At 62.2% G+C, this 57,671-nt stretch carries 44 protein-coding genes, 1 tRNA gene, 3 rRNA genes, 4 pseudogenes and 1 riboswitch (1 of these 53 only partly in view); of the genes and pseudogenes, 24 read left to right on the plus strand and 28 right to left on the minus strand.

The features are described from left to right. Positions 1 to 217 precede the first annotated feature (217 nt). A riboswitch (cyclic di-GMP riboswitch) is annotated at positions 218 to 309 on the minus strand. Positions 310 to 476: 167 nt separating this feature from the next. Both HZY77_RS08540 and acs read right to left on the minus strand, forming a co-directional pair. Then, positions 477 to 866, minus strand: a complete 390-nt coding sequence (locus tag HZY77_RS08540) for a translational machinery protein (protein ID WP_296820681.1) — start codon at positions 864 to 866, stop codon at positions 477 to 479. A 109-nt stretch (positions 867 to 975) separates the two neighbouring features. Beyond that, a complete protein-coding gene (gene acs / locus HZY77_RS08545) occupies positions 976 to 2,943 on the minus strand; it encodes an acetate--CoA ligase (protein ID WP_296820684.1) in 1,968 nt (655 codons plus the stop codon). Positions 2,944 to 2,996: 53 nt separating this feature from the next. On the opposite strand from acs, the gene glnE reads away from it, so the two are divergent. Both glnE and HZY77_RS08555 read left to right on the plus strand, forming a co-directional pair. Then, positions 2,997 to 5,690 (plus strand): bifunctional [glutamate--ammonia ligase]-adenylyl-L-tyrosine phosphorylase/[glutamate--ammonia-ligase] adenylyltransferase, encoded by a 2,694-nt coding sequence (glnE, locus tag HZY77_RS08550; protein WP_296820687.1) that lies wholly within the window; start codon positions 2,997 to 2,999, stop codon positions 5,688 to 5,690. A gap of 45 nt (positions 5,691 to 5,735) precedes the next feature. Then, positions 5,736 to 6,209, plus strand: coding sequence for a MarR family transcriptional regulator (locus HZY77_RS08555; protein WP_296820689.1), 474 nt, complete (start codon positions 5,736 to 5,738; stop codon positions 6,207 to 6,209). An 8-nt stretch (positions 6,210 to 6,217) separates the two neighbouring features. On the opposite strand, the gene HZY77_RS08560 is transcribed toward HZY77_RS08555, so the two are convergent. From HZY77_RS08560 to HZY77_RS08570, 3 genes are all read right to left on the minus strand, one after another. After that, positions 6,218 to 6,391, minus strand: coding sequence for a hypothetical protein (locus HZY77_RS08560; RefSeq protein ID WP_296820691.1), 174 nt, complete (start codon positions 6,389 to 6,391; stop codon positions 6,218 to 6,220). Next, positions 6,388 to 9,042: a cation-translocating P-type ATPase gene (locus HZY77_RS08565; protein WP_296820694.1), complete on the minus strand. Its 2,655-nt coding sequence runs from the start codon at positions 9,040 to 9,042 to the stop codon at positions 6,388 to 6,390. The genes HZY77_RS08560 and HZY77_RS08565 overlap by 4 nt, the downstream gene beginning before the upstream one ends. Beyond that, positions 9,032 to 10,048 (minus strand): sodium:calcium antiporter, encoded by a 1,017-nt coding sequence (locus HZY77_RS08570; protein ID WP_296820698.1) that lies wholly within the window; start codon positions 10,046 to 10,048, stop codon positions 9,032 to 9,034. Before HZY77_RS08570 ends, HZY77_RS08565 begins: the two co-directional genes overlap by 11 nt. A 158-nt stretch (positions 10,049 to 10,206) precedes the next feature. On the opposite strand from HZY77_RS08570, the gene HZY77_RS08575 reads away from it, so the two are divergent. Both HZY77_RS08575 and HZY77_RS08580 read left to right on the plus strand, forming a co-directional pair. Beyond that, the gene (locus HZY77_RS08575; protein ID WP_296820701.1) at positions 10,207 to 10,395 is read left to right on the plus strand and encodes a hypothetical protein; all 189 of its coding nucleotides are present in this window, start codon (positions 10,207 to 10,209) and stop codon (positions 10,393 to 10,395) included. After that, positions 10,392 to 11,288 carry a universal stress protein gene (locus HZY77_RS08580; RefSeq protein ID WP_296820704.1) on the plus strand — a complete coding sequence of 299 codons (897 nt, stop codon included), beginning with the start codon at positions 10,392 to 10,394 and terminating at the stop codon, positions 11,286 to 11,288. The genes HZY77_RS08575 and HZY77_RS08580 overlap by 4 nt, the downstream gene beginning before the upstream one ends. 27 nt (positions 11,289 to 11,315) lie before the next feature. On the opposite strand, the gene HZY77_RS08585 is transcribed toward HZY77_RS08580, so the two are convergent. The 5 genes and pseudogenes from HZY77_RS08585 to HZY77_RS08605 all read right to left on the minus strand — a co-directional run bounded on the left by HZY77_RS08585 (position 11,316) and on the right by HZY77_RS08605 (position 18,983). Further along, a complete protein-coding gene (locus HZY77_RS08585; RefSeq protein WP_296820707.1) occupies positions 11,316 to 12,230 on the minus strand; it encodes a mechanosensitive ion channel family protein in 915 nt (304 codons plus the stop codon). 6 nt (positions 12,231 to 12,236) lie between these two features. Next, the gene (locus HZY77_RS08590; RefSeq protein WP_296820710.1) at positions 12,237 to 14,624 is read right to left on the minus strand and encodes a sucrose synthase; all 2,388 of its coding nucleotides are present in this window, start codon (positions 14,622 to 14,624) and stop codon (positions 12,237 to 12,239) included. After that, positions 14,621 to 16,777, minus strand: a pseudogene (locus HZY77_RS08595) (HAD-IIB family hydrolase). Before HZY77_RS08595 ends, HZY77_RS08590 begins: the two are co-directional and overlap by 4 nt. Continuing rightward, on the minus strand, positions 16,770 to 17,735 hold the full coding sequence (locus HZY77_RS08600; protein WP_296820713.1) for a PfkB family carbohydrate kinase: 966 nt from the start codon (positions 17,733 to 17,735) through the stop codon (positions 16,770 to 16,772). Before HZY77_RS08600 ends, HZY77_RS08595 begins: the two are co-directional and overlap by 8 nt. Before the next feature lie 72 nt (positions 17,736 to 17,807). After that, positions 17,808 to 18,983: a DUF481 domain-containing protein gene (locus tag HZY77_RS08605; RefSeq protein ID WP_296820716.1), complete on the minus strand. Its 1,176-nt coding sequence runs from the start codon at positions 18,981 to 18,983 to the stop codon at positions 17,808 to 17,810. A gap of 155 nt (positions 18,984 to 19,138) precedes the next feature. Between HZY77_RS08605 and HZY77_RS08610 the strand changes: the two genes are divergently transcribed. The 7 genes from HZY77_RS08610 to HZY77_RS08640 all read left to right on the plus strand — a co-directional run bounded on the left by HZY77_RS08610 (position 19,139) and on the right by HZY77_RS08640 (position 25,995). Then, positions 19,139 to 20,371, plus strand: a complete 1,233-nt coding sequence (locus tag HZY77_RS08610) for a cation:proton antiporter (protein ID WP_296631324.1) — start codon at positions 19,139 to 19,141, stop codon at positions 20,369 to 20,371. A 64-nt stretch (positions 20,372 to 20,435) separates the two neighbouring features. Next, entirely contained in the window at positions 20,436 to 20,894 is a 459-nt protein-coding gene (locus HZY77_RS08615) for a CBS domain-containing protein (RefSeq protein ID WP_296660596.1), read from the plus strand. Position 20,895: 1 nt separating this feature from the next. Beyond that, positions 20,896 to 22,230 (plus strand): ArsB/NhaD family transporter, encoded by a 1,335-nt coding sequence (locus HZY77_RS08620; protein ID WP_296820719.1) that lies wholly within the window; start codon positions 20,896 to 20,898, stop codon positions 22,228 to 22,230. A 39-nt stretch (positions 22,231 to 22,269) separates the two neighbouring features. Next, positions 22,270 to 23,598 (plus strand): nodulation protein NfeD, encoded by a 1,329-nt coding sequence (locus tag HZY77_RS08625; protein WP_296820721.1) that lies wholly within the window; start codon positions 22,270 to 22,272, stop codon positions 23,596 to 23,598. Between the two features lie 2 nt (positions 23,599 to 23,600). Then, a complete protein-coding gene (locus HZY77_RS08630; RefSeq protein WP_296820726.1) occupies positions 23,601 to 24,359 on the plus strand; it encodes a slipin family protein in 759 nt (252 codons plus the stop codon). Between the two features lie 153 nt (positions 24,360 to 24,512). Next, complete coding sequence (locus HZY77_RS08635) at positions 24,513 to 25,181, plus strand: Bax inhibitor-1/YccA family protein (RefSeq protein ID WP_296631339.1); 669 nt, start codon at positions 24,513 to 24,515, stop codon at positions 25,179 to 25,181. A gap of 34 nt (positions 25,182 to 25,215) precedes the next feature. Continuing rightward, positions 25,216 to 25,995, plus strand: coding sequence for a TatD family hydrolase (locus tag HZY77_RS08640; RefSeq protein WP_296820728.1), 780 nt, complete (start codon positions 25,216 to 25,218; stop codon positions 25,993 to 25,995). Between the two features lie 97 nt (positions 25,996 to 26,092). Here the strand turns inward: HZY77_RS08640 and HZY77_RS17795 are convergent. The 5 genes and pseudogenes from HZY77_RS17795 to HZY77_RS08665 form a co-directional block, all read right to left on the minus strand. Continuing rightward, positions 26,093 to 27,091 (minus strand): annotated as a pseudogene (locus tag HZY77_RS17795) (diguanylate cyclase); the annotation flags it as partial. A 221-nt stretch (positions 27,092 to 27,312) separates the two neighbouring features. Then, a complete protein-coding gene (locus tag HZY77_RS08650) occupies positions 27,313 to 27,666 on the minus strand; it encodes a hypothetical protein (protein ID WP_296820731.1) in 354 nt (117 codons plus the stop codon). Between the two features lie 175 nt (positions 27,667 to 27,841). Then, complete coding sequence (locus HZY77_RS08655) at positions 27,842 to 28,351, minus strand: isoprenylcysteine carboxylmethyltransferase family protein (protein WP_296820734.1); 510 nt, start codon at positions 28,349 to 28,351, stop codon at positions 27,842 to 27,844. Between the two features lie 230 nt (positions 28,352 to 28,581). Further along, on the minus strand, positions 28,582 to 29,229 hold the full coding sequence (folE, locus tag HZY77_RS08660; protein WP_296820736.1) for a GTP cyclohydrolase I FolE: 648 nt from the start codon (positions 29,227 to 29,229) through the stop codon (positions 28,582 to 28,584). Next, positions 29,222 to 30,010, minus strand: coding sequence for a dienelactone hydrolase family protein (locus HZY77_RS08665; protein ID WP_296820739.1), 789 nt, complete (start codon positions 30,008 to 30,010; stop codon positions 29,222 to 29,224). Before HZY77_RS08665 ends, folE begins: the two co-directional genes overlap by 8 nt. Positions 30,011 to 30,178: 168 nt before the next feature. Between HZY77_RS08665 and HZY77_RS08670 the strand changes: the two genes are divergently transcribed. After that, on the plus strand, positions 30,179 to 30,901 hold the full coding sequence (locus HZY77_RS08670; protein WP_296820741.1) for an rRNA pseudouridine synthase: 723 nt from the start codon (positions 30,179 to 30,181) through the stop codon (positions 30,899 to 30,901). A gap of 192 nt (positions 30,902 to 31,093) precedes the next feature. Then, complete coding sequence (locus HZY77_RS08675) at positions 31,094 to 33,688, plus strand: PAS domain S-box protein (protein ID WP_296820743.1); 2,595 nt, start codon at positions 31,094 to 31,096, stop codon at positions 33,686 to 33,688. 18 nt (positions 33,689 to 33,706) lie between these two features. Here HZY77_RS08675 and hemW read toward each other — a convergent pair whose 3' ends face one another. From hemW to HZY77_RS08700, 5 genes and pseudogenes are all read right to left on the minus strand, one after another. After that, positions 33,707 to 34,885 (minus strand): radical SAM family heme chaperone HemW, encoded by a 1,179-nt coding sequence (gene hemW / locus HZY77_RS08680; RefSeq protein WP_296820745.1) that lies wholly within the window; start codon positions 34,883 to 34,885, stop codon positions 33,707 to 33,709. Further along, complete coding sequence (rdgB, locus tag HZY77_RS08685; RefSeq protein ID WP_296660574.1) at positions 34,878 to 35,468, minus strand: RdgB/HAM1 family non-canonical purine NTP pyrophosphatase; 591 nt, start codon at positions 35,466 to 35,468, stop codon at positions 34,878 to 34,880. Before rdgB ends, hemW begins: the two co-directional genes overlap by 8 nt. Before the next feature lie 30 nt (positions 35,469 to 35,498). After that, a pseudogene (rph, locus tag HZY77_RS08690) lies at positions 35,499 to 36,194 on the minus strand (ribonuclease PH); the annotation flags it as partial. 89 nt (positions 36,195 to 36,283) lie between these two features. Then, positions 36,284 to 37,192 carry a protein phosphatase 2C domain-containing protein gene (locus HZY77_RS08695; protein ID WP_296820748.1) on the minus strand — a complete coding sequence of 303 codons (909 nt, stop codon included), beginning with the start codon at positions 37,190 to 37,192 and terminating at the stop codon, positions 36,284 to 36,286. Positions 37,193 to 37,201: 9 nt separating this feature from the next. Then, positions 37,202 to 38,146 (minus strand): serine/threonine-protein kinase, encoded by a 945-nt coding sequence (locus tag HZY77_RS08700; RefSeq protein WP_296820751.1) that lies wholly within the window; start codon positions 38,144 to 38,146, stop codon positions 37,202 to 37,204. Positions 38,147 to 38,259: 113 nt separating this feature from the next. On the opposite strand from HZY77_RS08700, the gene HZY77_RS08705 reads away from it, so the two are divergent. The 9 genes and pseudogenes from HZY77_RS08705 (at position 38,260) to ubiA (ending at position 46,092) form a co-directional block, all read left to right on the plus strand. Further along, positions 38,260 to 39,126: a YicC/YloC family endoribonuclease gene (locus HZY77_RS08705; RefSeq protein WP_296820754.1), complete on the plus strand. Its 867-nt coding sequence runs from the start codon at positions 38,260 to 38,262 to the stop codon at positions 39,124 to 39,126. A 19-nt stretch (positions 39,127 to 39,145) separates the two neighbouring features. Then, entirely contained in the window at positions 39,146 to 39,775 is a 630-nt protein-coding gene (gene gmk / locus HZY77_RS08710) for a guanylate kinase (RefSeq protein WP_296820756.1), read from the plus strand. A 28-nt stretch (positions 39,776 to 39,803) separates the two neighbouring features. Then, entirely contained in the window at positions 39,804 to 40,007 is a 204-nt protein-coding gene (rpoZ, locus tag HZY77_RS08715; protein WP_296631378.1) for a DNA-directed RNA polymerase subunit omega, read from the plus strand. A 46-nt stretch (positions 40,008 to 40,053) separates the two neighbouring features. Further along, on the plus strand, positions 40,054 to 42,198 hold the full coding sequence (locus HZY77_RS08720) for a bifunctional (p)ppGpp synthetase/guanosine-3',5'-bis(diphosphate) 3'-pyrophosphohydrolase (protein ID WP_296820759.1): 2,145 nt from the start codon (positions 40,054 to 40,056) through the stop codon (positions 42,196 to 42,198). A gap of 20 nt (positions 42,199 to 42,218) precedes the next feature. Beyond that, complete coding sequence (locus tag HZY77_RS08725; RefSeq protein ID WP_296820761.1) at positions 42,219 to 42,599, plus strand: RidA family protein; 381 nt, start codon at positions 42,219 to 42,221, stop codon at positions 42,597 to 42,599. A 9-nt stretch (positions 42,600 to 42,608) separates the two neighbouring features. Next, positions 42,609 to 44,645, plus strand: coding sequence for an ATP-dependent DNA helicase RecG (gene recG / locus HZY77_RS08730; protein ID WP_296820764.1), 2,037 nt, complete (start codon positions 42,609 to 42,611; stop codon positions 44,643 to 44,645). Then, positions 44,646 to 45,017, plus strand: a pseudogene (locus tag HZY77_RS08735) (chorismate lyase); the annotation flags it as partial. 110 nt (positions 45,018 to 45,127) lie between these two features. Beyond that, positions 45,128 to 45,226: a chorismate lyase gene (locus HZY77_RS08740; RefSeq protein ID WP_296813901.1), complete on the plus strand. Its 99-nt coding sequence runs from the start codon at positions 45,128 to 45,130 to the stop codon at positions 45,224 to 45,226. Further along, the gene (gene ubiA / locus HZY77_RS08745) at positions 45,223 to 46,092 is read left to right on the plus strand and encodes a 4-hydroxybenzoate octaprenyltransferase (RefSeq protein WP_296813903.1); all 870 of its coding nucleotides are present in this window, start codon (positions 45,223 to 45,225) and stop codon (positions 46,090 to 46,092) included. The genes HZY77_RS08740 and ubiA overlap by 4 nt, the downstream gene beginning before the upstream one ends. Here ubiA and HZY77_RS08750 read toward each other — a convergent pair. From HZY77_RS08750 to tyrS, 8 genes are all read right to left on the minus strand, one after another. Further along, positions 46,087 to 46,524: a hypothetical protein gene (locus tag HZY77_RS08750; protein WP_296813905.1), complete on the minus strand. Its 438-nt coding sequence runs from the start codon at positions 46,522 to 46,524 to the stop codon at positions 46,087 to 46,089. The two genes, ubiA and HZY77_RS08750, sit on opposite strands and share 6 nt — an antisense overlap. Positions 46,525 to 46,882: 358 nt before the next feature. Next, positions 46,883 to 47,467 (minus strand): type III pantothenate kinase, encoded by a 585-nt coding sequence (locus HZY77_RS08755; RefSeq protein ID WP_296813907.1) that lies wholly within the window; start codon positions 47,465 to 47,467, stop codon positions 46,883 to 46,885. Continuing rightward, entirely contained in the window at positions 47,464 to 48,459 is a 996-nt protein-coding gene (locus HZY77_RS08760) for a biotin--[acetyl-CoA-carboxylase] ligase (protein WP_296813909.1), read from the minus strand. Before HZY77_RS08760 ends, HZY77_RS08755 begins: the two co-directional genes overlap by 4 nt. Positions 48,460 to 48,565: 106 nt before the next feature. Then, positions 48,566 to 48,679, minus strand: a 5S ribosomal RNA gene (gene rrf, locus HZY77_RS08765). A gap of 176 nt (positions 48,680 to 48,855) precedes the next feature. Then, a 23S ribosomal RNA gene (locus HZY77_RS08770) occupies positions 48,856 to 51,851 on the minus strand. Between the two features lie 487 nt (positions 51,852 to 52,338). After that, positions 52,339 to 52,415: transfer RNA gene (locus tag HZY77_RS08775), tRNA-Ile, on the minus strand. Positions 52,416 to 52,464: 49 nt separating this feature from the next. Next, positions 52,465 to 54,001: ribosomal RNA gene (locus tag HZY77_RS08780) — 16S ribosomal RNA — on the minus strand. The 16S, 23S and 5S rRNA genes sit together here with 1 tRNA gene alongside, the layout of an rRNA operon. A 256-nt stretch (positions 54,002 to 54,257) precedes the next feature. Further along, complete coding sequence (gene tyrS / locus HZY77_RS08785; protein ID WP_296813911.1) at positions 54,258 to 55,448, minus strand: tyrosine--tRNA ligase; 1,191 nt, start codon at positions 55,446 to 55,448, stop codon at positions 54,258 to 54,260. Positions 55,449 to 55,618: 170 nt separating this feature from the next. Between tyrS and HZY77_RS08790 the strand changes: the two genes are divergently transcribed. Next, the gene (locus HZY77_RS08790; RefSeq protein WP_296813913.1) at positions 55,619 to 56,935 is read left to right on the plus strand and encodes a peptidoglycan DD-metalloendopeptidase family protein; all 1,317 of its coding nucleotides are present in this window, start codon (positions 55,619 to 55,621) and stop codon (positions 56,933 to 56,935) included. A gap of 41 nt (positions 56,936 to 56,976) precedes the next feature. Continuing rightward, positions 56,977 to 57,671, plus strand: the 5' portion of a protein-coding gene (locus HZY77_RS08795) for an anhydro-N-acetylmuramic acid kinase (protein WP_296813915.1). It continues 379 nt past the right edge of the window; 695 of the gene's 1,074 nt are visible here — the first part of the coding sequence; its start codon is at positions 56,977 to 56,979; its stop codon lies beyond the right edge, outside the window.

Raw genomic sequence — 57,671 nt, forward strand, 5'->3', positions numbered from 1 at the left:
CTGGTGTGCGTGGGACGGCGCGGCATGGCTGAATCCGGCATAGCATGAGAGGGCGGCCACCACAGCCAGGCACAGGACGAATCCCGGCGCACTGCCGGTTCGGTAGCAACGGCGATTGTCGGTGGAGCGGACGGGGAACGGGCATTGATGCGACATAGGGCCTCCTGGTTCAACACTGCACCTGAATCGGGGCAACGACGACGCCATCAATCTGAAATCTGGCAGCCCCGCTATCTTGACCCGGATGCAGACCGACCAAGACCGGAGGCTTTGCGTCCCCGCCTCGCGACGGGTTTGCCCTTGTACGACTTATCTACAGTAACGACGAAATATCGGCAGACTTTAGGGCGGACACCTAAAACAATTCCCCTGTTTATCAATCAGTTGGGAAGAACCGTCGCCCACAGCCTGTCCCATGAACGACAAGGCCCCTTTCGGGGCCCTGGAACGACGCGGCAAACCGTTTCCCAACGGCCTTATTGCGACAGCATCCTGTCCTTGGCCACGAAGTACTTGCGGGCAAAGGCCACAAGTTGTCCATCGCCGGGGTGATCGACGGTTTCGACCCNCACGACTTNTTTCACGATGTCATGATCGTGCGCATGGATATGCTTGATCAGTTCGAGCTTGGCGTGACCCGGGCCAACGATCAGGATTTCCGTGGCGCCGCTCAAGGCCTCCACGACATCGTGGTAGTACTGCTGGTCCTCGGGCTGGCGACTGCCGCTGACCGAGCCGCGTTTACGCTGCAGATGGCGCGGCGGGTTGGCGGGATGGACCACTGATTTCTCGACATCGTCCGGGCTGACGTGCATGACACGCGCCTCGTTGTGATCGAGCCAGACAACTGCATGATAGTGCGACATGAGATTCCTTTCGGGCTAATCGAATGAACAAATCCTTAATTGAAAAATAGGCCAAGGCTGCGCGACTGCAAGCGGCCGGCCCTGCCGATGCGGCAGGGCCGGTGTCTGCCTACCTGATTGCTTCCTTCAGCTGATCCAGGATCGCCGGGTTCTCCAGGGTGGAGACGTCCTGGGTGATTTCCTCGCCCTTGGCGATCGCGCGCAGCAGGCGGCGCATGATCTTGCCGGAGCGGGTCTTGGGCAAGTTGTCGCCAAAGCGGATTTCGTCGGGCTTGGCGATCGGGCCGATTTCCTTGCCTACCCAGTCGCGCAGTTCGGCGGCAATCTTCTTCGCCTCCTCGCCGACCGGCCGCGTGCCCTTCAACACCACATACGCCACGACCGCTTCGCCCTTGATGTCGTGCGGACGCCCCACCACGGCGGCTTCGGCGACGCGCAGGTTGGAGACCAGCGCGGATTCGATTTCCATGGTGCCCAGACGGTGCCCGGACACGTTCAGCACGTCGTCGATGCGGCCCATGATCCAGAAATAGCCGTTGGCATCGCGGTGCGCCGAGTCGCCGGCAAGATAGGTCTTGCNCCCGAGTTCCTCCGGGAAATAGGTCTTGACGAAGCGGTCCGGATCGCCCCACAGGGTGCGCAGCTGCGACGGGAAGGGGCGCTGGATCACCAGATAGCCGCCCTGCCCTTTCCCGACCGGATGGCCGTGTTCGTCGGTGATCGCGGCCATGATGCCGGGTAGCGGCATGGTGCAGGAACCCGGTTTGGTCGGCACCGCGCCGGGCAGCGGCGAAATCATATGGGAGCCGGTCTCGGTCTGCCACCAGGTGTCGACGATGGGACAGCGGCCGCCGCCGATGACCTGGTGGTACCACATCCAGGCCTCCGGGTTGATCGGCTCGCCGACTGTTCCCAGCAGGCGCAGTGAAGAGAGATCGTACTGTGCCGGCAGGTCGGACCCGAGCTTGATCAGGCTGCGGATCGCGGTGGGCGCGGTGTAGAACGTGGTGACCTTGTGCTTCGCGACGGTCTCCCAGAAGCGCCCGGCATGGGNGAAGGTAGGAATACCCTCGAAGATCACTTCGGTCATGCCCAGTGCCAGCGGGCCGTAGGCGACGTAGGTGTGACCGGTGATCCAGCCGACATCGGCGGTACACCAGTAGACGTCGGTGTCCGGCTTGGCGTCGAACACCCACAGCATCGACAGGATGCCGCCTAGCAGATAGCCGCCGGTGGAATGCTGCACGCCCTTGGGCTTGCCGGTCGAACCGGAGGTATAGAGGATGAACAACGGATGCTCGGCGGACACCCACACCGGCTCGCAGGTCTCGGCCTGGGTCTGGGTCAGTTCGTGCCACCACAGGTCGCGCGTGCCCCAGTTGACCGCACCGCCGGAGCGGCGGTACACGACCACGCGCTCGACGCAGGAGGTGTCGCCCATCGCCAGCGCCTCGTCGACCGCGCGCTTCAGCGGCACCGCCTTGCCGCCGCGCAGCGATTCGTCGGCCGTCACGATCAGCTTGGCCTTGGCATCCTCGATGCGCTCGAACAAGCTCTTGGCGGAAAAGCCGCCGAACACCACCGAATGGATCGCGCCGATGCGCGCACAGGCCTGCATCGCCACCACCGCCTCGATGCTCATCGGCATGTAGACGATCACACGGTCGCCCTTTTCCACGCCGAGCGACTTCAGGCCGTTGGCGAACTGGCACACGCGGGCATGCAGTTCCGTGTAGGAGACCTTCGTCACGCTGCCGTCATCGGCCTCGAAAATCAGCGCGGTCTTGCCGCCTCGGGTCGCCAGATGGCGATCGAGGCAATTGTAGGACACGTTCAGTTCGCCGTCGTCGAACCATTTGTAGAACGGTGCCTTCGACTCGTCGAGCACGTGGGTGAACGGCGTTTTCCAGGCAATGTGCTGGCGTGCCAGATCGGCCCAGAACCCTTCGTAGTCGGTTTCTGCCTGGCGACACAACGCCTCGTAGGCGGCCATGCCGGATACATTCGCCTGCTTGACGAACGCATCCGCTGGCGGGAAAACACGGGTTTCGTTCAAAATCGACTCGATGGCTGCCATACAGTCTCTCCACTGATAAAGTGTTGCGATAACCCCAGATTCTAATCCAAGCCATGAGCCATCCCGCACTTGAACGCGTTGCCCGCTGTTCACGTTATGGTCGTCGCCTGCTGACGGCGCAACCGAACCTGGCAGAAACCGTGGCAGGCCAGCTGGACCAGGCCTTCGGCCGGGCGGCCATGCAGGCCTTCCTCGCCGCGCCCGCCTGTGCCGACGAGGCCGCCCTGCACCAACGCCTACGGCAATTGCGCCAGCGGGTGTGGCTGATCGTCACCGCGCGCGATCTGGCGGGCCAGGCCGATCTCGCCGAGGTGATGGCCACCTACAGCACGCTGGCCGAGGTATGCATTGCCGCCGCGCTCGATTTCCATCACGCCGAACTGGCCGCGCGCCACGGCGAGCCGCGTGACGAAAACGGGATTCCGCAGCAGATGGTCGTGGTCGGCATGGGCAAGCTCGGCGGCTTTGAGCTCAACGTGTCGTCCGACATCGACCTCATTTATCTCTACCCCGAGGAAGGCGACACCGCGGCCGACGATCCGTCCGCCTCGATCCGCCCGCTTTCCAACCACGAATTCTTCATCCGCCTGGGGCGCAAGCTCGCCGCCGCGCTNGGGGAGAACACCGCCGACGGCTACGTCTTCCGTGTCGACCTGCGGCTGCGCCCGTGGGGCGAATCCGGCCCGTTCGCGATGGGCTACGCGATGCTGGAAGACTACCTGGTGGCGCAGGGGCGGCCGTGGGAGCGTTACGCCTGGATCAAGGCGCGCCCGCTCACCGGCAGCCGCCACGACGAACTGATGCAGATCGTGCGGCCCTTCGTGTTCCGCAAATACCTCGATTTCGGCGCCTTTGCCGCGATCCGCGACCTGCACGTGCAGATCCGCCGCGAGGTCGCGCGTCGCGAGATGGCGCACAACGTCAAGCTGGGGCCGGGTGGCATCCGCGAAATCGAATTCACCGCACAGGTGTTCCAGCTCATCCGCGGCGGCCAGATTGCTGCATTGCAGCAGCAACCGACATTGGTCGTGCTGGACGCTCTCGTAAAGAGCGGCCTGATGACGGCCGACGCGCAGCAGGAACTCGCTGCCGCCTACGATTTCCTGCGCCGGCTGGAGCACCGCATCCAGTACCTGGACGACGCGCAGACCCAGTTGCTGCCGGACGACGCCGAATCGCAGACCATGCTCGCCGAGGCAATGGGCTTCCCCGACTACGCGGCCATGCTGACGGCGCTCGACCGCCATCGGAATAAGGTCACGCGCCATTTCGAGCAGGTATTCGCCGCACCGCAGACCGACCAGAACAGCCATCCGCTGACCGCCGTGTGCTGCGGCACCGCAGACGCCGACGCCACCCAGGCGCTGCTGGAGAATGCCGGCTACGACGACCCGCCGCGCGTACTGGCGACGCTCGACGCCTTGCGCCAGAACACCACACGGCTGCCCGAATCGACGCAGCTCCGGCTCAACGCCCTGCTGCCGCCAGCGCTCGAAGTCATCGGCAGCCAGACCGACCCGGCGGTCACGCTGGAGCGCTTCGCCGCGCTCATCCAGTCCGTGTCCCGGCGCGCCACGTATCTCGCGCTGCTGGCCGAATATCCGGCGGCATTGCGCCAGCTGGTACGCCTGCTGGCGGCAAGCCCATGGGCCGCACAGATGATCACGCGGCAGCCGCAACTGCTGGACGAACTGATCGCGCCGCAACACCTGATGAGCACGCCCGACTGGACGCAGCTCGCCGCCCTGCTGCACGAGGAACTGGACGCCCACCCTGGCGACACCGAGGCGCAGATGGATGCGCTGCGCCGCTTCAAGCAGGTGCAGACGCTGCATCTGCTCGCACAGGATGTGGCGGGGCGGCTGACGCTGGAAGCGCTGTCCGACCACCTCTCCTATCTCGCCGACACGCTGTTGAACGAAACCCTGGCACGCTGCTGGGCCGGCCTGAAGACGCGCCACCGCGACACGCCGCGCTTCGCCATCGTCGGCTACGGCAAGCTCGGCGGCAAGGAACTCGGCTACGCCTCCGACCTCGACCTGGTATTCCTTTATGACGATGCGGACGAACGCGCGCANGAAACCTACGCGCGGCTGGCGCAGCGCATCAACACCTGGCTCGGCACACTCACCTCGACCGGGATGCTGTATGAAACCGACCTGCGTTTGCGCCCGGACGGCGCCTCCGGCCTGCTGGTCAGCTCGACCGAGGCCTTCCGCGACTACCAGTTGCACCACGCCTGGGTGTGGGAGCACCAGGCGCTGACGCGCGCCCGCTTCGTCTGCGGCGACGCGATGATCGGCGCAAGCTTCGAGGTCCTGCGTCGCGAAGTGCTGAGCGCCCCGCGCGATGCCGCCAAGCTACGCGAGGACGTACTGGCGATGCGCGAGAAAATGCACGCCGGCCACGTCAACGATTCCGACCTGTTCGATCTCAAGCACGACCGTGGCGGTATCGTCGACGTCGAATTCTGCGTGCAGTATCTGGTGCTGCGGCATAGCGCCGGCCANCCCGAACTCGCCGACAACGTCGGCAATATCGCGCTGCTGCAGCGCGCCGGTGCAGCTGGCCTGATCCCCGCNCCCCTCGCCCAGGCTGCCGCCGACGCCTATCGCGAACTGCGCCGCCGACAGCACGCGATCAAGCTCAGCGGCGCGGAATACGCCCGCGTGCCGCCGGCTGCGCTGGAAAGCGTACGCGCCACGGTCACTGCGCTGTGGGCGCAGGTGATGGACACGGCCACCTGAAATTCCTGCGATGATTAGCACTTTGCCGTATCCGGAGATTGCATCTTGAGCCCCAACGCCCTCGCCGCCAGGGAAGCCCTGCGCCAGTTTCGCGTGATTTTCGGCGCCGTGCGCCAGCATTTCCAGGCGGTTGAAAAAGCCTGCGGCGTCAGCGGAGCGCAGATCTGGGCCATGGCCGCGCTGCACCAGACGCCCGGCATGAAGGTGTCCGAACTGGCACAGGCCTTGTCGATCCATGCTTCCACGGCCAGCAATCTGCTCGACAAGATCGAGAAATCAGGATTGATCCGGCGCGAACGCAATAGTGTGGACCAGCGCGTAGTACGCCTGTATCTCACCGATGCCGGGGAAAAAGCACTGGGGAAGGCGCCGCAGCCACTGACCGGCATCCTGACGCACGCCCTGGGACAGTTGCCGGATGACGCCTTGGCCCGCCTCAACCAGGATCTGGCGACGCTGATCGCGCACATGGGCGAAGTCAACACGCAATACGCGCANAAGCCCTTGTCAGAACTCTGACCCCTCGGCTACGGGCTGGCGTAAAGCCAGCCACGCCGCACCAGCGCCTTTTCGATCTCCACCCCGACGAACACCACTGATGACAGGGCCAGACACGCGGCCAGCTCGCCCAGGCCCAGCGGCTCGGTCTTGAAGGCAGGAGACCAAGTTATATAGGTACGGATCTGCCGGATAAAAGTCACCAGTAGTGCTGCAAGGCCTTACGCGCCTCATCCAGCAACAACACGCTGGATGCCGTCGCGGCCGACAGCAGCCAGTCTTGCAATTGCAAATCCGTCGTGCCGAAAAGCATCTGGGCAGGCGGCCAATGTACGACGACTGCCTGCAAGACGAGCACACTTGCCAGCGCCATCCACAATTTTCCATTTCTGAAGAAGTTGGCATTGAAGGTGCTGCCATATTCCGCACGGGCGTTGAAGACGTTGAAAAACTGAAACAGCACAAATGTGGTGAAGGCCAGCGTCAGCGCGTAGGCCGGGCTTTGCGTGGCGAGGGCGTGCCGGTATATGAGCAAGGTACCGATCATCATCGTGACGCCATACAGGATCAGACGTGCCAGGCGATGCAGGGTCAGAATCTGCGCCGACTGCCTGCGCGGTTTGTCGTGCATGATGCCGGGACGGGCCGGCTCGATGCCAAGCGTCATCGCGGGCGGACCGTCCATGATGATGTTGACCCACAACAGCTGAATCGCAGTAAAGGNGGTGGGCATGCCTATCAGCGTGGCCACCAGCATGGTAAGAATCGCACCGATGTTGGTGGAAAGCTGGAAGCGCACGAACTTGATGATGTTGTCGTACACCACGCGCCCTTCCTCGATGGCCATGACGATGGTGGCGAAGTTATCATCGGTCAGCACCATGGTGGCTGCCTCCTTGGTCACCGCAGTGCCGGTGATGCCCATGGCCACACCAATGTCGGCCGCTTTCAGCGCGGGCGCATCGTTCACACCGTCGCCGGTCATGGCAGTGACGTGGCCGTCGGTGCGCAGAGCCTGAACGATTTTCACCTTGTGCGCAGGCGAGACGCGGGCGAATACGCTGATGTGGTTGATCCGCCGCGCCAGCTCGGCGGTATCCATGGCATCGAGTTCCGCACCGCTCACCACGTCCCCGGTCAGCCCCAGTTCGTGGCCGATGGCCGCTGCAGTCAGCTTGTGATCGCCGGTGATCATCTTGACCTGAATGCCGGCGCGTTTGCAGTGGGCAATGGCCTGCTTCGCCTCGGTTCGCGGCGGATCCATCAGGCCGGCCAAGCCCAGAAAAACCCAGTCTTTGGCCCAGGCCATCAAGTCGCCCGCCGGATCGAAATCGTGCGCGGGGATGAATCGCCGCGCCACCGCCAGAACACGCAGTGCCTGACTGGCCAGATGCGCATTTTCTTCCTCGATTGTGTTCCGCACATCGGCGGTCAGCGCGGATTCTCTCTTCGCATCCAGCCAGGCGCTGGAGCGTGCCAGCAAAACATCGGGCGCCCCCTTGATGAACATTTCCACCCGCTCGCCGGCATGGTGGAAGGTCGCCATGAACTTATGTGCGGAATCGAACGGAATTTCAGCGATGCGCGGCTGCTCGTCCTGTTCATATTCCGGATCGATACCCTGTTTTTGCGCCAGTACCCACAAGGCACCTTCGGTGGGATCCCCGATCAATCGACCATCACACACTCGCGATTCGGTGCACAGCACCATGGGCAGGAAGAAGGTGCGCAGGTCAGGCAGTGGCTTCTCGTAATGGATTTCACCCTGCGGCGCATAACCTTCTCCGATCACGGTGAAGCGGGTCCCCGCACACCATCCGGCACGCGCCGTCATCTGGTTCAGCGTCAGCGTGCCGGTCTTGTCGGAGCAGATCACCGTGGTGGACCCCAGCGTTTCCACTGCGGACAACTTTTTCACGATTGCCCGGTTTTTGGCCATGCGCCACATGCCGATCGCCAGCGTCACCGTCACCACCGCCGGCAAGCCTTCGGGGATGGCCGCCACCGCCAGTGCAACGGCGGTCAACGCGGCTTCCGTCCATGGCTGCCCTCGCGCAAAATCAAGGGCGAAAATGAACGTGACCACCACGCCGGCGATGGCTGCGAGTTNTTTGCCCAGCGTGTCGAGCTGTCTTTGCAGCGGCGTAGACGATTCGGGCGCAGCAGCGATCATGTCAGCCAGCTTGCCCATTTCGGTGGCCATACCGGTGGCGGTAACCAGCAGTTCGGCGCGTCCACGGGTGACGACCGTGTTCATGTAAAGCAGATTCACGCGATCGCCTAACGGCAAATCGACGGTCTCCAATGCTGCGATCGATTTACCTACCGCATGCGATTCGCCGGTCAATGCCGCCTCATCGACTTCCAGCGCGTGGGCCGCCAGCAAACGTCCGTCAGCGGGAACACGATCGCCAGCTTCCAACAGCACGATGTCACCGGGCACCAGAAATGCCGCATCCAGATCGACAGCCCGCCCATCCCGGCGCACCCGGGCCGTTGCTGCCAGCATGCCCTTCAAGGCTGCCAGCGTTTNTTCCGCCCGGTGCTCCTGATAAAACCCCAGCGATGCGTTGAATACGACGACGATGAGAATGACTACCGCGTCTTTCAGGTCGCCGATGGTCCACGCCAGAACGGCAGCGAACAGCAGCACGATGACCAGGAAATTCTTGAACTGGTCGACAAACTTCAACCACATTGGGCGCGGTACCGCTTCAAGCAGACGGTTTTCGCCAAAGCGCGCGAGGCGTCCGGCGGTCGCGTCGGCGCTGAGTCCCTGCGCCGTCACCACCGCCAGCTCGGTGGTGGCTTCCTCGATCGACAGCACATGCCAGTTCCTGGATTCAATTCCCATACAGGTAAAGGAACAGGGTGTTGAGCAGGTAGATGACCAGCAACAGCAGGCTGATCCAGCTGATGGAGCGAAACACGCGCGAAGCGGGCCGCAGCACCAGTCCGACCACGGCCAGCCCGCTCATCATCATGGCGGAGAAGGCCGAGGCGGCATGGGTGAGCGACACGTCGGCCAGCAGGGGACCTGGCAGGTAGGCCAGGTCGTCGATGGCGATGATCGCGATATTGAACAGGTTGCTGCCGAACAGGTTGCCGATGGCCAGGTCGACCGCGCCGATGCGCAGCGCGGCGACCGTGACCACGACTTCGGGTGCGGACGTGACGGCGGCAACGAACAGGGTGCCCACGAAGCTCTGTTCCCAGGCCATGGCCACCGCCAGATCCTTCGCGATAAACGGCAGCCAGATACCTGCTGCCACCACCGCAACCGAGGCCATGGCATAGCCCTGCACAGCCTGCTTCAGGCGCATCTCGGGATAGCGCTCGGCGCGATCCTCGACGTACTCGCTGACCTGCGCCTGTTCATACCGATAGAGCGAGCGCATGGCCAGCAGGTACAGCAACAGGATGACCGGTGTATAGAGGCCGACATGGCCAAGAGAAGGAAAGGTCCCGGCACGGTACAGCAACAGATTGAACCCGGCGAAGCCGATCAGCGCGATACCGTAGCCGGCGGACAGCACGTTGCCCTGCCGCGCACGGGTATAGACGGATTCCTTGCGATACAGGAAATCGAGCACCACGATGATGAGCAGGTTGAACACGCAGCTGCCCATGATGTCGCCCACGGCGATATCCGGCACTTGGGCGATCGTCACCGAAGACAGGCCAGTCACCAGTTCCGGCAGCGACGTGACCGTGGCCAGCAGGATCAGGCCCACCCAGCCGCGACTGAGTCCGCTTTTCTCGGCGATGATGTCGCCATAGCGCGAAAGCCTCACGCCCGCTACGCCGATCACGGCAAGGCAGGCGAACAACGAAGCCCAGATGAATGCGATTTCCTGCATAACGTGTTTGATGCAGCCTCGAATCCGGCGACGCCTCGAAACGAATACTCCGATTGCGGTAACGAGCCGGGGCAATACCGGGTATCCCGCATGCCGCAACATGCCTGCCACTGAATCGGCAGGACATGGATGTCCATAGCCAAAGGGTAACATGATGGTTGCCTGCAATCGTCGATACATCGGGCGTCGCCCGGCGCGCCGCGCAATATGAACTACCATTGCCGGAAAGCAAGGGCAGCTTGCGGGATGGTTTGCCTCGAGACGACAACGGCCAGCCCGATGCCTTCGTGCGCACGGCCTGCTTTGCTTCCATCGCCGCACTGTTTCCGACCAAGGAGTCGCCATGACCCAGGCCTGTACCCTGCTTGCCGCCACCGACTTTTCCGCTCCTGCACGCCATGCGCTGGAACGCGCCGCTCAGCTTGCGCAAACGCGTCCCGGGGCCGGCCTCACCCTCGCGCATATCGTCAGCGGATCGGCACTCGACGCACTGCACCGCATGCTGCCCGGCGAAGCCGTCACCCTGGAAACGCAGCTGCTCACCCAGGCAGGAAAAAGCCTGGACGAACTGGCTGCCCATCTGGCGGAACACCATACGTACAGCATCGATACCATAGTGACACAGGGATCCGCGGCCGCCGCCCTGGTCGACCTTGTCGAGACGCGCCAGGCCGACCTGCTGGTGATGGGCGCACGGGGTAAACATTTCGTGGTGGAGATGCTGCTCGGCTCCACCATCGAACGCGTCCTGCGCAAATCCCGCCGCCCGTTGCTGGCAGTCAAGCAACGCCCGCAGGCACCCTATCGGCGCATCCTCGCGCCCGTCGATTTCTCCGATCACGCCGCCGCCGCCATCCATGCCGCCCATGCCTGGCTACCTGACGCCGACATCGTGCTGCTGCATGCGTTCGAGGTGGAATGGGAAAGCACATTCCAACTCGCCGGAATCGATGACCAGCAGATTCATGAATATCGGATTCAGGCGCGCGATGCCGCGCAGAAAGCGATGGAGGCCTTCATCGGCAAGCTACGGGTGCCGGCTCGGCAGCTGACGCGTCAATTCGTGCATGGCGCCGCCACGCTATGCATACTGGAACACGAGCAGACGATGGATGCCGACCTGATCGTGATGGGCAAACATGGGCAGTCGGTGATGGAAGAGCTGCTGCTCGGTAGCGTCACCCAGCACGTGCTGACGCATTCCAGCAGCGACGTGCTGATTGCAGGCCATACCGCCTAGCGAATCCACGCGTCGATCCGTTGCGCCTCAGGATGTCGCTGCCGGCACTTCCTGCAGCAGACGCAGCGGCGGCGCGCTGCCGTCCTTGTTCTGTCCGGCATACACGGTGAGATGCGGAAAGGGAATCTCGACGCCGGCGGCGTCGAACGCCTNTTTCAGGCGGTACAGAAATTCGCGCCGCACGCCCCACTGCTCCAGCGGCATCACCTTGAAGCGACAGCGGATCACGACGGCCGAATNCCNCCATTGGTCGACGCCGGCAATTTCAAGGTCGTCGACAATCTTGCCGCCCAGTTCCGGATCGGCGCGCAACCCGGTCGCCACCTCACGCATCAAGCCATAGATTTCGTCGACATCCTCGCGGTAGGCGACGCCGACATCGATCACAGCGTAGGCGAAACCGCGGCTGCGGTTGGTCACGGTATCGACGTGTCCATTCGGGATGTAATGCACGCTACCTTCGTAATCGCGCAGGCGGATATAGCGCAGGGTCATCTCCTCGACCAGTCCGCCCTTGCCGGCTACTTCCACCACGTCGCCCTGGCGTATCTGGTTTTCCAGCAACAGGAACAGGCCGGTGAAGTAATCCTTGACCAGGCTTTGCGCGCCAAAGCCGATGGCGATGCCCAGCACGCCGGCGGCGGCCAGGATGGGCGCGATCGAGATGCCGACCTCGCTCAGGACCAGCATGGCGGTGACCAGCGTGACGACCACCAGGATGATGTAGCGAAACACCTGCTCCAGCGTATTGAGCCGCTTGATCCGTTCGGGATCGTCGACATCGTGCTGCATGTGCCGCCGCAACCGCGCCACGGCCTTGCGCGCGACACACAGGACCAGCCATGACAGCGCCAGGATGAGGAGGACATGCAGGGCGGTCACGACCAGTTCGCGCCATTCCCCCAGATAGCCGATTGCCGTGTTCAGATAATCCGTTGGCATGAAAATTCAATCCTTTCCTACTGCACGCGCCAGCGGGCGAAACTGCAGATGGTGGAACAGTTGCAGATAGCGACTGACCTCCCCACGTTCCAGGTTGCTGACGAATTTCCAGAAACCGTAGATGCGCGATAGCGTCATCATGCGTTCGGCATACAACTGCCAGGTGTAGCGGGCGGCCACGCGCGCTAGGGAGCCGGTTGAAATACGCTGCCAGCGCGTCGGATCGGCCGCGCACTGCTGCAGGAAATCGGCGATCGCCTCGGCGGCGGCCGCGCCCTCGTTGGGGTCGATGTGGAAACCCGACACGCCGTGCTGGATGATCTCGAGCGGCCCGCCGTAGCGCGTGGCGAACACCGGCAGGCCGGAGGCCATCGCTTCGATCAGCGTGAGGCCGAAGGCTTCGAACAATGCGGGCTGGACAAATACACCACGCCGGTCGGCGACATGGCGGTAGAGTTCGCCGGCCAGGTTCTTGTCGAGGCGGGTGCCCAGCCAGCGCATCCGTCCATCCAGCCGGTACTGGTCCATCAGCGCATGCATGCGGGCGATCTCGGCCTTCTCCTCCTCGTCGGTCGAGGCCGCCGCATCGATGTAGCCGCCGACCACGACCAGATTGGCGGCCTCGGCCAGGCGTTCGCAGGCGCCGAACCATTCGGTCAGCCCGGTCAGGTTCTTGATGCGGTCGAGCCGCGCCATGGTGAAGATGAGCGGCTTGTCGGGGTCGTCGAACTGTCCGCGGAACGGCACCCCGGGGTCGGGCGCATAGAGCAGGCGCTCGATCTCGGGCATCAGTGAATGCAGGCGTCGCGCCGTGTCGGTGTAAGGGAAATAGATGCCGGCGTCGGCGCCCGGCGACACGATGTTGAACTTGGGATCGAACAGGTCGATGCCGTTGACGACACGGTACAAGCCCGGCAGGGTATACGCGCGGTAGCTTTCGTACTGCCCGATGCTGTGCGCGGTGCCGGCGATTTCCTGGTAGGTGCTGGTGATGATGAAGTCGGCATGGTTCATGCCGATCAGATCCGCCGTGTACTGGCAGGCAAAGTGATAGGTCGCGTCGTTGGCTTCCCAGTACAGCGCCGAGTGCAGGTACTTGGTCTGCTCCAGCGCATGGGCGATGTTGCACTGGGTCACGCCGAGCCGCTCCGAAAGCAGGCTGGCCACCAGGTTGCCGTCGGAATAGTTGCCGATGATGAGATCTGGCCGTCCGCCGAGCTGCGCGAGCGCCTCGCGTTCGACATGGACCGAAAAGGCTTCCAGGTAGGGCCAGATTTCGAAACGCGAAATCCATTGCCGCACGATCTCGCCGTTGGAATGATGGAAGGGCACGCGCACGATCCAGGCATGGTCCGTGCCCTGGATTTNTTCCAGCGGCATGTTGCAGGTGGTGCCGTCCGACTCGGGAATCAGTCGGGTCACGACGACGATCTTCGGATCGACCTGCACACCCTGGATCGCCATGCGGTCGCGCATCTCGTGCTCCAGCGCGCGTACCTGGTCGAGGATGTAGACGACTTGACCGCCGGTGTCGGGGCGTCCCAGCACATTGTCCTGGCCGAAATAACCGTGCGGCGACAGGATCAGCAGACGCGAGATCATCGGAATGCGTGCCAGGAACGCTTCCAGCGCGGTCGGCGACGGGGCCTCCAGGATGTCGACCAGCAGGCCCATGGTTTCGCTCGTCCGCGCCGCCGTGGCACCCCAGCCAGGCTCGAATCCCAGCCGGCCAAGCGCGGCCGCCAGGTCGGCCCACGGCGTGTCGGGGTCGCGCGCTTCGAGCTGCTGCATGGCCTCGCGCAAGGCAGCCCGCAAGGCGGCCACGTCGCCGAGGTGCGGCGCCAGCATCAGCTGCTGGCCGTCGATCGAGTGCATGCGCAGGAAATTCAGCATCCGGGCGTGCCCCACCTCGGGCCGGGTGAACATCGCGCTCGCCAGATGCCGGTTGAGATGCAGCACGCCCTGCCCGATCGAGCGCGTTTCCTGCAGCCGCGGCACATGGCGGCCAAAGGGCTCGAAATCGATTTCCAGCACGCTGTCGCCGTCGTTCGGCGGTTTCACGAACAACTCCTTGGACGCGAGGAATTCGCTCACCGACACGCTTTCCGGCATCAGTTGCTCCTGATGCATGCGCAGGTAACGCCAGCGACCGGCCCCTTCGCGCAAGGCGAAATAAGCCCAGGGATGCTGGAACACGCCTTCCTGGAAATGGCGCACGGCCTGTTGCAGCGGCGTGCCGTCGAGCGAGCCAGCGGATTCCGTCGCCAGGGTGTCGAGCACATGGCACAGGTCGCTTTGCAGCAGCAGCACGCGGTTCTCGGCGAAACAGCGGCGCAGAAAGGCGTCCACCGGATCGCGGTGATCCGTCGTCCAGGTTTTCAATGCGTCGATCATGCCGCCTCCTGCTGTAACGTCGGCGCCGGGTTGCAGGCAAACCCGTAATGCGCCATGCCTTCGAGAATGCCGGATGCGCTGGGCGTCTCGGCGAAATAGATCTGTTCCAACCCGCGCAGCTTTTCCAGTTCGGCGCTATGGTTGGACACCACCACGGCCTGCGTGTCCCCAACCAGCATTTCCAGATCGTTGCCGGAGTCGCCCGCCACTAGGAAGGCGCGCAACGGCAATCCCCATTTATAGGCCAGATAACGGATGGCCTGCCCCTTGGATGCGCGGACCGGCAGTACGTCGAGGAAGACATCGTGCGAATGGATCAGGTTGGCATGCAACCCAGCCCGGCGTAGAAGTGCCTTGAGTTCGCGCAATGTCGGCGCCGTATCCGGGTCCGCGTTGAAGCTCAGTTTGAATTCACTTTGCTGATCGTCGGATTGCAGCGTCAGCCCTGACAGGCCTGTGAACAACGAAGCCACGGCATCGCGCCGCCACAGGTGCTGGATATGGCGGCGCCAGCCGCTATCGGGGCGGATCTCGGGACCATAATGGATTTCACTGCCGACTGCGGTAATCAGTACGTCGGGCAGCGGAACACGCGACTGCCGCAACACGTCGAGCGTACTCGGCAGATGGCGCCCGGTCGCCACGCCGAAGCCGAAGCCGCGCGGCTGCGTGCGGAGTACGCGGATCAGGGCGTCGAGGCCGGCGCGATCGCCCAGCAATGTGTTATCGATGTCACTGACCAGCATGCGCCGCACGTAGGGCATGAGGCTGGCTGCTGGACGATGCACTTCGCGTTCGCGCCTTACCTGTTTGCGGCTACGGCGGATCACCCGGTCGACCGCCTTGAGGTATTTCTCGACATGGGCATCCCAGGTGTAGTGACGTGCCACACCGCTGATGCCACGCCGCGCATAGCGCTGCCAGGCACGGGGTCCGACACCACGTCGAGCAGGCCGCGCGCGATGTCCATGCTGTCGAGGGGATCGACCAGCACGCCGTTTTCGCAATGCGCAATGATGTCAGGGGGCCGCCGTCGTGAGTGGCGACCACCGGCAGACCGCTCGCTGCCGCTTCGATCAGGGTCAGGCCAAAAGGCTCGGTCAATGCCGGATTGACGAATACACCCCGGCGTTGTGCCGCCAACCGGTAGAGCGCTGGAATATCGTCCGGCTGATGCTGTTTAGGCAGCGCCACGCTGCCCCACAGGTCGTAGCGGTCGACGTCGAGCAACAGATCCTTCAATACGTCCGCCTGGGCCTCATCCAGATTGCGAATGTCGTCACGGTTGCCCGCCACGATCGCGAGATTGGCGCGCGCGCGCAACTCGGGCGATTCGCCATAAGCCGCCACCAGCCGTTCCAGATTCTTGCGCATTTCGGGACGGCAGATGGCGAGGATGAGCGGCTTCTTCGGCTGCGTGAAAAAGCGATCGATCAGCGCCGGCACATGGGGGATCGGCGCACGCCCGGGCGGCGCGAAACGCGACGTATCGGTGCCTGGCGGAACCACCACGATCCGTGCCGGCTGATGGTTGTCATACAGGCCATACTGTTCGCTGCTTTCCTGCGCAGTACTGGTGACCACCAGGGCGGCGTGTTCGAGCACCTCCTCCTCGGCAGCGATACGGCGCGCAAAATTGAACTGGCGATCGATCGCCTGCGCCTTGCGGCCATGGTCGAGCAAGCGCTGGCGCTTGCAGCGCCCGAGCGAGTGGCCGGTATGCACCAGCGGAACGCCCAGCAGCTGCGACAGATGCACGCCGACGTAGCCGGCGTCGGCATAGTGGCTGTGGATGACATCGGGCAGGCGCGGTTGCTGGCGCAGATAGCTGAGGGTGCGGTCGACCAGTTGATCGAGGTGACTCCACAGGCTTTCCTTGCGCAGATAACGCCTCGGCCCGCAGGGCAGCCGCACCAGACGCGCGCGCTCCCCAGCGCTTCGCTCGGCACCGCATAGTCCGAGGACACCGAGGCATCGTCGACCAGGCGCGTGACCACGTCGACCTGTTCGATCCGGGGATGGCGCCCCAGCGCTCGCGCCAGTTCGATCACGTAGAGCGTCTGGCCACCGGTATCGGCGTCGCGCCCCAGTTCCAGGTCGTGTCCACGCATCAGCCCGTGCACGCTCAGCATCAGCACATAGATATCACGCACGCATCACCTCAGATTCGAGCCGCCAGTCGCGTATGAACGGACGATAGAAATCCTGCGAGGCCGGTACCGCACCACGTATGCCGCACAAGGCGCGAGCAAAGGCATCGGCGCGCGCCAGCTGCTTGGCCAGCGGCCAGCCGCGCAGCATGCCGAGCATGAACACGGCGGCAAAGCCGTCGCCCGCCCNCACGGTATCGACCACCTGGCTCAGCGGCGTCCCGGCCACCGATTCGATACGCCCGGCGGCATCGCGCGTCCAGGCGCCCGCCGCGCCGCAGGTCACGACCAGCCTCTGCAGGTTGAAACCGGACATCAGCACGGCGGCTCTGGCTTGCGGCGTGGCGCCATCTAGCGAAANAAGCTCGCCAATGCGAACCAGTTCGTCCTCATTGAGCTTGGCCACGCGGGCTTGCTGCAGCGACCAGCGCAAGGTGTCGGCATCCACCCAGGGGTCGCGCAGGTTGACGTCCAGAAACGCGCAAGCATCGACCGTGGCAAGCAGTTCACGCAACGCGCGGCGCGAATCACCCCGCTGCGACAGTGTGCCGAAGTAAACCATCTGCGGATGTAAGGACAGGCCTACCATCCGTGCCAGACTGGCGTGAATATGGTCGTAGGCCTGGTCGGACAGAATGTCGAACGCATGGCCGCGAGCGGTCTCGGTCACCTTGACCCGTCCGGTCGGACGCGCCGGATCGCGCTGTACGCCTCGCATATCGAGACCGCGTTCGCCCATCGCCTGCAACAGCTGGTCGCCCAGCGCGTCCTTGCCTGCCCGCGTCACCAGTACTGGGTGCGCGCCCAGCGCACCGAGATGACACGCCACGTTGAATGGCGCACCGCCCAGCACGTTGCGGTCGCGAAACTGATCGACCAGGGTTTCGCCAAAGGCAATCACCGTCTGGCTGTCCTCCCGGACTGCAGCATGGGACGCAGTCGCTTCATTCGGCATCGTCATGATGAACACTCACATAAAACATATTGCACAATAGTTTCTATTGACACACTGGCCAACCGAAGATTCCTTAGGCTAGATCGTGTAATCCAGTTTGAACAGCAGAGCCGTGTCGGTACTGCCCTTGCCTGCAGCGGGTACGGCGTCGTAATCGAAATTCACCTGGGTCCCGAGGCTGAAACCGTTGCCCATCGGCACCCGGAACCCGGTACGGCTCTGGTAGAGATAATCCTCAAGCGACTCCAGGCTCAGCAGCAGGTCGCTGTTGTGAAACAGTGTCAGACGCCCCTGCCAGAAAGCCTGCTCGTAGCGGGCGCCGACACGTGCGCTGGGAAACCGCGTATCGGCCGCACGGGCATAATCCTCGTTCACCAGACTCAGGCCGCCTTCCAGCGACAGCTTGAGATCGTCGCGTTCGAATAGCTGACGACCGGCCCCTACGCCCAGCGTGCTGCGCAGATTGAGGCCGGCCTGCCCGTCATGATCGAAGCGGGTGTTGGCATAAAAATAGGTCCGTTCGCTGGCGAAGTGGTCGTATTTCATTCCCAGCCGCCAGTTCGACGCCGTATCCACCCCATCCTGAGCAGCCTCATTGAGTTCGCCGTCGAGCGTCACACGCTGACTGGCGTTGCGTGCGACCAGTTCGCCGTCAAGATGCAGGGTCTGCGCATCGGTGTTGCCGCGCGCAAGGTTGCCGCCCAAGGATGCGCGTCCGCTCAACACGGTCCGGTCGCCCTGCTGCGGCGGGTTGATGGCATCGATGCGGTCGAGCGCCAACGGGGCGGTCTCGGCCAGGCTGCCGATCCGGATGCGCACTTGACGTGCACGGTCGGCCTGTAATTGGCCATCCAGTTCGGTTCCGTCGGCCAGGCGCACTCGCACCGGCGCGTCGGTTTCGATCTGGTCCACCTGGGCCCATGGCAATTTGAGCGTGCCGGCATAGGTGGTTTTCAACCACAAGGTTTTGGTTTCCAGGCGAACGAGAGTACCGCTCAGGCGGTCTCCATTGAGGAGCGTGACCGTGTCGGCCAGGGCAGTGGACGTGAACAGGCAACCCACCGCCACAATTTTCCAGTCGTGCTTCAACGTATTCCTTTCCCAGGCCAAATCGATGAGGACAGCCGTATCGACAGAGAACACTCGAGTCGGACACGCTGAAAGGAAATTCGGATGCGCGATTGCCGGCAAGCCGGATCGCAGGATGATGCGCAGGTCGCCTGACACCCTGGCCATGAACTGGATGGTGGGCAAGCTGCTTTTATGTTTGCACAAAATTATTTATCTGCGCAAGCCCAATTCACCCTGCGCTTGCCATGCACGTTAAGATAATCCCGCTGCGCGTCGCCCTGAGTGCCCACAACAACAAACCTGACGCCGGCTGAACCCTTACCCGACAGGACATCCCCATGGAACTCCACCAATTCTTTCTGTACCTCGCCGTCATTCTGATCGCCGCGCGGCTGTTTTCCGAGATCGCGGGACGCCACGGCATCCCGTCGGTGATCGGCGAGTTGCTGGCTGGTCTGCTGATCGGTCCGTCGCTGCTGGGCTGGATCTCGCCCGACGACACCATGAAGCTGCTGGCGGAGATCGGCATCATCCTGCTGCTGTTCGAGGTCGGCATGGATACCGACCTGTTCCGCCTGGCCAAGTCCGGCATCAAGCCCATCGTCGTGGCGGTCATAGGCTTCGCCCTGCCTTTCGCGCTCGGCTATGCCGTCTGCCGCTGGGGCTTCGGCCTCGACAATCTGGTGGCACTGTTCATCGGCGGCACGCTGACCGCGACCAGCATCGGCATCACCGTGCGGGTGCTCGACGACCTCGGCAAGCGGCACACGGACGAGGCGCAGATCGTGATCGGCGCAGCAGTGCTGGACGATATTCTCGGCGTGCTCGCCCTGGCCTTCCTGTATCAGTTCGCCGAGCAGCGCGAAGTCTCGCTGGCGGCCACCGGCACGGTCGCGCTCTTCATCGTGCTGTTCATGCTGCTGTCACCGCTGGTCGCCAAGCTGGCCGGCCAGATCATCGACCATTACGACCAGCGCTCGGCCACCCCCGGCCTGCTCATCACCATGGCGCTCGCATTGATCCTGCTGTTTTCCTGGCTGGCGCATGCGGTGGGCGCACCGCTGATCATGGGCGGCTTCGCAGCAGGCATCGCGCTGTCGCAACACTTCCGCTTCGACGTGATGAGCCGGCTCGGCATGCCGGCGCTCGACCGCTGGTTCGCACCCAGCCCGCAACTGGCGCACCGGCTGGAAGAACAGATGCGGCCGCTGATCCACACCTTCGCCCCGCTGTTCTTCGTGATGGTCGGCGTATCGCTCAACCTCAACACGGTGGACTGGGGCTCGCCCCGCGTCTGGCAGCTGGGCGGCGCCCTGATCGTGGTGGCCATCGTCGGCAAACTCGCCGCCGGCTTCTTCATCCGCGAAAGCCGTTTCCGCCAGGTGGCCATCGGCCTGTCGATGATTCCGCGCGGCGAGGTTGGCCTGATCTTCGCGCAGCTGGGATTGAACCAGGGCATCCTCGATGCCGAGACCTATGCTGCGCTGCTGATCGTCATCGCGCTCACCACGGTTGCGCCGCCCTTCATGCTGAAGGCCTACTACGGTCGCCACGCGGGTGCAGCGGCATGAATGCGCTACCGTCCGCCCGGCGCATCTGCAAAAATGCGGTCTTTACCCACGAAAGCCGCCTGCCATGACCCTGCGCGCCGTGCCACTCCTGCCGGAACCTGTTTGCCTGCGTCCGGACACGTCCCTGCTGGAGGCCTTGCGCCTGATGCTGGACAAGGGCGTCAACCACCTGCCTGTCTGCAATGGCGGCATATGGGCCGGGTTGGTGGACATCAACGACATCCTGGGTGAACTGCTGCCGGCCAGCGCGCGCGGCGAGCACGGCCTGAAGGACCTGCGCTTCGTCGGCGACGGAACCGCGCTGATCGCAACCCACATCAAGGAACTGGCGGCCAAGCGGGTGCTCGATGTGGAGCTGCTCGACCTGCCGACCCTGGATGAAGACACCCCGCTGCTGGAAGCCGCCCTGCTGCTGCATCGGCATGCCGCGCCGCTGCCGGTTCTGGGAGCGGACGGCAGGCTCAAGGGCATGCTGTCGCGGCGCGCCCTGCTGGCGCACCTGATCGCCCAGGTCGGAATCTGACATGACCCATCCCGCAACCGCCGAAACCCTCTTCGGCTTGTCGCCCCTTGTGGTGTCGCTTGCCATCTTCGTGCTGACCTACGCCGTCATCGTCACCGAGAAGATCAACCGCTCGGTGGTCGCACTGCTCGGAGCCGGATTGATGGTGTTCGCCGGCGTGCTGAACCAGGCCGAGGCCTTCCACGGCATCGACCTCAACACCATCAGCCTGCTCACCGGCATGATGGTCATCGTCGCCATCACACAGAAAAGCGGCGTGTTCCAGTACGTGGCGATCAAAGCCGCCAAGGTGGTGAAGGCCGATCCATGGGGGCTGCTGGTCATGTTATCGCTGGTGACCGCCGTGTTCTCCGCGCTGCTGGACAACGTCACCACCGTGCTGCTGATCGCCCCGGTGACGCTGCTGATCACCGATGCCCTGCGCATCGGCCCCTATCCCTACCTGTTCTCGGTGATCTTCGCCTCCAACATCGGCGGCACCGCGACGCTGATCGGCGACCCGCCCAACATCATGATCGGCTCGGCGGCCAAGCTGACATTCAACGATTTCCTGATCAACGTGGGCCCCGTCGCCGCCGTCGTCATGGCGCTGACGCTGATTCCCATCTACTTCATCTGGGGGCGCAAGCTGCATGCCGCGCCGGAGGACCGCGCCCTGGTGATGGCGTTCAACGAACGCGAATCCATCACCGACGCGCGCCTGCTGAAGCAGGCGCTGTTCGTCATCGCGCTGGTGATCGCGGGATTTGTGTTCGCGCATGCCCTCGGGCAGGAACCGGGCACCATTGCGATGTTCGGCGCCGCGCTGCTGCTGCTGCTCCGCGTCTATGACAAGAAGGCCGAAGAGCAGTCGCACGCCATCCACCACACCTTCGGCGAGGTCGAATGGATCACCATCTTCTTTTTCATCGGCCTGTTCGTGGTGGTGGCCGGTATCGAGAAGGCAGGCGCGCTGGAACTGCTGGCGCACAAGATCGTCGAGTGGACCGGCGGCAACTTCACCGCCACCGCCTATACCATCCTGTGGGTCTCGGCCGTACTCTCCGCCGTTGTCGACAATATTCCCTTCGTCGCCACCATGATCCCGGTGATCCAGAGCATGGGCAACGCGTTCACACCGGAGCAGATCGACATCCTGTGGTGGGCGCTGTCGCTGGGCGCCTGCCTCGGCGGCAACGGCACCCTGGTGGGGGCGTCGGCGAATCTGGTCGTCGCCGGCATGGCCGAGCGTGCCGGCCAGCCGGTCCGCTTCCTGCCCTTCATGCTGATGGCGTTTCCGCTCATGCTGGCGAGCATCGCGGTAAGCAGCGTGTATCTCTGGATACGCTACCTCTAGGCGCACGACGGAGTCCGGGATTACGTCTACAGTGGGAAGATGAACCCGCTTCACGCTCTGTCGCGCTTTGCGCTGTGGACATGTTGTCTAATTCTGCTGCCTTTTTCCGCCAACGCCACCACCGTGCGCGTGTTGACAGTACAGGGCGCGATCGGACCGGCCAGCGCGGACTACCTGGTACGCGGCCTGGACAAGGCGATCGCAGACCGGGCCCAGCTGGTCGTGATCGAACTGGACACGCCAGGCGGTCTGGACACCTCGATGCGCGACATCATCAAGGCCATCCTCGCCTCGCCGGTGCCTGTGGCCACCTATGTCTCGCCCCAGGGCGCGCGTGCCGCCAGCGCAGGCACCTATATCCTCTATGCCAGCCACATTGCGGCGATGGCGCCGGCCACCAACCTCGGTGCAGCGACACCGGTCGAGCTGGCGCCGGCCGGCAACGAACCCGCCACATCCGACAAACCCGGCGCACCGCCTGGCGATGCCAAGATGCGCAAGGTGGTACATGACGCCGCGGCCTACATCCGCGGCCTGGCTGAGTTGCGCGGGCGCAATGCCGAGTGGGCTGAGCGCGCCGTGCGCGAAGCGGTCAGCCTGCCTGCGTCGGAGGCGCTGAAGCTGAAGGTGGTCGACGTGGTGGCGGCGAATCTGGACGATCTGCTGCGGCAACTGGACGGCCGCCACATCAGGCTGGGCGATCGGACGATCACCCTGGATATCACCCATGCCACGGTCGAGCGCGTCATGCCCGATTGGCGCAGCCGCCTGCTGGCCGTGATCGGCGACCCCGGTATTGCCTACATCCTGATGCTGCTCGGCATCTACGGGCTGATCTACGAATTCGCCAACCCCGGCATGCTGTTTCCCGGCGTGGTCGGCGGCATCTGTCTGTTGCTCGGGCTGTTTGCGATGCAGGTCATGCCGATCAGCTATGCCGGGCTGGCCCTGATGCTGCTGGGCATCGTGCTGATGATTTCGGAGGCGTTCGTGCCCAGCTTCGGCGCGCTCGGACTGGGCGGCATCGCCGCCTTCGTCATCGGCTCGGTCATGCTGATCGACACCGACATGCCCGGCTACGGGCTGCCGTGGATGCTGATCGTTCCGGTGGCGGTGGCCAGCGCACTGTTCAGCTTCTTCGTCGCGAGCATGGCGCTGCGCGCGCGGCGGCCGGTGGTGACCGGCGCCGAGGAACTGGTTGGCGCCACGGGTGTCACCCTGGAGGATATCGAACACGAAGGCTGGGCACGCGTGCACAGCGAGCACTGGCGCGTGCGCAGCAAGACNCCCCTCCCACGCGGCAGCTTGATCCGCGTGCGCGCGCGGCACGACCTGATCCTCGATGTCGAACCCTGGCAAGGAGAATGAGCATGTTTGAATTCAGCGGCCTCACCCTCGTATTCGTCGCCATCGTGCTGGTGATCGCCAGCCTGCGCATCCTGCGCGAATATGAGCGCGGCGTGGTGTTCATGCTTGGGCGTTTCTGGAAGGTGAAGGGGCCGGGACTGGTGGTCGTCCTGCCCGGCATCCAGCAGATGGTACGGGTCGACCTGCGCACTGTCGTATTCGACGTGCCAAGCCAGGACGTGATCTCGCGCGACAACGTCTCGGTCAAGGTCAATGCGGTGGTGTATTTCCGTGTCATCGACTCGGCCAAGGCGATCCTGCAGGTGGAGGATTTCATGAATGCGACCAGCCAGTTGGCGCAAACAACGTTGCGGGCGGTGCTGGGCAAGCACGAACTCGACGAGATGCTGTCCGAGCGCGAACGGCTGAATCAGGATATCCAGCAATTACTGGACACCCAGACCGACGCCTGGGGCATCAAGGTCTCCAACGTCGAAATCAAGCATGTCGACATCGATGAATCGATGGTGCGTGCGATCGCCAAACAGGCCGAGGCCGAACGCGAGCGGCGCGCCAAGGTGATCCATGCGGAAGGCGAACTGCAGGCATCGGAAAAACTGCTTGCTGCCGCGGAAATTCTCGCCGCCAAGCCGCAGGCCATGCAGCTGCGCTATCTGCAGACGCTTTCCAACATCGCCGGCGACAAGACCAATACCATCGTCTTCCCGATGCCGGTCGAGTTGTTGAACCTGCTGCAGCGCGGCACGAAGCCGGGTGAATGACGCTCTTTGAAGCCCAGTCCGCTCGCGCATGGGTGGCCATCGGCCCCGCATCGCGGTATGCTCACTTTCACGTCCCGGCCGTACACGGGAACTCGTACCGGCCTGATCGACTCAGAGTGGGTACCTTGTTTCGAAATATGTAGAGGAGCTTAGATGAACCCGCAAGTCACTACCCTGGGGCGCAGCCAGTCTGCTGCCGTATCGGCCACCAACAAGGTCGTCAAGAACACCTACATGCTGCTGGCGATGACGCTGGCATTTTCCGCGGCAACCGCAGGCGCGGCGATGGCGCTGAACCTGCCGCATCCCGGCATCATCCTCACGCTGGTCGGCTACTACGGCCTGCTGTTCCTCACCACCAAGTTCCGCGACAGCGGACTCGGCATCGCCTTCGTGTTTGGCCTCACCGGCTTCATGGGCTACACGCTCGGCCCCATCCTCAACGCCTATCTGGCCATGCCCAACGGCTCGCAGGTGGTGATGATGGCGATGGGCGGCACCGCGGCAATCTTCCTTGCCCTGTCGGCCTACGTGATGACCACTCGCAAGGATTTCAGCTTCATGGGCGGCTTCCTCATGGTCGGCATCCTGGTTGCCTTCCTCGCCGGCCTGGGGGCAATCTTCTTCCATATGCCCGGCCTGTCGCTGGCAGTGTCTGCAATGTTCGTGCTGCTGATGTCCGGTCTCATCCTGTATGAGACCAGCAACATCATCCACGGCGGCGAAACCAACTACATCATGGCAACCGTCACGCTGTTCGTGGCCATCTTCAACCTCTTCACCAGCCTGCTGAGCCTGCTGGGTTTCGCCAATAACGACTGAACGTGAACGGCCTCGAAAAACGGCACCTGTTACGGTGCCGTTTTTCATTGACACCCACTGCCATCTCGATGCGGCCGAATTCGACGCCGATCGCGACGCCGTGTACGCGCACGCCACCGCTGCCGGAGTCGGCCTCCAGGTCGTCCCGGCCATCAGCCGCGACAATTTCGCCGCGGTGGCCACCGTTTGCGCGCGCTATCCCGGCTGCCTGCCGGCATGGGGGCTGCACCCCATGTACATCGGCATCCACCGCCCGGAACACCTGGCTGATCTACGTACGCAAATCGAGGCGCAGCGCCCGGTGGCAGTGGGCGAAATCGGCCTCGATTTATTTGTCAGGGACCTTGACTATGCGACACAGGAGTTCTTCTATGTCGAACAGCTGAAAATCGCACGCGACTACGACCTGCCCGTGCTGCTGCACTGCCGCAAGGCCAACGACGAACTGCTGAAGCACCTGCGCAGAATCAGGGTGCGCGGCGGCATCGCCCACGCCTTCAACGGCAGTCCGCAGCAGGCGGACGAGTTCATCAAGCTGGGGTTCAAGCTCGGCTTCGGCGGCGCCTTCACCTGGACCCGCGCCAACAACCTGCGGCGGCTGGCGGTCGACTTGCCGCTCGATGCCATCGTGCTGGAAACCGACAGTCCCGACATCCCGCCCGCGTGGATCGGGCGTGGACGCAACGCACCGGGCGAGCTGCCGCGCATCGCACAAACGCTGGCCGACCTGCGCGGACAGGATATCGAGACGGTGGCCCGAACCACCACCCGCAACGCGCGGACGCTCTTCGGCCTGGCGGAAGATCCGGCTTAGCCCGCCGGGCAGCCAGCCTGATTTCGCTCGACAGCGTGGTCAGCACGATCTGGTTCTTGCCCTCTTTCTTGGCCGCATACATATTCAGATCGGCCTCGTGGACGATCCGTTCGGCACCCAGTCGGTCCGCATCCAGACCGCTCGCCACCACCATCCCGACGGAGACGGTCACATGGACCGGATTGCCGTCGATCGCCTCGATGGAGGCGATGGATTGCCGGATCCTCTCCGCGACCCTGCGGGCCCGCTTGCCGGAATCATGCACCCGCAACAGGACGACGAACTCATCCCCGCCCAGGCGGGCCAGAACGTCCTCGCCACGCAGCACGGCGCTCGCGCAGTTGGCCGCTTCCTTGAGCAGCATGTCACCCTGCGCATGCCCGAGCCTGTCATTGACCTGCTTGAACCCGTCCAGATCGAAGTAGAGCACGGCGATGGCCGAGTCCGTGCGCCGGGCATGGGCGCTTGCCTTCTCGAATTCATCGAACAACGCTGCCCGGTTGGGCAACCCGGTCAGGCCATCCTTCAGGGCCATCTTCTCCATGTGATCGGCGTATTGGGCAAGCCTGGCCTGGCCGTCGTGAAAACCACGGATCAGGCTCGCCACATAGGCCGGGATCGCCGCATTGAGCAATACTAGGCTGATGATCCAGATAGGGCGCTGGCTCCAGTAATCCGACACCACGCTCAGGACGATCAGCCCGGTAGTCGCGAGGGTAGCCGACAGGGCCATCCATTTCACACCGAAGCGGATTCCATTGCCCAACGATATCCAGAGATTCAGAAAGACGATGATCGTCCCCAGCTCCCGGGTAAGCAGCATCCCGATGAAACAGCCCAGCTGGTCCATCACGATCGCCGCGACCCGCCGCTGCGGATAGAACCCGGGGTAACGTTTCACATGGGCCCAATGCGCCAGCGCGAAGGCATAGAACACGCACAAGCCCGCCAAGCCGGTATTGGCCTCGTTGCTGCGTGCCTGCATATACCAGAACAGATACCAGCCGATCAGGATAGGCAGCGCGACGAATACCCGGATGTGGCATTGCGCCAATTCGAGGTGGGCGGAGGATGAAGCGTCGTCAACCTTATTCATACCAGAGGGCCTGGGTATGTCTTGGGCTCGTTGTAGCCCAAACAATCGGTTGTTCGCCTGGCCGGAGCATCATCTGGGAAGCGTCACGCGCATATGCAGTTCTTATTGAGACAACGGTATCGGCCCGGGATATGCAAACTTTAAGTGGCGGGCGCCCGAGGCTGGCCAGGGTGTTTTCTGCCGGTCTCCGCAACCTGACGCCACAGGCCCACGGAAAATCGTTAGCTGGCGTAGCCGAATTCGCCGACCCACTGGCCCCGCCGGTAGTCGATCGCCAGCCAGTTGGGCACGTAGGGTCGCGGGTTTTCGAGCGGGAACCGCTCGGATGNGGGTGCAGCACCGCCCTCGGCCACGCTGCAGCGCCGGGTCATGATGGGCTTGAAGCGTACCGAGAGGCGATCGTTGACGGGGGTGGACTGCTCCGGCAACTCGCCAAAGTACACACGCTTGCGCAGCAGGCAGGAAAACAGAAGTTCCATCTCGGCCACCAGCGGCCGATCGCGCCGCGCGAGCGCTTNTTGCGCCGCCGCAGTGAGGCGGATTTCCAGCGATTTGTCATGCAGGGTGATGTTCATGGCAAGACTCCTGTGGGCATGGTCCGTTCCGATCGTTAACGGCCATGCCCGGGTCTTGCTGTAGTCCGGGCGGCAGGCCCGGTCCATCAGCTCAGAAGTCGCGTTCGACCTTGAAGCCGTTGATGGGAATGCCCCCACCCTATGCAGAATGCTCATGGCAGACGCATGGCGCAGTTTAGATCCAACGCCTGACACGGGTTGTGTAGTCCCGGTAGGCATCGCCGAACTTCGCTTCGAGGTGGGCTTCTTCGTGCCTGATCACGCCGAAGCGAATCGTGATCCAGATCAGGGGCGCGAACACGAGTGGCCAGACCGTGCCCAGCAGCAGCGACACGCCAGCCAGGATGAACCAGTCGCCCAGATAGATCGGATTGCGGCTGAAACGGAACGGACCGCCCGTGCACAGGGCCGATGCCCCGCCATAGGGGTTGACCGTGGTGCGGTGCCGCGCAAAGGTCCAAAGCGTCCATATGAACAATGCCAGCCCGAGAGCGACAGCAAGCCAGCCCAGCGGGCGCGTGGCGGCGCCCAGGTCCAGTGGCAGCGAAAGCTGGTAGCGATCCAGCCACCAGCCGCCCAGCACGGCGACCGCATAGGGCGCGGGCGGCAGCATCAGGGTACGCGGACGCAGCACGGGGTTCCGATTGGCCATCAGGTAAGTGTAGCCGCCGTGGGTGGCGCCCATTTCAGGTCGAGTTTCATCGTCACTCCTTGCCAGGATTCTTGTGGCCGGGCATCAGCATTTCAGCGTATCCAGATTGCGGCCGAGCTGCGCGAAGCAGCCGCGAAACGCCGTGCAATGAAGAAAGCCATGGTTTCGCGCGGCGTCCCGCTATCCGGCCGGGCGTTTCGTCGACACACGACCTGTCATCCACAGCAAACGGCGGCCGTGTGCCGAACGGCCCCCGCCATCGCTCAACGCAATTCCCGCTGCGCGACGGCCCGCAGAAACTCATTGCGCAGTTGGTCGCTGTTCCGGAAGCTGCCGCTGAAGGCCTGCGTGACGACGCGCTCGTCGCCGCGCCTATCCTCGCCCAGCAACAGACACAACTGTTCGGCTTCGACGATGCACGCTGCGCCCTGGGCCCGGCCATGCATCACCAGCGCCTCGGCGATGTCGCGCGTCATCCATTCCTGATAGGTGAAGCGATGGCCGATGGCGTCGACCATGCGTGCAATACGGCCGAAGCCGTGCAGTCGTCCGCCCGGGATGTAGGCCACGTGCGCCACCCCGCGAAACGGTACCAGATGATGCGGGCATACGCCGTGCACCGCGATGCCGCGCACCACCACCATGTCGTCGCGCTCGTCGGCAAAGCCCTCGCCCAGCGCCTCGGCGGGCGAAATCGCGTAACCGCCCAGCAGGCGTTTCTGCCACAGTTCGCGTACCCGTTCGGCCGTGCGCCCGGTGTGTACCGAATCCGGCGCCACGCCGCAGGCGACGAGCATGGCATTCACCGCCCGCTCGAACGCCGCGGGGTCAAATGCCCCGACCTGCGGAATACCGAGGCTGCCGCCGCCGGCGGGGGCATGACAATCGTCGTGGTCGCAGGCCTCAGTCATTGTTGAGGGTGGCCCGCAGGAACTCAAGCGTCCGTGTCCAGGAATCCTTGTCCGCCGCCGGATCGTATTTCAGTGGCAGGCCGAACTGCGCGGCATAGCTGTCTGCCTCGCGGTTGGTGAAAGTATGCTTGGCGCCCGGATAGCTCACCACCATGTAGTCGGCCTTGGCATTGTCCATTTCCGCCCTGAACGCCTCGACCTGCTCGGGCGGCACGAGCGGATCGGCCTCGCCGGTGAAGATGCGCAGTTTGGTCTTGATGCTGCCCGGCTTCACCGATACGTCGGTCGCCAAGATGCCGTGATAGGTGATCGCCGCTTTCAGGGGTTCGCCGGCCCGCACCATGTTGAGCACCACGCCTCCGCCAAAGCAGTAGCCCAGCGCGGCAATCTCGCCTTTCTTCACATTGGGCTGCTTGGCGAGGAAGTGTTCCGCCGCCTGGAAACGGCTCAGGGCCAGGGGTGGATTCTTGTTGATGTTGCCGGCCAGCGCCCCGGCATCCTGCGGATTGTCGGCAACCTGGCCATTGCCGTACATGTCGACGACCAGCGCCACATACCCCTCGTTCGCCAGCATGCGCGCCCGCTTGCGGGCGTAGTCGTTTGCACCCCACCATTCCGGCACCACCAGCACGCCGGCCCCCTTGGACTTGAGGGCATCGTCATACGCCAGGAAGCCTTTCATGACGGTGTCGCCCGCCTTGTAGCTGACATCCTTTCCGATCACGGCAGCAAGGGCGGATGAAGTGAACAACAACAATGACAGGGCAAGTGCGGTTTTCATCGGGCGTCTCCAGTTTGATCGATCGCGCGAGGCGACCGGGTTGTGCGGCCCAAAAGCATACCCTGCACAGCGCGGCAATAACAACCGTGCCCGGATAGGTGCCTTGTGCCGCTGTCGAAGGCGCAGACATGGCGGTAAACTCGCGTCCTCTCTCCCGCCCCCGCCACCATGACCGACCCCATCCGCCTCGCCAAACGTGTCGCCGAACTGCGCGGCTGCTCGCGCCGCGAAGCTGAGCTGGTCATCGCTGGCGGCTGGGTGCGGGTGGACGGCGTGGTGGTCGAGGAACCGCAGTTCCGCGTCGCCGAACAGCGCATCGAGATCGATCCCGAGGCCGATCTCACGCAGACCGAACCCGTCACGATACTGCTGCACAAACCACCCGGCCAACACGCGGCGGCAGGCGACCTATCCGCGGCACGTCTGCTCACGCCCGCCGCCTTGTGGGCCGAAGACACCGCCGGTATCCGGCCGCTGAAAAAGCATTTCGCCCAACTGGCCCTGTGCGTCCCCCTGGAGACGGATGCCAGCGGCCTCGTCGTCTTCACCCAGGACTGGCGCATCGCACGCAAGCTGACCGCTGACGCCGCCACCGTAGAGCACGAGGTCATCGTCGAAGTCGCCGGCGAGCTTGCCTCCGACGGGCTCAAGCGGTTGAACCGGGGCATTCCCTTCAATAGCCGTGCACCTTCCGCAATCAAGGTGAGCTGGCAAAGCGAAACCCGCTTGCGAGTCGCGCTGAAAGGCGCCTTGCCGGGGCAGATTGCGTCTATGTGCGAAACCGCCGGCCTCGAGGTGCTGTCGATGAAACGCATCCGCCTCGGCCGCATCCCGTTGGGAAAGCTGCCGCCCGGACAATGGCGTTATTTACGGGACGATGAGCGGTTCTGAGCGGCGACGACATGGCCTGCCCGCTCCGAGACGGTCATGGCTGCAGCCCCCGGCAGTTGCCCGGACGTTACCGGCAGACCCGGCATGCGGCCCGGATACCCTGGATAAACGCAAGCCGACCCAAGTAGGCTAATCTCATTGATTAGAACAGTCACAAACGTGCCGCAAGACAGTTTTCAGAAGGTTTGACACATGGCACCAAGCAAAGACGGAAATGTCTCCGATACNCCCCATGCCGACAGCCGCCTTTCCAATCAGGACGATGCGGAGACCTTGATCCGCTTCCAGGGCGCCATCCTCGAGGAAGTGGCGCTCGGGATCGACGAAGGGGAGATTTGCAACCAGATTTGCCGCCTCGGCGAAGGCATGGTGCCGGGTTCCATCGCCACCATCATGCTGCTTGACGAAAAAGGGGTGCTCAATGTCCATGCCGCCCCCAGTGCGACTCCGAAAATTGCTGCCCGCCTCGACGGCCTGCGCCCCGGCCCTGAATCCGGTTCCTGCGGCAATGCCATCTATCGACAGGAACCCGTCTACGTGGAAGACACGCTCAGCGATCCAAGATGGAAAGGGCTGAAACCATTGGCCGAGGAATTCAATCTGCAATCCTGCTGGTCGATCCCGATCTTTTCCAAGGGGAGACAAGCCGTAGGCACCTTCGCCCTGAGCGGCTTCGAAACCCGGATGCCCACCCCATTCCAGCAGCGGCTGATGGAAATTGCTGCGTCCATCGTCGGCATCGTGCTCGAACGCAGGCAACAGACCGATGCCTTGAAACGAAGCGAGGAACAATTCAGGCTGCTGTTCGAGGCGGGAACCGACTCCAAGATGCTGCTATCCAAAGGCGGCCGGATCCTCGACCTCAACCACATCGCGCACAGGCGCCTGGGGTATGCCAAGGAGGACATGCTGGGACGGCGGGCGAACGAATTCGTCACTCCGGAGCACGCAGATCAAATAGCGCACCGACTGGCGCGCGTGAAGCGCGAAGGGCATGCCACATACGAGTCGGCCCAGGTGCACAAGAACGGTTCGATCATCGACGTGGAGATCAGCACGATCATCATCGAACTGGATGGCAAGGAGGCTTATTACAGCATCCTGCGTGACATCACCGAGCGCAAACGGACGGCGCAGGCACTGCATGAAAGCGAAGAACGATTCCGCGACCTGGTGGAAACCACCGTGGACTGGATATGGGAAACCGACGCCAATTTCCACTACACCTATGTCAGCCCCAGGGTCCGCGAGCTTTTTGGCTACAGCCCGGAGGAACTGATCGGAAAAACGCCGTTCGACCTGATGCCTCTGGAAGAGGCGCGGAGCCAGAGCGAGCGCATTCTTTCATGTGCCGAACTGCGCGCGCCGCTCGATCAGGTCGAGACCCAGCGGGTCCATCGCGACGGGCATATCGTGATTGTCGAGACCAGTGCGCTGCCCCTCACGGATGCGTCCGGAAATCTGGTCGGCTATCGCGGCGTGTCGCGCGACATCACCCGGCGAAAGGAGATGGAGCGCGCGCTGAGGGAAAACGAGGCCCACATCCGGGACATCCTGGAACACGCCCCGATCGGGCTGGCCACCGTCTCNCTGGAAGGGCATTTCCTCGAGGTCAATCAATCGCTTTGCAAGATTGTCGGCTATGAAAAGGATGAGCTCGAGAAGCTGACGTTCCAGGAAATCACCCATCCGGAGGACATCGGGTCCGACCTCGACAATGCGAGGCGACTGCTTGCAGGCGACATTCCGTTCTACAAGATGGAAAAACGCTACATCCGGAAGAACGGCGACAGCGTGTGGGTCCAGCTTACGGGCTCGCTGCTGCATGATGCCGAAGGCGAGCCCTTGCACTTCATCGCACAGGTCGAGGACATCTCGGAACGCAAGCAATCCGAGCAGCGCCTCAGGCAGGCGCTGGAACTGACCGACGGCGTCATTCATGCCATTCCGGACCTGCTGTTTGAAGTCGATCAGGACGGCCGCTACCTCAACATATGGGCGCAAGCACCGGAACTGCTCGCTGCACCCAAGGAGGTGCTGCTCGGCAAGACGCTCACCGAGCTGCTCCCGCCCGATTCAGCCAGGGTGGCAATGGACTCGATCCGGGAAGCGGATGACAAGGGCCGTTCTTTTGGCAAGGTCATGCCGCTCGATCTGCCGCAAGGCATGAAATGGTTCGAACTTTCCGTCGCGAAAAAGCAGGGCGGCAGCCCTGCGGACCGACGCTTCATCGTCCTGTCCCGGGACATCTCCGAGCGCATGCGGATCCAGGAGCAATTGCAGCAGCTGGCCTATTTCGACACGCTGACGGACCTTCCCAACCGCCGGTTTCTGCTGGAGAAACTCGACTGGGCGCTCATCCAGGCGAAACGCTACGGCAGATCGCTTGCGGTGATGTTCCTGGATCTCGACCGGTTCAAGCAGGTCAACGACAACTTGGGGCACGATATCGGGGATCAGTTGCTCAAGGTGGTGGCTACAAGGCTGAGAAACTGCGTGCGGAAGGGAGACATCGTATCGCGCCAAGGCGGCGATGAATTCATCATCGTCCTGACCGAAATACACCACCCCGAAGATGCCACCCGGGTAGCCGAGAAAATCATCGAATCCTTTCGTATCCCGGCCGAAATCGGCGCCCACCGGATCACCATCGAGACGAGCATCGGCATCGCCATCCATCCTGTCAACGGCGAAGACAACGCCCGCGACCTGATGAAACGCGCCGACACGGCGATGTACGCGGTCAAGGAATCCGGCCGCAACGGCTATCAACTCGCCGGCGTCTGATCCGCCAGGAAAAGCCCGTTACGCCGCCAGAAACAACGCCAGCAAATCGTTCAGGAACCGTTGCCCCTGCAAGGTCGGCTTGAGGCGGCTTGCATCGGTTTCCAGCAGCCCGCGGCCTCGCGCCTGTTCGAGGGCTGCCGCGCAGACGATCAGCGGAAGCCCGGTACGCGCCTCGAACAGTGCGGCCGGCACGCCCTCGTTGAGGCGTAGTACGTTCATCATGAACTCGAACGGCAAATCATCGCGCGTAAGCGTGCGGGCATCGGCGATCTGGGTACCCGCCTTCACGGCGTCCATGTACTGCTGCGGATGCTTGGTACGCATCTGGCGAATGATGCAGTCGTGGAAACTGAGCTTGGAATGCGCCCCGGCGCCGATACCGAGATAGTCGCCGAACTGCCAGTAATTCAGGTTGTGGCGACTGGCGTGATTCGGCTTCGCATAGGCCGACGTTTCGTAATGTTGCATGCCGGCCTCTGTCAGCCGCGTCTCGATTGCCTGCTGCATGTCGGCGGAGAGATCGTCGTCCGGCAGATTGTGCGGCGCGGTATGGCCGAACGGCGTGTTGGGTTCGAGCGTCAGATGGTAGGCCGACAGGTGCGGCGGCTGGAAACTCAGCGCAGTCTCGATATCGGCCACGGCCTCGGCCAGCGTCTGCCCCGGCAGGGCGAACATCAGGTCGAGGTTGAAGGTGTCGAAATGCATGGCAGCGAGTTCGGCCGCGCGGCGTGCCTCGCTGTCGTCGTGAATGCGCCCGAGCGCCCGCAGATGACGCGGATTGAAGCTCTGGATGCCGAGCGAGACGCGCGTCACGCCCGCTGCGCGGAACCCGGCGAACTTGTCGGCCTCCACCGTGCCGGGGTTGGCTTCCAGGGTGATTTCCGCGCCGGGCATCAATTGCGTCAGGGTGCGCACGCCGGTGAGGATACGGTCGATGCCGTCAGCCGAAAACAGGCTGGNGGTGCCGCCACCGAAGAACACAGTGTGGATTTTTCGCCCCCAGATGTCGGGCAGCGCGCGTTCGAGGTCGAGCAGCAACGCGTCGATGTAGGCGGCTTCCGGAAGGGTCTGCACGGCGTGCGAGTTGAAGTCGCAATACGGGCATTTCTTCACGCACCACGGCAGGTGGATGTAGAGCGCCAACGGCGGCGGCACCTTGAGGCCGCTGCCTGCAAAGCGGATGATCGACTCAGCCAAGCCGCTTCAGCTTGTCGGCCAGTTCGCGCAAGGCCTGGCCGCGATGCGAGATGGCGTTCTTCTCGTCTTCGCCGAGTTCGGCCCCGGTTTTCCCGAACTGGGGCAGCAGGAAATACGGGTCGTAGCCGAAGCCGTTCTCGCCACGTGGCGTGTCGATGATCTCGCCATGCCAGCGCCCCTCGGCAATGAGCGGCTCGGGGTCGTCGGCATAGCGCACCAGCACCATCACGCAATAGTAATGGGCGCGGCGGTTGGGCTGGCCCTGCAGGGCGGCGATGAGCTTTTCGTTATTGCGCGCGTCGGATTTCGGCTCACCGGCATAGCGTGCGGAATACACGCCGGGGGCGCCGTTCAACGCTTCGACGCAGATACCGGAATCGTCCGCCAGCGCCGGCAGGCCGGTGTGCGCACTGGCATGGCGCGCCTTGGCCAGGCAGTTTTCAATAAACGTGACGTGCGGCTCGGGGCATTCGGGCACGCCGAAATCAGACTGCGGCGCCGCTTCGATTGCGAGCGGTTCGAGGATGCGCGCAATTTCGCGCAACTTGCCAGGATTGCCAGAGGCGATGATCAGTTTCTTCATGATGCCAGTGCCTTNCTGTTGGGCTGCGGTAATCTGGCCAATGCCTGCGGTAGCGAGATCGAGCAATGCCTCCAGCGTGGCACGGGAAAACGGCGCGCCCTCGGCCGTGCCCTGCACCTCGACGATGCCGCCGCTGCCGGTCATCACCACGTTCATGTCGGTGTCGCAGCCTGAATCTTCAAGGTAATCCAGGTCGAGCACCGGCTGGCCCGCGTAGACGCCGACCGAGACGGCAGCGATGCTGTCAGTCAGCGGCGTCTCGACCAGTTTGCCGTCAGCAAGCAGGCCGGCGATAGCGTCGGCCACTGCCACATAGGCGCCGCAAATGCTCGCGCAGCGGGTGCCGCCGTCGGCCTGCAGCACGTCGCAGTCGATGTGCAGGGTGCGCTCGCCGAGCTTGTTCAAGTCGACCACGGCGCGCAGGCTACGCCCGATCAGACGCTGGATTTCCTGGGTACGGCCGGACTGTTTGCCGCGCGCGGCCTCGCGGTCGGTGCGGGTGTGGGTGGAACGTGGCAGCATGCCGTATTCGGCGGTGACCCAGCCTTCGCCGCTGCCCTTCTTGTGCGGCGGGATCTTGTCAAGCACGCTGGCGGTGCACAGCACGCGGGTATCGCCCATGGCGACCAGCACCGAGCCTTCTGCGTGCTTGGTGAACTTGCGGGTGAACGAAAGCGTGCGCAACGCATCGGGCGTGCGGCCGCTGGGACGGGTCGGATCGGACATGGTGGCCTGTTCAAAATGGAAAACGCGATTTTACCGCGTCAAGCCCACCGGGCGCGTTGACCACGCCGGCCCGGCCCCGCAGTGGCCGCCTATTTGGCGGAGATTTTCTGAATGGCCTGCTGGATTTCGGCGATAGCGCGTTCTATCTCGTCGTCCGACACGGCTGGCGTGCCATGCAGCGGGCGCATCGCGTTGATCTGCGTGGTGACGCCGCCATCGGGCAACGCCAGGGTCGAAATGGAGTCCTTGCTCGGCATGCGCGCCTCGCCCCAGGTCATCGCGATAAGGCTGAGATTGTCGCCGTGCTCGCCACCGCGGAATTCGGCATGGTCCATCAGGTGGCGCACTGCATCTTCCAGCGTGTAGGCATGCAGCAGCGCCGACACTTCCGGGATGCTGATCATGCCCCAGATGCCGTCGGTACACAGCAGCATGGTGTCGGCGTCGTGCAGCGGGATTGGCGCGCTGCATTCCACCTGCGGCGTCATGTAGCCGCCCAGGCAGTTGGACACCTTGTTTCGCTCCGGATGATGGCCCGCCTCTTCCTCGCTGATGATGCCATCACGCACCAGTTGGGCGACGGCGGTATGGTCCTCGGTACGCGCGAGCAGGCTGCCGTCGCTGAACAGGTACAGGCGCGAATCGCCCACGTGTGCCCAGTAGGCCATGTTGTCCTGCACCACAGCGGCAACAAGGGTGGTATGGGGAATTTCCAGCAGGTCCTGCTCGACTGCGTAATCGTTGATGGCGAAATGCGCGCGCGTGGTGGTGTCGGCCAGGAACGCCATCGGATCGTCCAGGCGCGGTTTGGCCACTTTCTGGAACTGGTCGGTCAGCGTCTGCACCGCGATCTGCGCGGCGATCTCGCCGTGCATGTGGCCGCCCATGCCGTCGGCCACCACCATCAGCAGGGCCTCGCGGCTGTAGGAATAGGCAACCCGGTCCTGGTTGTTTTTACGCCCGCCCTGACGCGACGCCTGGTAGATGGTGAATTTCATGGCGATACTTTAGAACAATTCGCGGTTCAGTGAGCGTTTGATGCTGTTCAGCAACGAAGAACGGGGCGGCGTCATCGCGCTGCGGTCCATCAGCACTTTTTGCAGGCTGAACACGCTTTGCGGGCGCTCCATGTAGTTGAGCTTGAGGCAGCTATCGACGGTTTCCAGCAGCTGGTCGGAATAGGCGCCGCGCCAGTTCACCGTCGCCGGCACCAGCTTGTCGTTGAGCAGCCGCGCGTCGGCCGCCTGCGGCGGATAACCGGCCAGGCAGGCATACAGGCTGGCGCCGACGCTGTAGATGTCGGTCCACGGCCCCAGCCGCTCACGGTTGTGATATTGCTCGGNGGCCGCGAAGCCGGGCGTGTACATGGGCTGCAGCTTGCTCTCCTCCTGAGTCAGCGTCTGCCGCGCCGCGCCGAAGTCGATCAGAACCGGCGAGCCGTCCAGGCGGATGTAGAGATTGGACGGCTTGATGTCGAGATGCAGCAGTTTGTGCGTATGCACCTCGCGCAGGCCATTCAGCAACTGCGCGAACACGCGGCGGATGAAGCTTTCGCGGATGGAACCGCGATTGGCCTGGATGTGCTGCTGCAGGGTCTTGCCGCGCTCGAAGCGCATCACCATGTATACGGTGTCGTTGGCACGGAAGAAGTTGATCACGCGCACGACATTGGGGTGGTCGATCAACGCCAGCGCCCGGCCTTCCTCGAAGAAGCACTTCATGCCGTGGCGGAAGATGTTGTTGTTTTCGGTCGAGTTGGCCTGGACGATGACCGACCNCTCGGTACGCAACACCAGCGCGCCTGGCAGATACTCCTTGATCGCCACTGACTGGTTGGCATCGTCGCGCGCCAGATAGACCATGCTGAAGCCACCCCCGCCGATCTTGCGCACGATGGTGTATTCGTTGAGCCGGTATCCGTTGGGAAGTGCCTGATTGGGTTGAGTCGCCATAATCGAACGTCTATTATCTTTTCTATTTCTAGCTGGCTGAGCCGGCAAAATCCACTACCGGCAGCATGCCGGGTCCACTCTCAATCACCCAATAACCTGTTTGACTATCCTTCATGACCACTAGCATGACCGGGTTCGCCGCCCACAGCCTCAATCTCGACCATGCCAGCGTCAATATCGACCTGCGCAGCGTCAACCAGCGCTATCTCGAACTGCATTTCCGCCTGGCCGACGAATTCCGTGCCTTGGAACCGCAACTGCGCGAACTGATCCAGCAGCGTCTGGCGCGTGGCAAGGTGGAGTGCCGTATCGGCCTCGCCATGCTTCCCGCCGCCTCGCTGGATAACGGCCTAAACCCGGACATTCTTGAGCGGCTTGCCCACTGGCAGGCGGACGTGCTGCAGCGCCTGCCCGGCAGCCCGCCGCTTTCCGTCAACGAGATACTCCGTTGGCCTGGCGCCATGCAATCCGGCGCCCTGTCGCAGGAGGCGCTGAACGAAGCGGTGCTGGCCGGGATCCGTGCCACGCTGGACGAACTGGTAGAGAGCCGCCAGCGCGAAGGCGCCAAGCTGAAACAACATATCCTCGACCGCCTGGCTGCCGCCGAAGCCCAAGTGGCCGGCCTGCAGCCGCTCCTGCCGACCCTGGCCTCCGCCCAGCGCGACAAGCTGGCGGAGCGGCTGCGCGACGCCCTGGGCGAGGCCAGCCACGAACGGCTGGCACAGGAAGTCGCCCTGGCGGCGCAGAAAGCCGATATCGACGAAGAGCTTTCCCGCCTGGCCACCCATTTTTCCGAGGTGCGCCGCGTGCTCAACCAGACAGGTGCCGTCGGCAAGCGCCTCGACTTCCTGATGCAGGAACTGCACCGCGAAGCCAATACCCTGGGATCGAAATCGGTGGCGGTGGAGACCTCGCGCGTCTCGCTCGAACTCAAGGTGCTGATCGAACAGATGCGCGAACAGGTCCAGAATATTGAATGACAACCGGAATGGAACAACCATGACCCCTCTTTCCAGTGAAGGCGTGCTTTACATCGTCAGCGCNCCCTCCGGCGCAGGCAAGACCAGCCTGGTCAAGGCCCTGCTGAAAACCGACCCCGCCATCCGCCTGTCGGTGTCCTACACGACCCGNCCCCCGCGTCCGGGCGAAACCGACGGTCGCGACTACCATTTCGTCAACCGCGAACGATTCGAAATCATGCTGGCCGAAGGCGAGTTTCTCGAACACGCCGAGGTATACGGCAACTTCTACGGCACGTCGAAAGGCAGCATCAGCCGCGATCTCAACGCCGGCCGCGACGTCCTGCTGGAGATCGACTGGCAGGGCGCCGAGCAGGTGAGGCAGCATTTCCCGCAATCCGCGTCGATTTTCATCCTGCCGCCGTCGTTCAATGCGCTGCGCACCCGCCTGGCCGGGCGCGGCCAGGACAGCGACGAGGTAATCGAACGCCGATTGGCCGCTGCCGCCCACGACGTCGCTCATGCCGAGGCGTTCGACTATATAATCGTGAACGATGACTTCGATCATGCCCTGCAGGACCTGGTCGCAATCACCCGCAGCATTCGCCTCGAAACGGCACGCCAGCTCAAGCGGCATACCGCGCTGTTCGAGGAATTCCGACGTATCTGAGTACCACCCCTGAAGCTGGAGTATCCCTATGGCCCGCATTACCGTTGATGACTGCATCGAGATGTTTCCCAACCGCTTCGAGTTGACGCTCGCCGTGACCTACCGCGCACGCCAGCTGGCGCAAGGCTCGCAACCGATGGTCGAATCGAAGGACAAACCCATCGTCACCGCATTGCGCGAAATCGCTGCGGGCAAGGTCGGCCGTGAGATCCTCAATCGGGGCCGCGCCTGATTCCTCGCCAGAACGACGGACGGCGCACGCACGCCGCGCGCCGTCGATGACGCACGAGTTCGAATCGCTGCGTCCGGACCTGGCCTACCTGCCGCCGGACGAAGTCGGGACCATCGAAGACGCCTACGAATTCAGCCGCCGCGCCCACGAAGGTCAGTTCCGCAAGAGCGGCGAACCCTACATCTCCCATCCGCTTGCCGTCGCCGGCATCCTCGCCGGCTGGCATCTCGACACGCAGACCCTGTGCGCCGCGCTACTCCACGACGTGGTAGAAGACACACCGGCCACGGCAAGCGAAATCGAGGCGCGCTTCGGCAAGCCGGTCGCGCTGCTGGTCGAGGGGGTCTCCAAGCTCGACAAGCTCGCCTTCGCCTCCGAGCAGCACGCGCAGGCGGAGAACTTCCGCAAGATGCTGTTGGCGATGGCACAGGATGTACGGGTGATCCTGGTCAAGCTGGCCGACCGCACGCACAACATGCACACCATGGGGGCGATGCCCGCCGAGAAACGGCGCCGCATCGCCACCGAAACCCTTGAGATCTACGCGCCGATCGCCAATCGGCTGGGGCTGCACTCGGTCTACCAGGAGCTGGAAGACCTCGGCTTCCGCTACAGCCACCCCAATCGCTACCAAGTGCTGGCCAAGGCCGTGAAAGCGGCGCGCGGCAACCGCCGCGAACTGGTCGAGAAGGTCAAGCTCGCGATGCAGGAAAAACTCGAGCAGTGCAAGATCGAAGCCACGATCACGGGGCGCGAGAAGCACCTCTACAGCATCTACCGCAAGATGCAGGAGAAAAATCTGGCGTTTTCCGAAGTGTTCGACATCTACGGCTTCCGCGTGGTGGTGCGCGACCAGCCGAGCTGTTATCTGGCGCTGGGCGCGCTGCATGCTCTGTACAAGCCGATCCCTGGCAAGTTCAAGGACTACATCGCCATTCCCAAGGCCAACGGCTACCAGTCGCTGCATTCCATCCTGTTCGGCCCCAATGGCACCCCGATCGAGATCCAGATCCGCACCACCGACATGAACCGGCTGGCCGAATCGGGCGTCGCCTCGCACTGGATGTACAAATCGGCGGACGCGGCACTGAACGACGTGCAGACGCGTACCCACCGCTGGCTGCAGTCGCTGCTCGACATCCAGGCTGACCACGGCGATTCGCCGGAATTCCTGGAACATATAAAAGTCGACCTGTTCCCCGACGAAGTCTATGTGTTCACCCCCAAGGGCAAGATCATGGCGCTGCCGCGCGGCGCCACGGCGGTAGACTTCGCCTTTGCCGTGCATACCGACGTCGGCCGCCACTGCATCGCGGTGAAGATCAACTACGAGCTGATGCCGCTGCGTACCCAGCTCCGGAACGGCGACCACGTCGAGATTCTTACGGCGGCCAACGCCAGTCCCAATGCGGCCTGGCTCAACTTCGTCGTCACCGGCAAGGCACGCTCGCACATCCGCAACTACCTGCGCAACACGCGCGTGGAAGAGGCGGCCGCGCTCGGCGAGCGCCTGCTCAACCACGCCATTGCCGCGCTCAACCCGGAGGCGACCGCGCCCGACCCAGCGGTGTGGGAACGTGTGGTCAAGGACTACGGCCTGCAAAACCGGCGGGAACTGTTCGCCGGGATCGGCCTGGGCCGGAAATTACCGCTGGTGGTCGCGCACCAGTTGCTGCACGTGCAGGGCGAGAANACCGGCGAGCCGGCGCATCCCCATGCCATCAGTATCCGCGGCACCGAAGGCATCGCGGTCGAGCTGGCGCAGTGCTGCCACCCGATTCCCGGCGACCCCATTCTCGGCTTCATCCACAAGGAACGCGGCCTCATCATCCATACTCACGACTGCCCATCGATTCGCGCCTTCCGCACCGACCCCGACAAATGGCTGGATGTCGAATGGGAAGCCGAACCCGGCCACATGTTCGACGTCTCGATCAAGGTCGTCGTCGGCAACCAGCGCGGCGTGCTGGCCAAGGTCGCGGCGGCGATCGCCGAACACGGCTCCAACATCGGCAACGTCGCGATGGAGGAGGAGGACGGCAGCCCCTATACCGTGCTGTTCTTCACCGTGCAGGTGGAAAACCGCATGCACCTCGCACGCGTCATGCGCGGCTTGCGCGTACTGCCCGACGTGGTACGGATTTTCCGTATCAAGGGCAAGAAGGACGGCCGCGCAGCACAATCTCAATAATCAGGCTCCAGGAATCCAGCATGAACAAAAGCATCATCCAGACCGCCGACGCACCGGCCGCGATCGGAACCTACTCGCAGGCCGTACGGATCGACCACACCGTGTACATGTCCGGCCAGATCGGCCTCGACCCCAACTCGATGCAGATGGTCGACGGCATCGAGGCGCAGATCCACCAAGTGTTCAGAAATCTGGCCGCCGTTGCAACTGCGGCAGGCGGCTCGCTGGCCGACGTGGTCAAGCTCAACGTCTTTCTCACCGACCTCGGTCACTTCCCCAGGGTCAACGAAATCATGGCGACCTACTTCAGCCAGCCCTACCCGGCGCGCGCCGCGGTCGGTGTGGCCGCGCTGCCGCGCGGTGCGCTGGTCGAGGCTGATGCCGTGATGGTGACCGGTTAAATTGCAGCCTTGAAAACGGCGTCGCCGTTTTCCTTCCCGGTCAGCCCCGCGCTCGCCGCCAAACTCGCCAAACTGGGACTCGCCCGCGACGCCGACCTGGTATTGCACCTGCCGTTGCGCTGGGAAGACGAAACCCGCATCACGCCGATCCGCGACCTGCTGCCGGGCGAAACGGCACAGGTGCAGGCGGTGGTGCGCGAGGCCAGCGTCGCCTACCGGCCGCGCCGCATGCTGACGGTGACCGTGGAGGATGCCGGCGGCGTGCTCGGCATCCGTTTCCTGAACTTCTACCCCAGCCATCTCAAGCTGTTTCAGCCCGGCGCGAGTTTCCGTTTCAACGGCGAGGTCCGCGGCGGGTTTCTCGGGCTGGAGATGGTGCATCCGCGCTTCGCCAAGGCCGACGACGCCACGCCCCTACCGACGCAACTGACGCCCGTCTACCCGACCACCGCCGGCCTCGGACAGGCCACGCTGCGCAAGCTGGTCGAACGGGCACTGGCGGCACCGATCGCGGATACCCTGCCCGCCGACTGGCTGGCAAAGCTTGATCTGCCGGAACTGGAAGCCAGCATCCGCCTGCTGCACCAGCCGCCGCTCGAATGTGCGGTAAGCGATCTGGAATCGCGTCGCCATCCCGCCTGGCAGCGGCTCGCCTTCGACGAACTGCTGGCACAGCAGCTGTCGCTGGCGACCGCGCGCCAGCAGCGTACCTTGCGCGCGACCCACCCCTTGCCCGCGCGTCAGCACCTGACGAGCGCGTTCACCCGTGCATTGCCGTTTGCGCTGACCGCCGCACAGGCGCGCACCTGGCAGGAGATCAGCGCCGACCTGGCGCAGCCGCATCCCATGCGCCGCCTGTTGCAGGGCGACGCCGGCAGCGGCAAGACCGTGGTGGCGGCACTGGCCTGCCTGCAGGCGATCGAAAACGGCTTCCAGGCCGCCTTCATGGCACCGACCGAGATCCTCGCCGAGCAGCATTTCCGCAAATTGGCGCCGCTCCTGTCACCCTTGGGCGTGCGCTGCGCCTGGATATCGGGCAGCCAGCGCAAGTCGGAACGCACTGCCGCCTGGCAGGCGATCGCCGCGGGCGAAGCCGACCTCGCATTCGGTACCCACGCGCTGTTCCAGGAAGCCGGCAGTTTTCAACGGCTNGGGGTGGCGGTGGTCGACGAGCAGCATCGTTTCGGCGTCGGCCAGCGGCTGGCGCTGATGCAGAAGGGTACGGAACCGCACCAGTTGATGATGAGCGCGACGCCGATCCCGCGCACGCTGGCGATGAGCTTCTTTGCCGACCTCGACGTCTCGGTGGTCGACGAACTGCCGCCGGGCCGCACGCCTATCGTCACCAAATTAGTGAGTGCCGCGCGCCGCGACGACGTACTGGCGCGCGTGCGCGAAGCCTGTCTCGCCGGTGGCCAGGCCTACTGGGTATGTCCGCTGATCGAGGAGTCGGAGAAGCTGCAGTTGCAGACTGCGCAGGATACCTATGCAACGTTGACGGAACAGTTGCCGGAGCTGCGCATCGGCCTGGTACACGGGCGGCTGAAACCGGACGAGAAGCAGGCCGTGATGGCCGCTTTTCAGACACACGCAATCGACCTGCTGGTGGCCACCACGGTGATCGAAGTCGGCGTCGACGTGCCCAATGCCGCACTGATGGTGATCGAGCATGCCGAGCGCATGGGGCTCGCCCAACTGCATCAGCTACGCGGACGGGTCGGGCGCGGCAGCCGCGAATCGGTATGCGTGCTGCTGTACGAGACGCCGCTGTCGGAGCTGGCACGGGCGCGGCTCAAGGTCATTTTCGAGCTCACCGACGGCTTCGAGATCGCGCGCCAGGACCTGCTGCTGCGCGGGCCGGGCGAACTGCTCGGACACCGCCAAAGCGGAGTGCCGATGCTGCGTTTCGCCGACCTGGAACGCGACGTCGCGCTGCTGGAAGCCGCACGCGATCTGGCGCAACGCTGCTTGACCCACCACCCCGACATCGCCGCGCGCCACATGGAGCGATGGATCGGCCAGCGGCAGGCACTGACGTCGATCTAGATGCCGTCGCTGCGGCATAATGCCGACTTTCCACATGATGAACGGTTCGCCGTGCTCGATTCCCGGCAGGGCTGGCTTGCCCACCCATTCTCGCTCCCGCGCTCGTTGCGCACCTGGCTTAGCGACCACGGTTCGCTGACCCAGCGTCTGAAATCACGCTGTACATCGTTTCGCGTGGTGCCGCTCGAGACCGGGATGGCACGCGCCAACGCTGACGAATACGCGCTGCTTGGCGTGGCGCCTGGCACCCGCGTCTATGTACGCGAAGTCCTGCTGCTGTGCAATGACGTGCCGGTGGTGTTTGCCCACAGCGTGCTGCCGTCCGCCGGACTGCGCGGCGGCTGGAACGGCATCACTCAACTCGGCAGTCGTTCGCTTGGTGAAGCCCTGTTCAGCGACCATCGCATCGAACGCCAGCCCTGGCCTATCGCCGCGTGCGAAACGACCACCCGCTCTATCGCGCTGCGGCCAAGCAGCAGGCAGTGTCCAGCAGCTTGTGGGCACGCCGTTCCGTTTTCTGCCTCAACCGCCATCCACTCCTGGTGACCGAAGTCTTTCTGCCCACCATCGACACGCCATGACCCTGACCGAACGCCTGTCCCATTACGANAAGCTGATGCGGCTCGACAAGCCGATCGGCATTCTGCTGCTGATGTGGCCCACGCTGTGGGCGCAATGGCTTGCCAGCAACGGCAGCCCAAGCTGGCTGATCCTGTGGATTTTCGTCATGGGCGTCGTGCTGATGCGTTCGGCCGGCTGCGTCATGAACGACTATGCCGATCGCGATTTCGACCCATACGTGGCGCGTACCCGCGATCGCCCGCTGGCGGCCGGCAAGGTGTCGCCCAAAGAAGCCCTGCTGTTGGCAGCTGGCCTGTCGCTGCTGGCTTTCCTGCTGATCCTGCCACTCAACACGCTGGTGTTGAAACTGTCCGTGGTCGCACTGTTTCTGGCGGCCAGCTACCCCTTCACCAAACGCTTCTTCGCGATTCCGCAGGCCTATCTCGGCATCGCGTTCGGCTTCGGCATCCCGATGAGCTACGCCGCGCTGTGGGGCGAGGTTCCGCTCGAAGCCTGGGTCCTGCTGGGCGCCAACATNTTTTGGGCGGTTGCCTACGACACCGAATATGCGCTGGTCGACCGCGAGGACGATCTCAAGATCGGCATCAAGACCTCGGCCATCACTTTCGGCCGCTACGATCTTGCCGCCATCGCACTGTGCTATGTTGCGACGCTGGGCCTGCTTGGCTGGGTCGGCTGGCAGCGGGGAATGGGCATGGCGTTCTACGGCGGGCTGGCCGTGGCAGCGGCAATCGCCCTCTACCACATGAAATTGATCCGGCAGCGCGAGCCGCAGCTGTGCTTTCGCGCCTTCCTGCACAACACCTGGTTCGGAGCCGCGGTCTTCGGTGGCATCGCGCTCCATTTCCTGCTGCGGGGCTTATGACGGACAGGCTACTCGGGACTGTCGGCTGTTCGGGTAGGCTTGCTTGATTCCGCTCAGGCTTTTCAGCGTATCCGGATCTTCGCTACGGATCACAAAGTAGAAATCCGTCCCCTGGCGCGGCAGCACCTCGACACGGGTACCGAGTACGCCTTTGCCTTCCACTTCGAGAATGCGCCGCTGCGCCGCATCGACGCCGGCATACAGGCCGAGTGAAATGGCATTGCGCCAATCGCCATCCTTGACCACAAATGCGTCCGTCAATCCTGCCGCCGTCAGTTCGCTCAATTTGGCCGCGGCCGATTCCGCACTGGGCAAGGGCGGGAAAATCACCCACTGACGTGTATTCAGCGGCACTTCGGTGAACGACATCACGCGTTCGCCCGCCAACGATTTGAGCTGCTGACGTACTTGGGCGAACTCCTCGCGATTCAAGCCCCGCCATTCCACGCATAATGCTGNGGGCGTAGTATCGGCTGGCGATACATCCTCCCTGGGCGTAGGCGCAGACTGACTTCGCAGGCTGAGCCGATTCACATTCAACGACGCCGTCTGATCGGCATCCGCCTGCGTCCAGTTTTCACGTCCTATAAAGAATCCGGCCATCGCGAGATTGGCGGCCAAGAGTGTCCAGACTATCCATTTCATGGCGCGGCAGTCCCTCGGGCAACACAATCGATTCCCTCCAGTACCAATGTGGGAACATGTTCGGAGGGGATTCTCAGGTGTGACAATACCTTCTCGGCATCGCCTCCGGTAAGCAGACAGCGTGGTGCCATGCCGACCACCTCGGTCAGGCGCGCATGTTGTTGCGCAATGGCGCCACACAGCGCCGCCACGATCCGCTCTGCACCGCGTCGGCGGTCGCGGTGGGAAAGGCCTGCCAGGCCCCCGTCACCTCACCGACCCGTGCGGTGCCTTGTCGCAATGCCTGCTGCATCAAATGGACACCGGGCACGATCACCCCACCCAGAAATGTTCCGTCGCCCGACAACGCATCCACGGTCATTGCCGTGCCGACCGACACCACCAGTACCGCCTCATCTGTACGCTGACGAGCCGCGATCAATCCCATCCAGCGATCCGCACCCAACTGGTGCGGATTCGAATAGGTATTTTTCACATCCCCGAAACAGGTCTCGGCTCTCAACCAGGCCGGGGTGAGCCCGGCCGCCTCCAGAAGCACGGCGAGTTGCCGTTCGTGTTCAGGGTTTGCCACGCTGGCGACAAAACAACGAGTGCCCGCTTTCAGTTGGGCCGTCAAAGCCGACCAATCGGAATAATCGCTTTGGCCGGTCGCATGCCAATGCCCATCCTCCACCACCGCCCACTTGAGGCGTGAGTTTCCGGCATCCAGCAATAAGCGGCGCCCGCTCATCGCGTACCATCCAGGCGCAAGCTGATTTCGCCGCCACTGTAAGGGCTCAAATTCGATTGCGCATCGCGCAGCANAAAGGCGCCGGTTTCGTCGACCCCGCATGCCACCCCCTGAACGCTGCGCGAATCCGGCAACGCCAGCGCGACTGCCCTGCCCGCATAGGCATCCAGTGCCTGCCAATCCTCGCGCAAGGCCGCAAAGCCGTGTTGGCGAAATACACTTGATGCCGTGTGCAGTTCCAGCAGGCAGTCAGCCAGCAGTTGATTGCGTCCCACCGTCACCTCCATTTCTGCCAGATCGACCACGGCTTGATCGACCGCGTCGCGTTGTGTCTCGTTGAGCCTGACATTCAAGCCGACGCCCACTACGGCAAATGCGGCCCCGTGCATGTCACCCTGTACTTCGACCAGAATCCCCGCCAGCTTGCGATAGTCCACCAGAATATCGTTGGGCCATTTCAATCGGGCCATGTGGCGACTATGGCGGTTCACCGCGCGCGCAATGGCGAGTCCCACAATCAGGCTCAGGCCCGCCAGCGACTGTAAGCCGGACTCGAAACGCCACAATACCGAAAACGTGAGGCTGCCCCCTACGACTGAATGCCACTGGCGGCCACGCCGTCCCCTGCCGGTATATTGATGCTCCGCACAGAACAACGTTCCGTCTGCCGCACCATCCAGAGCGGCGGCCATCAAGGCCGTGTTGGTCGAGTCGACACTATCCAGCACATGTATCGAATAATGACCGGCCGCTGTACCTAGATGATGCGCGACCACAGCGCCATCCAGCCATTCCACAGGCCCGGGCATGCGATATCCGCGTCCGCGTACCGCATGCACGGTCAGACCCATGGACTCGGCTTGCGCGAGGATGTTGAAGATGCTGGAGCGGGACAGTCCGAATTCATCCGCCAACGCCTGCCCCGAATGAAAACGGCCATCGGACAGGCGGCGCAGAAGCCGGAACAGTGCTTTGTGAGGTCGGGTATGCACCTTGGCAATTTTACATGTCTTGCCTGGGCAATTTTCCGTGCAATAAAAAACCCCTCAAGAGTTGAGGGGTTTTGTGGTATCCCCGGGAGGGGGATACGGATAAGGAGTCTGACGATGACCTACTTTCACAGGCGAGTTGCCTACTATCATTGGCGCGGGAGCGTTTCACCGTCCTGTTCGGGATGGGAAGGGGTGGTTCCACTCTGCTATGGTCGTCAGACAAAGGGGTGGGGATCAAGCTTTATGGTCTTGAACCCGCATTCGGATTGTCTGGGGTGCTGAATGTCTTGTGACATTCAGCCGACTGTCTGTTCACGTCGTTTCCACGACATGTCTGGAAGAAGGTTGGGGTTGTTACTGCATCGCATACACACACTGCATGCTTCTCAAAATTATAGGATCAAGCCTCACGGGCAATTAGTACGGGTTAGCTTAACGCATTACTGCGCTTCCACACCCCGCCTATCAACGTTGTGGTCTTCAACGACCCTTCAGGGCACTCAAGGTGCCAGGGATATCTTATCTTCAGGCAAGTTTCACGCTTAGATGCTTTCAGCGTTTATCTCTTCCGTGCTTAGCTACCCGGCGATACGACTGGCGTCATAACCGGTACACCAGAGGCACGTCCACTCCGGTCCTCTCGTACTAGGAGCAGCNCCCGTCAAATATCCAGCGCCCACGGCAGATAGGGACCAAACTGTCTCACGACGTTTTAAACCCAGCTCACGTACCACTTTAAATGGCGAACAGCCATACCCTTGGGACCGGCTACAGCCCCAGGATGTGATGAGCCGACATCGAGGTGCCAANACTCCCCGTCGATATGAACTCTTGGGAGGAATCAGCCTGTTATCCCCAGAGTACCTTTTATCCGTTGAGCGATGGCCCTTCCATACAGAACCACCGGATCACTATGACCTGCTTTCGCACCTGCTCGACGTGTCAGTCTCGCAGTCAAGCCTTCTTTTGCCATTGCACTATCAGTACGATGTCCGACCGTACCTAGAAGACCTTCGTACTCCTCCGTTACAATTTGGGAGGAGACCGCCCCAGTCAAACTGCCCACCATGCACGGTCCCCGACCCCGATCAGGGGCCCAGGTTAGAACCGCAACGACACCAGGCTGGTATTTCAACGACGCCTCCACGTGATCTAGCGACCACGCTTCACAGGCTCCCAGCTATCCTACACAAGTCCCGTCACAGTCCAATGCAAAGCTACAGTAAAGGTTCATGGGGTCTTTCCGTCTAGCCGCGGGGAGATTGCATCTTCACAAACATTTCAACTTCGCTGAGTCTCGGGTGGAGACAGTGTGGCCATCGTTACGCCATTCGTGCGGGTCGGAACTTACCCGACAAGGAATTTCGCTACCTTAGGACCGTTATAGTTACGGCCGCCGTTTACCGGGGCTTCGATCAAGAGCTTGCACCCCATCAATTAACCTTCCGGCACCGGGCAGGCGTCACACCCTATACGTCCACTTTCGTGTTTGCAGAGTGCTGTGTTTTTATTAAACAGTCGCAGCCACCTTTTCACTGCAACCCCATCGGGCTTTCGTCGCGAGGACTTATACCCTACCGGGGCGCACCTTCTCCCGAAGTTACGGTGCTAATTTGCCGAGTTCCTTCACCCGAGTTCTCTCAAGCGCCTTAGAATTCTCATCCTACCCACCTGTGTCGGTTTGCGGTACGGTTCTCGTTTACCTGAAGCTTAGTGGCTTTTCTTGNGAAGCTTGGTATCAGTGACTTCGGCTCCAATGGAGCACCGTCATCGTGTCTCGGCATTAACCCCGGATTTGCCTAAGGNNGATCTGCCTACGCACTTAAACCGGGACATCCAACACCCGGCCCACCTAACCTTCTCCGTCCCCANNCATCGCAGTAAACGAAAGTACGGGAATTTTGACCCGTTTCCCATCAGCTACGCATCTCTGCCTCACCTTAGGGGCCGACTCACCCTGCGCCGATGAACGTTGCGCAGGAAACCTTGGNTTTTCGGCGAGGGGCTTTTCACCNCCTTTATCGCTACTCATGTCAGCATTCGCACTTCTGATATCNTCCAGCATTCCTTACAGAACACCTTCGCAGACTTACAGAACGCTCCTCTACCATATGCACAAAGTGCATATCCGAAGCTTCGGTTACGTGCTTAGCCCCGTTACATCTTCCGCGCAGGACGACTCGACTAGTGAGCTATTACGCTTTCTTTAAAGGATGGCTGCTTCTAAGCCAACTTCCTAGCTGTCTATGCCTTCCCACATCGTTTTCCACTTAGCACGTCATTTGGGACCTTAGCTGTCGGTCTGGGTTGTTTCCCTCTTGACACCGGACGTTAGCACCCGATGTCTGTCTCCCATGCTCGCACTTCACGGTATTCGGAGTTTGCTATGCCGCAGTAAGCCGCAATGGCCCCCACTAACATTACAGTGCTCTACCCCGTGAGTGATACATGAGGCGCTACCTAAATAGCTTTCGAGGAGAACCAGCTATCTCCGGATTTGTTTAGCCTTTCACCCCTATCCACAGCTCATCCCCTAATTTTTCAACATTAGTGGGTTCGGACCTCCAGTGCGTGTTACCGCACCTTCATCCTGGCCATGGATAGATCATCCGGTTTCGGGTCTACGCCCAGCTACTATGCGCCCTATTAAGACTCGCTTTCGCTTCGCCTCCCTATTCGGTTAAGCTCGCAACTGAACGTAAGTCGCTGACCCATTATACAAAGGTACGCAGTCACCCCTCCTTTAATGGCCCTCACCCCATCCGAGGTAAGCGGCTATTTCACTCCTTCTTACAATCTTTTGTGATCGCCACTGCGTGTCGATCACAAAGAACGAAGGCCATTAAAGGAGGGGCTCCCACTGTTTGTATGCATGCGGTTTCAGGATCTATTTCACTCCCCTCCCGGGGTTCTTTTCGCCTTTCCCTCACGGTACTGGTTCACTATCGGTCGACTACGAGTATTTAGCCTTGGAGGATGGTCCNCCCATGTTCAGACAGGATTTCACGTGTCCCGCCCTACTTGTCTCATGCCTAGTTCCACACTCTTGTTTTCGCGTACGGGGCTATCACCCACTATGGCCAGACTTTCCAGACTGTTCCACTAACAAGAATGCTAAATCATGAAGGCTCTTCCCAATTCGCTCGCCACTACTATGGGAATCTCGGTTGATTTCTTTTCCTGCAGCTACTTAGATGTTTCAGTTCACTGCGTTCGCTNNCTACCCTGCCTATGTATTCAGCAGGAGTACCCTTGCGGGTGGGTTCNNCCCCATTCGGAAATGCCCGGATCAAAGCTTCATTGCCAGCTCCCCGAGCCTTATCGCAGGCTTGCGCGTCCTTCATCGCCTGTAGTCGCCAAGGCATCCACCACATGCACTTAGTCGCTTGACCCTATAATTTTGAGAACTGCCTAAGCAGTCTCGCATTACAGGTGTGTTTGCTTTCCCTACCACCCAGCTCGGCATCAGGTCCATCGCTGAACCCAATATTCCAGGTGACAGGGTCGATACAATTTCAACCCATGTTGGGATGTTCATCACAAACATCCCACCTTCTTCCAAATTTTTAAAGATCAGCCGTTACGCATAAAGCGTAAGCACTAAAGCCAAAGGCCTCACTCCTTACGATTCACACTGACAGGTACTACATTCCACCAACCCAACCAAGGATGAGTGGTGGAGGATGACGGGATCGAACCGACGACCCCTGCTTGCAAAGCAGGTGCTCTCCCAGCTGAGCTAATCCCCATTAAGGACTGATAACCGGCGCATCGCTGCGTTGCTCAACCCCTTGTGCGCACCAGCACACAGCGAGGTCTCGCGCCTTGCGCTGCTTGGCTCTCAATCCCTAATGAACCGAGCCCAGTCAGCACCATTTCTGGTGGGCCTGGCTGGATTTGAACCAGCGACCCCACGCTTATCAAGCGTGTGCTCTAACCAACTGAGCTACAAGCCCGGCTTTAAAAACAACCGATAGGTGTGAGTGTTGCAGCGGCTTTCTCTAGAAAGGAGGTGATCCAGCCGCAGGTTCCCCTACGGCTACCTTGTTACGACTTCACCCCAGTCATGAAACCCAGCGTGGTAAGCGCCCTCCTTGCGGTTAGGCTACCTACTTCTGCCAGATTCCACTCCCATGGTGTGACGGGCGGTGTGTACAAGACCCGGGAACGTATTCACCGCGACATNGCTGATCCGCGATTACTAGCGATTCCGACTTCATGCTCTCGAGTTGCAGAGAACAATCCGGACTACGATCGGCTTTCTGGGATTGGCTCCACCTCGCGGCTTGGCAACCCTCTGTACCGACCATTGTATGACGTGTGAAGCCCTACCCATAAGGGCCATGAGGACTTGACGTCATCCCCACCTTCCTCCGGTTTGTCACCGGCAGTCTCATTAGAGTGCCCTTGCGTAGCAACTAATGATAAGGGTTGCGCTCGTTGCGGGACTTAACCCAACATCTCACGACACGAGCTGACGACAGCCATGCAGCACCTGTGTTCCAATTCCCTTTCGGGCACCCCGCATCTCTGCAGGGTTCTGGACATGTCAAGGGTAGGTAAGGTTTTTCGCGTTGCATCGAATTAATCCACATCATCCACCGCTTGTGCGGGTCCCCGTCAATTCCTTTGAGTTTTAATCTTGCGACCGTACTCCCCAGGCGGTCAACTTCACGCGTTAGCTTCGTTACTAAGGGATTTCACTCCCCAACAACCNAGTTGACATCGTTTAGGGCGTGGACTACCAGGGTATCTAATCCTGTTTGCTACCCACGCTTTCGTACATGAGCGTCAGTGTCATCCCAGGGGCTGNCCTTCGCCATTGGTGTTCCTCCACATCTCTACGCATTTCACTGCTACACGTGGAATTCCNACCCCCTCTGACGCACTCTAGACTGCCAGTTCAAAATGCCATTCCNNCAGGTTAAGCCCGGGGATTTCACATCTTGCTTAACAATCCGCCTGCGCACGCTTTACGCCCAGTAATTCCGATTAACGCTCGCACCCTACGTATTACCGCGGCTGCTGGCACGTAGTTAGCCGGTGCTTCTTCTGCTGGTACCGTCATTAGCACGCTATGTTAGAGCGTACCGTTTCGTTCCAGCTGAAAGAGCTTTACAACCCGAAGGCCTTCTTCACTCACGCGGAATGGCTGGATCAGGGTTGCCCCCATTGTCCAAAATTCCCCACTGCTGCCTCCCGTAGGAGTCTGGACCGTGTCTCAGTTCCAGTGTGGCGGATCATCCTCTCAGACCCGCTACTGATCGTCGCCTTGGTAGGCCATTACCCCACCAACTAGCTAATCAGACGTCGGCCGCTCGAATAACGTGAGGTCTTGCGATCCCCCACTTTCCCCCTCAGGGCGTATGCGGTATTAGCACAGCTTTCGCTGCGTTATCCCCCATTACTCGGTACGTTCCGACGCATTACTCACCCGTTCGCCACTCGCCACCAGGAGCAAGCTCCCGTGCTGCCGTTCGACTTGCATGTGTAAAGCATTCCGCCAGCGTTCAATCTGAGCCAGGATCAAACTCTTCAGTTCAATCTCTGCAATTACTTCAAATACTTCGCTCAACTCAAATGAATTACTTCATCAAAGTGTGAGCATTTATGCTAGCTGTCATCCCGGCCAAAGCCAGAACAACTACCGCAACAACACCCACACCTATCGGCTGTAAATTGTTAAAGATCAATCGATTAGCTTTGCTCTTCGCGGTTTGCGTGTCGCGCTGCGTTTCGAGAAGGTGCGCATTCTACAGAGCTAAAACCATCCGTCAACAGTTTCAGCAAAATTAATTTTAAATAATTGTGACGCGAGCGAATTTTCGCTTGCCGACCTGGGCCACAACCGTTGCCCCCACCGGCACCGCCGCGCCTTTATCTGCCACGCGTTCGCCGTCCAGCCGCACCCCGCCGCCTGCAATCTGACGGATGGCGTCCGAGGTGCTCGGCACCAGCCCGGCCTGCTTCAACAGTTGCGGCACTGGCAAAACCCCATCGATACCAGGCAAACTGATTTCCGGCATCTCGTCAGGCAGCGCGCCCTNTTGGAAGCGCGCCTCGAATTCGGCCAGCGCCTGGGCCGCCGCCGCCGGGTTATGAAATCGCGCCACGATTTCCTGTGCAAACCGCACTTTGATGTCACGCGGATTGGCACCATCGGCCACCTGCCGCTTCCAAGCGTCGATCGTCGCGAGCGGCTCGAATGACAGCAACTGGATATAGCGCCACATCAGATCGTCGGAAATCGACATCAGTTTGCCGAAGATCTCCTGCGGGGGCTCGTTGATCCCAATGTAGTTGCCGAGCGACTTCGACATCTTGTTGATGCCATCCGTCCCCTCGAGCAGCGGCATGGTCAGGATGCATTGCGGGGCTTGCCCGTGATGCTTCTGCAACTCGCGTCCCATCAGCAGGTTGAATTTCTGGTCGGTCCCTCCCAGTTCGACGTCCGCCTTCAGCTCGACCGAGTCGTATCCCTGGATCAGCGGGTACAGAAATTCATGGATGGCGATCGGCTGCTGGCTGGTGTAACGCTTGTGGAAATCATCCCGCTCCAACATGCGCGCCACCGTATGGGTCGCTGCCAATCGGATCATGCCGACCGAGCCCAGCTTTTCCATCCACTCGGAATTGAAACGCACCTCGGTCAAGGCCGGGTCGAGGATCTTGAACACCTGTTCCTGGTAGGTTTTGGCGTTTTCGGCGACCGCCTCACGAGTCAGGGGTGGGCGCGTAGTGTTTTTGCCCGTAGGGTCGCCGATCATGCCGGTGAAATCTCCTATCAGGAAAATGATTTTGTGCCCCAGCATCTGAAACTGGCGCAATTTGTTCAGCAACACCGTGTGCCCCAGATGCAAATCCGGCGCCGTGGGGTCGAATCCCGCCTTGATCCGCAACGGCCGGCCCGTTTTCAGCTTGTCGATCAGTTCCGCCTCAACCAGCAGTTCGTCGGCCCCACGCTTGATTTCCTGCAACGCATCCTGCATCAAATACCTTTCCAGTACAGGTCAAGTTTGTCCGGGCCTGACCGTAAAACACGAATACCATTGCGTTCAACACAGGGCGCTGCGCACGCAAGCCACTGTTTGGATTGAACAAATATCATCGGGATCATTTGTGGTAGACTCCCGGATCGATTACGGAAGGGAAACGGTCCATGCCGCTCACCAAACTGAGAATCTTAACCTATCGCATGACGGGAGCGGAACGCCGCTTCAGCCTGCGCACCTTGGTTGCTCTCTCCAGCTTGCCGCTTTTTGGCGTTGTTGCCGCCTTTGGCCTGGCACCCGACACCACCACCACGGATATCACTCCCGAAACGATCACCGAAGCGATCGCCCTTCCCACCTTGGCCGGCGCGGCCAACAGCGGTACGTTTGAACGGGAAACCGTGATCCAGTCGGGCGATACGATCGCCAGCGCGCTGGGCCGGTTAAAAATCGACGAACTTGAAATCCAGCGCCTACTGGCCACCGATGCAGTCCGCCAACTGGCGACCAGCATACGGGCCGGTAAACATATTCAGGCAACCACCACGCCGGACGGCCAGTTGCTGAGCATCCGGTTTGAACGTCGTGACGGCCCCACCTTGACCGTCCTCCATCAGGGCGACAGCTACATCGCACAGGACAGCAGCGACCAGGTCGAAACGCGTGTGGTCATGCGCTCCGGCCATATCGTGTCGTCGCTCTACGGCGCAACCGACAGCGCGGGCATTCCCGACAAGATCGCCGACAAAATGGCTGAAACCTTCTCAACCAACATCGATTTTCGCGAGGACCTGCGCCGCGGTGACACATTCTCGGTCATCTACACGGTCAACTACCGCAACGGCGAGCCCATTTCCACCGGAAACCTGCTGGCGGCGGAGTTCGTCAACGCCGGCAAGGCCTACCGCGTTGTGCTGTATCGCGACGCATCGGGGCATGAAAGCTATTACACGCCCGAAGGTCTGTCACTGAAAAAGGGCTTCCTGCGTTCGCCTCTCGAGTTCTCCCGCGTCACCTCCAACTTCAGCAGTTCCCGCATGCATCCCGTGCTGGGTTACNNGCGCGCGCATACTGGCGTCGACTTCGGTGCGCCAACCGGCACACGCGTCAAGGCCACCGGCGACGCCACCGTGGAGTTTGCCGGACGCCGTGGCGGCTACGGCAATCTCGTCATCCTGCGGCACCAGAACGGCTATGAAACCTACTATGGCCACCTAAGCGCCTTTGCCCCCGGTATTCGCCGCGGCCGTTCCGTCAGCCAGGGGGACATCATCGCCTACGTCGGCGCCACTGGCGTCGCCACCGGCCCGCACCTGCATTACGAAGTCCGGATTGCGGGCAAGCCTTACAACCCTCTGTCCGTCAAACTGCCGGGGTCTCCNCCGTTGGCTGCCGCACAGCGTGCCCGCTTCCTGCAGCAGACTGCAAGCTGGTCCGAGAAACTGGGCCTGCTGCGCGGCACCAATCTTGCCGCACTCGATTGAGTGCAGGGCAGACGCATGAGGCCGAACACTACGTCGGCCTCATGTCCGGCACCAGCCTGGACGGTGTCGATGCAGTTCTCGCCGAAATAGGGCCCGCCGGCCAAGTCCGGCTCCTTCACTCCCATTACCTGCCTTATCCGGATGCGCTGCGCACGCGGCTCTTGGCGCTGCATACGCCGCAACCCGACGAAATCCACCTCGCCGCCATTGCTGCCAATGAATTAGCACGCCTGTACGCGGACACGGTCAAGTCGCTGCTTGATGGCTCCACCGTCGACAGGGTGCAGGCAATCGGCTGCCACGGCCAGACTCTGCGCCACCGCCCAGAGGAGGGCTACACGCTGCAGATCGGCAACGCGGCCCTGCTGGCCGAACTCACCGGGATCGCGGTAGTTGCCGACTTCCGCAGCCGCGATATTGCGGCGGGAGGCCAGGGAGCGCCGCTGGTTCCTGCCTTTCACGCCCAGGTCCTGAGACACCCGGACACGCACCGCGTCATCGCGAATATCGGCGGTATCGCCAACATCACCGACTTACCGGTGAACGGTCCCGTGCGTGGCTGGGACACCGGCCCCGGCAACATGCTGCTGGATGCTTGGATCAAGCGCCACCATGGCGCCCATTACGACCGTGACGGCGCCTGGGCCGCCAGCGGAAGCGTCCACCCCGACCTGCTGACGGCATTGATGAGGCACGCCTACCTACCCCTTCCNCCACCCAAGAGCGCAGGACGCGA

Source organism: Thiobacillus sp., assembly GCF_013693775.1.
Taxonomy (GTDB): Bacteria; Pseudomonadota; Gammaproteobacteria; order Burkholderiales; family Thiobacillaceae; genus Thiobacillus.

Bases quoted from the DNA above. Each gene is read 5' to 3' on its own strand.
- HZY77_RS08570 (WP_296820698.1), bottom strand. From the start codon at position 10,048: ATGCAGGAAATCGCATTCATCTGGGCTTCGTTGTTCGCCTGCCTTGCC.
- HZY77_RS08580 (WP_296820704.1), top strand. From the start codon at position 10,392: ATGACCCAGGCCTGTACCCTGCTTGCCGCCACCGACTTTTCCGCTCCT.
- HZY77_RS08610 (WP_296631324.1), top strand. From the start codon at position 19,139: ATGGAACTCCACCAATTCTTTCTGTACCTCGCCGTCATTCTGATCGCC.
- HZY77_RS08615 (WP_296660596.1), top strand. From the start codon at position 20,436: ATGACCCTGCGCGCCGTGCCACTCCTGCCGGAACCTGTTTGCCTGCGT.
- HZY77_RS08620 (WP_296820719.1), top strand. From the start codon at position 20,896: ATGACCCATCCCGCAACCGCCGAAACCCTCTTCGGCTTGTCGCCCCTT.
- HZY77_RS08630 (WP_296820726.1), top strand. From the start codon at position 23,601: ATGTTTGAATTCAGCGGCCTCACCCTCGTATTCGTCGCCATCGTGCTG.
- HZY77_RS08635 (WP_296631339.1), top strand. From the start codon at position 24,513: ATGAACCCGCAAGTCACTACCCTGGGGCGCAGCCAGTCTGCTGCCGTA.
- HZY77_RS08655 (WP_296820734.1), bottom strand. From the start codon at position 28,351: ATGGGCGCCACCCACGGCGGCTACACTTACCTGATGGCCAATCGGAAC.
- folE (WP_296820736.1), bottom strand. From the start codon at position 29,229: ATGACTGAGGCCTGCGACCACGACGATTGTCATGCCCCCGCCGGCGGC.
- HZY77_RS08665 (WP_296820739.1), bottom strand. From the start codon at position 30,010: ATGAAAACCGCACTTGCCCTGTCATTGTTGTTGTTCACTTCATCCGCC.
- HZY77_RS08670 (WP_296820741.1), top strand. From the start codon at position 30,179: ATGACCGACCCCATCCGCCTCGCCAAACGTGTCGCCGAACTGCGCGGC.
- rdgB (WP_296660574.1), bottom strand. From the start codon at position 35,468: ATGAAGAAACTGATCATCGCCTCTGGCAATCCTGGCAAGTTGCGCGAA.
- HZY77_RS08695 (WP_296820748.1), bottom strand. From the start codon at position 37,192: ATGAAATTCACCATCTACCAGGCGTCGCGTCAGGGCGGGCGTAAAAAC.
- HZY77_RS08705 (WP_296820754.1), top strand. From the start codon at position 38,260: ATGACCACTAGCATGACCGGGTTCGCCGCCCACAGCCTCAATCTCGAC.
- rpoZ (WP_296631378.1), top strand. From the start codon at position 39,804: ATGGCCCGCATTACCGTTGATGACTGCATCGAGATGTTTCCCAACCGC.
- HZY77_RS08725 (WP_296820761.1), top strand. From the start codon at position 42,219: ATGAACAAAAGCATCATCCAGACCGCCGACGCACCGGCCGCGATCGGA.
- HZY77_RS08755 (WP_296813907.1), bottom strand. From the start codon at position 47,467: ATGAGCGGGCGCCGCTTATTGCTGGATGCCGGAAACTCACGCCTCAAG.